Source organism: Dokdonella fugitiva, from assembly GCF_014138265.1.
GTDB lineage: Bacteria > Pseudomonadota > Gammaproteobacteria > Xanthomonadales > Rhodanobacteraceae > Dokdonella_A > Dokdonella_A fugitiva_A.
Genome location: NZ_JACGXL010000008.1, coordinates 57672 through 114433 on the forward strand (window position 1 = coordinate 57672; position 56762 = coordinate 114433).

General features: G+C 69.8%; 51 protein-coding genes and 1 riboswitch (2 of these 52 cut by a window edge). Of the genes, 34 read left to right on the top strand and 17 right to left on the bottom strand.

What is annotated here, in order from left to right; genetic code table 11:
• A protein-coding gene (locus FHW12_RS19730; RefSeq protein ID WP_182532785.1) for an ATP-binding cassette domain-containing protein crosses the window boundary here: on the top strand, positions 1–351 show its final stretch. Its footprint begins 1575 nt before the window's first position; 351 of the gene's 1926 nt are visible here — the last part of the coding sequence; the start codon falls outside the window, past its left edge; the stop codon is at positions 349–351.
• Positions 352–467: 116 nt separating this feature from the next.
• Positions 468–2189, top strand: coding sequence for a right-handed parallel beta-helix repeat-containing protein (locus tag FHW12_RS19735; protein ID WP_220484572.1), 1722 nt, complete (start codon positions 468–470; stop codon positions 2187–2189).
• Between the two features lie 292 nt (positions 2190–2481).
• Here the strand turns inward: FHW12_RS19735 and FHW12_RS19740 are convergent, their stop codons facing one another.
• The 5 genes from FHW12_RS19740 to FHW12_RS19760 all read right to left on the bottom strand — a co-directional run bounded on the left by FHW12_RS19740 (position 2482) and on the right by FHW12_RS19760 (position 9106).
• Positions 2482–4533: a M13 family metallopeptidase gene (locus FHW12_RS19740; protein ID WP_182532787.1), complete on the bottom strand. Its 2052-nt coding sequence runs from the start codon at positions 4531–4533 to the stop codon at positions 2482–2484.
• Between the two features lie 114 nt (positions 4534–4647).
• Complete coding sequence (locus FHW12_RS19745) at positions 4648–6519, bottom strand: serine hydrolase domain-containing protein (RefSeq protein WP_182532788.1); 1872 nt, start codon at positions 6517–6519, stop codon at positions 4648–4650.
• Between the two features lie 61 nt (positions 6520–6580).
• Positions 6581–7954, bottom strand: a complete 1374-nt coding sequence (locus tag FHW12_RS19750) for a PDZ domain-containing protein (protein ID WP_182532789.1) — start codon at positions 7952–7954, stop codon at positions 6581–6583.
• A 7-nt stretch (positions 7955–7961) separates the two neighbouring features.
• Complete coding sequence (locus FHW12_RS19755) at positions 7962–8549, bottom strand: hypothetical protein (RefSeq protein WP_182532790.1); 588 nt, start codon at positions 8547–8549, stop codon at positions 7962–7964.
• Positions 8525–9106: an RNA polymerase sigma factor gene (locus FHW12_RS19760; RefSeq protein ID WP_182532791.1), complete on the bottom strand. Its 582-nt coding sequence runs from the start codon at positions 9104–9106 to the stop codon at positions 8525–8527. The genes FHW12_RS19755 and FHW12_RS19760 overlap by 25 nt, the downstream gene beginning before the upstream one ends.
• Positions 9107–9353: 247 nt before the next feature.
• Between FHW12_RS19760 and FHW12_RS19765 the strand changes: the two genes are divergently transcribed.
• The 11 genes from FHW12_RS19765 (at position 9354) to FHW12_RS19815 (ending at position 20954) form a co-directional block, all read left to right on the top strand.
• On the top strand, positions 9354–10622 hold the full coding sequence (locus FHW12_RS19765) for an efflux RND transporter periplasmic adaptor subunit (protein ID WP_182532792.1): 1269 nt from the start codon (positions 9354–9356) through the stop codon (positions 10620–10622).
• A 55-nt stretch (positions 10623–10677) separates the two neighbouring features.
• Positions 10678–11403 (top strand): ABC transporter ATP-binding protein, encoded by a 726-nt coding sequence (locus FHW12_RS19770; RefSeq protein ID WP_182532793.1) that lies wholly within the window; start codon positions 10678–10680, stop codon positions 11401–11403.
• Positions 11404–11414: 11 nt separating this feature from the next.
• On the top strand, positions 11415–12719 hold the full coding sequence (locus FHW12_RS19775; RefSeq protein WP_182532794.1) for an ABC transporter permease: 1305 nt from the start codon (positions 11415–11417) through the stop codon (positions 12717–12719).
• Positions 12720–12729: 10 nt separating this feature from the next.
• Positions 12730–13941 carry an ABC transporter permease gene (locus FHW12_RS19780; RefSeq protein WP_182532795.1) on the top strand — a complete coding sequence of 404 codons (1212 nt, stop codon included), beginning with the start codon at positions 12730–12732 and terminating at the stop codon, positions 13939–13941.
• A gap of 197 nt (positions 13942–14138) precedes the next feature.
• The gene (locus FHW12_RS19785) at positions 14139–15938 is read left to right on the top strand and encodes a DUF885 domain-containing protein (RefSeq protein WP_182532796.1); all 1800 of its coding nucleotides are present in this window, start codon (positions 14139–14141) and stop codon (positions 15936–15938) included.
• A gap of 164 nt (positions 15939–16102) precedes the next feature.
• Positions 16103–17449 (top strand): sigma-54-dependent transcriptional regulator, encoded by a 1347-nt coding sequence (locus tag FHW12_RS19790; RefSeq protein WP_182532797.1) that lies wholly within the window; start codon positions 16103–16105, stop codon positions 17447–17449.
• A 73-nt stretch (positions 17450–17522) separates the two neighbouring features.
• Positions 17523–18878 carry a sensor histidine kinase gene (locus FHW12_RS19795; RefSeq protein ID WP_182532798.1) on the top strand — a complete coding sequence of 452 codons (1356 nt, stop codon included), beginning with the start codon at positions 17523–17525 and terminating at the stop codon, positions 18876–18878.
• A gap of 161 nt (positions 18879–19039) precedes the next feature.
• Positions 19040–19993, top strand: coding sequence for an SPFH domain-containing protein (locus FHW12_RS19800; RefSeq protein ID WP_182532799.1), 954 nt, complete (start codon positions 19040–19042; stop codon positions 19991–19993).
• Positions 19994–20010: 17 nt separating this feature from the next.
• Positions 20011–20460 carry an NfeD family protein gene (locus tag FHW12_RS19805; RefSeq protein ID WP_182532800.1) on the top strand — a complete coding sequence of 150 codons (450 nt, stop codon included), beginning with the start codon at positions 20011–20013 and terminating at the stop codon, positions 20458–20460.
• Positions 20457–20804, top strand: coding sequence for a hypothetical protein (locus FHW12_RS19810; RefSeq protein WP_182532801.1), 348 nt, complete (start codon positions 20457–20459; stop codon positions 20802–20804). The genes FHW12_RS19805 and FHW12_RS19810 overlap by 4 nt, the downstream gene beginning before the upstream one ends.
• A 9-nt stretch (positions 20805–20813) precedes the next feature.
• On the top strand, positions 20814–20954 hold the full coding sequence (locus FHW12_RS19815) for a YcxB family protein (protein WP_182532802.1): 141 nt from the start codon (positions 20814–20816) through the stop codon (positions 20952–20954).
• A gap of 28 nt (positions 20955–20982) precedes the next feature.
• Here FHW12_RS19815 and FHW12_RS19820 read toward each other — a convergent pair whose 3' ends face one another.
• The 4 genes from FHW12_RS19820 to FHW12_RS19835 are packed head-to-tail and all read right to left on the bottom strand — an operon-like array spanning position 20983 to position 23628.
• Positions 20983–21711 carry an anti-sigma factor family protein gene (locus FHW12_RS19820; protein WP_182532803.1) on the bottom strand — a complete coding sequence of 243 codons (729 nt, stop codon included), beginning with the start codon at positions 21709–21711 and terminating at the stop codon, positions 20983–20985.
• Positions 21701–22315, bottom strand: a complete 615-nt coding sequence (locus tag FHW12_RS19825) for a sigma-70 family RNA polymerase sigma factor (RefSeq protein ID WP_182532804.1) — start codon at positions 22313–22315, stop codon at positions 21701–21703. The genes FHW12_RS19820 and FHW12_RS19825 overlap by 11 nt, the downstream gene beginning before the upstream one ends.
• An 11-nt stretch (positions 22316–22326) precedes the next feature.
• Positions 22327–22644: a cupredoxin domain-containing protein gene (locus FHW12_RS19830; protein ID WP_182532805.1), complete on the bottom strand. Its 318-nt coding sequence runs from the start codon at positions 22642–22644 to the stop codon at positions 22327–22329.
• A 9-nt stretch (positions 22645–22653) separates the two neighbouring features.
• Positions 22654–23628, bottom strand: a complete 975-nt coding sequence (locus FHW12_RS19835; RefSeq protein WP_259393169.1) for a metallophosphoesterase family protein — start codon at positions 23626–23628, stop codon at positions 22654–22656.
• Between the two features lie 125 nt (positions 23629–23753).
• Between FHW12_RS19835 and gcvT the strand changes: the two genes are divergently transcribed.
• The 3 genes from gcvT to metJ all read left to right on the top strand — a co-directional run bounded on the left by gcvT (position 23754) and on the right by metJ (position 26393).
• Positions 23754–24854, top strand: a complete 1101-nt coding sequence (gene gcvT, locus FHW12_RS19840) for a glycine cleavage system aminomethyltransferase GcvT (protein WP_182532806.1) — start codon at positions 23754–23756, stop codon at positions 24852–24854.
• Positions 24855–24923: 69 nt separating this feature from the next.
• Entirely contained in the window at positions 24924–25322 is a 399-nt protein-coding gene (gene gcvH / locus FHW12_RS19845; protein WP_182532807.1) for a glycine cleavage system protein GcvH, read from the top strand.
• A 654-nt stretch (positions 25323–25976) separates the two neighbouring features.
• On the top strand, positions 25977–26393 hold the full coding sequence (gene metJ, locus FHW12_RS21730) for a met regulon transcriptional regulator MetJ (RefSeq protein ID WP_220484574.1): 417 nt from the start codon (positions 25977–25979) through the stop codon (positions 26391–26393).
• 293 nt (positions 26394–26686) lie between these two features.
• Here metJ and FHW12_RS19855 read toward each other — a convergent pair whose 3' ends face one another.
• The 4 genes from FHW12_RS19855 to FHW12_RS19870 are packed head-to-tail and all read right to left on the bottom strand — an operon-like array spanning position 26687 to position 28804.
• On the bottom strand, positions 26687–27805 hold the full coding sequence (locus FHW12_RS19855) for an AI-2E family transporter (RefSeq protein WP_182532808.1): 1119 nt from the start codon (positions 27803–27805) through the stop codon (positions 26687–26689).
• Positions 27802–28107, bottom strand: coding sequence for a hypothetical protein (locus tag FHW12_RS19860; RefSeq protein WP_182532809.1), 306 nt, complete (start codon positions 28105–28107; stop codon positions 27802–27804). Before FHW12_RS19860 ends, FHW12_RS19855 begins: the two co-directional genes overlap by 4 nt.
• Complete coding sequence (locus FHW12_RS19865; RefSeq protein ID WP_182532810.1) at positions 28104–28505, bottom strand: hypothetical protein; 402 nt, start codon at positions 28503–28505, stop codon at positions 28104–28106. Before FHW12_RS19865 ends, FHW12_RS19860 begins: the two co-directional genes overlap by 4 nt.
• Positions 28506–28507: 2 nt before the next feature.
• A complete protein-coding gene (locus FHW12_RS19870) occupies positions 28508–28804 on the bottom strand; it encodes a DUF883 family protein (protein ID WP_182532811.1) in 297 nt (98 codons plus the stop codon).
• 285 nt (positions 28805–29089) lie between these two features.
• Between FHW12_RS19870 and FHW12_RS19875 the strand changes: the two genes are divergently transcribed.
• Positions 29090–30175, top strand: a complete 1086-nt coding sequence (locus FHW12_RS19875; RefSeq protein ID WP_182532812.1) for an energy transducer TonB — start codon at positions 29090–29092, stop codon at positions 30173–30175.
• Positions 30176–30349: 174 nt separating this feature from the next.
• Here FHW12_RS19875 and FHW12_RS19880 read toward each other — a convergent pair whose 3' ends face one another.
• A complete protein-coding gene (locus FHW12_RS19880; protein WP_182532813.1) occupies positions 30350–31585 on the bottom strand; it encodes a serine hydrolase domain-containing protein in 1236 nt (411 codons plus the stop codon).
• Between the two features lie 347 nt (positions 31586–31932).
• On the opposite strand from FHW12_RS19880, the gene FHW12_RS19885 reads away from it, so the two are divergent.
• The 3 genes from FHW12_RS19885 to FHW12_RS19895 all read left to right on the top strand — a co-directional run bounded on the left by FHW12_RS19885 (position 31933) and on the right by FHW12_RS19895 (position 36929).
• Entirely contained in the window at positions 31933–32520 is a 588-nt protein-coding gene (locus FHW12_RS19885; RefSeq protein WP_182532814.1) for a LemA family protein, read from the top strand.
• Positions 32521–32640: 120 nt separating this feature from the next.
• Positions 32641–34566, top strand: coding sequence for a M48 family metallopeptidase (locus FHW12_RS19890; protein WP_182532815.1), 1926 nt, complete (start codon positions 32641–32643; stop codon positions 34564–34566).
• 131 nt (positions 34567–34697) lie between these two features.
• Positions 34698–36929, top strand: a complete 2232-nt coding sequence (locus FHW12_RS19895; RefSeq protein WP_182532816.1) for a winged helix-turn-helix domain-containing protein — start codon at positions 34698–34700, stop codon at positions 36927–36929.
• A gap of 250 nt (positions 36930–37179) precedes the next feature.
• Here the strand turns inward: FHW12_RS19895 and FHW12_RS19900 are convergent, their stop codons facing one another.
• Complete coding sequence (locus FHW12_RS19900) at positions 37180–37914, bottom strand: DUF1223 domain-containing protein (protein WP_182532817.1); 735 nt, start codon at positions 37912–37914, stop codon at positions 37180–37182.
• A 337-nt stretch (positions 37915–38251) separates the two neighbouring features.
• On the opposite strand from FHW12_RS19900, the gene FHW12_RS21690 reads away from it, so the two are divergent.
• From FHW12_RS21690 to FHW12_RS19925, 5 genes are all read left to right on the top strand, one after another.
• Entirely contained in the window at positions 38252–39127 is an 876-nt protein-coding gene (locus FHW12_RS21690; protein WP_182532818.1) for a helix-turn-helix transcriptional regulator, read from the top strand.
• 253 nt (positions 39128–39380) lie between these two features.
• Positions 39381–42368, top strand: coding sequence for a TonB-dependent receptor plug domain-containing protein (locus tag FHW12_RS19910; RefSeq protein WP_182532819.1), 2988 nt, complete (start codon positions 39381–39383; stop codon positions 42366–42368).
• Positions 42369–42500: 132 nt separating this feature from the next.
• The gene (locus FHW12_RS19915) at positions 42501–43055 is read left to right on the top strand and encodes an RNA polymerase sigma factor (RefSeq protein ID WP_182532820.1); all 555 of its coding nucleotides are present in this window, start codon (positions 42501–42503) and stop codon (positions 43053–43055) included.
• A gap of 4 nt (positions 43056–43059) precedes the next feature.
• Positions 43060–43491 (top strand): hypothetical protein, encoded by a 432-nt coding sequence (locus tag FHW12_RS19920; protein WP_182532821.1) that lies wholly within the window; start codon positions 43060–43062, stop codon positions 43489–43491.
• Positions 43492–43711: 220 nt separating this feature from the next.
• Complete coding sequence (locus tag FHW12_RS19925) at positions 43712–43891, top strand: hypothetical protein (RefSeq protein ID WP_182532822.1); 180 nt, start codon at positions 43712–43714, stop codon at positions 43889–43891.
• Positions 43892–43954: 63 nt separating this feature from the next.
• On the opposite strand, the gene FHW12_RS19930 is transcribed toward FHW12_RS19925, so the two are convergent.
• Positions 43955–45559 carry a peptide chain release factor 3 gene (locus FHW12_RS19930; protein ID WP_182532823.1) on the bottom strand — a complete coding sequence of 535 codons (1605 nt, stop codon included), beginning with the start codon at positions 45557–45559 and terminating at the stop codon, positions 43955–43957.
• Between the two features lie 725 nt (positions 45560–46284).
• Positions 46285–46423, top strand: a riboswitch (SAM riboswitch).
• A gap of 87 nt (positions 46424–46510) precedes the next feature.
• Between FHW12_RS19930 and metX the strand changes: the two genes are divergently transcribed.
• From metX to FHW12_RS19970, 9 genes are all read left to right on the top strand, one after another.
• The gene (gene metX / locus FHW12_RS19935; RefSeq protein WP_182532824.1) at positions 46511–47557 is read left to right on the top strand and encodes a homoserine O-succinyltransferase MetX; all 1047 of its coding nucleotides are present in this window, start codon (positions 46511–46513) and stop codon (positions 47555–47557) included.
• A 145-nt stretch (positions 47558–47702) separates the two neighbouring features.
• Complete coding sequence (gene metB, locus FHW12_RS19940) at positions 47703–48881, top strand: cystathionine gamma-synthase (RefSeq protein ID WP_182532825.1); 1179 nt, start codon at positions 47703–47705, stop codon at positions 48879–48881.
• 140 nt (positions 48882–49021) lie between these two features.
• On the top strand, positions 49022–50107 hold the full coding sequence (locus tag FHW12_RS19945; protein ID WP_310735303.1) for a homoserine dehydrogenase: 1086 nt from the start codon (positions 49022–49024) through the stop codon (positions 50105–50107).
• A gap of 371 nt (positions 50108–50478) precedes the next feature.
• A complete protein-coding gene (locus FHW12_RS19950) occupies positions 50479–51033 on the top strand; it encodes a sigma-70 family RNA polymerase sigma factor (protein ID WP_182532958.1) in 555 nt (184 codons plus the stop codon).
• Entirely contained in the window at positions 51030–51776 is a 747-nt protein-coding gene (locus FHW12_RS19955; RefSeq protein ID WP_182532827.1) for an anti-sigma factor, read from the top strand. The genes FHW12_RS19950 and FHW12_RS19955 overlap by 4 nt, the downstream gene beginning before the upstream one ends.
• Before the next feature lie 187 nt (positions 51777–51963).
• Positions 51964–53511, top strand: coding sequence for a DUF4331 domain-containing protein (locus tag FHW12_RS19960; RefSeq protein WP_182532828.1), 1548 nt, complete (start codon positions 51964–51966; stop codon positions 53509–53511).
• A gap of 51 nt (positions 53512–53562) precedes the next feature.
• Positions 53563–54738, top strand: coding sequence for a tetratricopeptide repeat protein (locus FHW12_RS21115; protein ID WP_220484575.1), 1176 nt, complete (start codon positions 53563–53565; stop codon positions 54736–54738).
• Entirely contained in the window at positions 54735–55874 is a 1140-nt protein-coding gene (locus tag FHW12_RS21695; protein ID WP_220484576.1) for a HupE/UreJ family protein, read from the top strand. The genes FHW12_RS21115 and FHW12_RS21695 overlap by 4 nt, the downstream gene beginning before the upstream one ends.
• A gap of 49 nt (positions 55875–55923) precedes the next feature.
• Positions 55924–56562: an outer membrane beta-barrel protein gene (locus FHW12_RS19970; RefSeq protein ID WP_182532830.1), complete on the top strand. Its 639-nt coding sequence runs from the start codon at positions 55924–55926 to the stop codon at positions 56560–56562.
• A gap of 62 nt (positions 56563–56624) precedes the next feature.
• Here FHW12_RS19970 and FHW12_RS19975 read toward each other — a convergent pair whose 3' ends face one another.
• A protein-coding gene (locus tag FHW12_RS19975; protein ID WP_182532831.1) for a DUF4097 family beta strand repeat-containing protein crosses the window boundary here: on the bottom strand, positions 56625–56762 show its 3' portion. Its footprint extends 768 nt past the window's final position; the window shows 138 of its 906 coding nt (coding positions 769–906); its start codon lies off the right edge, out of view — the gene reads right to left on this strand; its stop codon occupies positions 56625–56627.

Consider the following 56762-nt stretch of genomic DNA (forward strand, 5'->3'; position numbering starts at 1 on the left):
CAGGCACCGCGCGCCGCGGTGGCGCGCATCGGCGTCGGCAAGGAGCCGCTGCGCGACAAGGCGCCGCGAGGGCGCGCGGCGACCGATGCGCCGCTCGCAGGCGCGGCGGCGGAGGCGAAAGCCGCACCGGCGAAGCGCAAGCTCAGTTACAAGGAATCGCGCGAGCTCGAAGAGTTGCCGGCGCGCATCGACGCGCTCGAAACGCGCATCGCCGCCCTCGGCGCGGCGATGCAGGAACCCGGTTTCTACCAGCAGGACGGTGCGCGCATCGTCGCAGCGAACGGCGAGCTCGCGACGCTGCAGGGCGAGCTCGACGCCGCCTACGCGCGCTGGGCCGAACTCGACGCATGACGTGGTGGCACGCGCGCGCAGGGATTGGGTGATTGCAGTCACGATCCGCGCCGTGCCGAACGGCGAGAATTGCCGCGCCCGCTGCCGCCGACGGCGTCTTCCCCGAAGGGATATCGATGATGAGGCCTGCTCCGCTGCTGCTGTCGTTGCTCGTCGTTCCCGTCGGTGCCAGCGCGGTGGACGACGCGATCTTCGCCGACGGATTCGACCGCGCGGCGCCGGTCGTGCTCTACACCGACATCGTTTCCGGCCCGACGACGGGCGGTGAAGGCGGCAAGGGTGCGTACCTGTCGCTGTTCGGCCGGAACTTCGGCACGGGCGGACTCGGTACGCGCATCAAGGTCTACGTCGGCACGGCGGAAGTCGACAACTACCGGTATCTCGGCCCTTCGCGCGGGCGCGACGACGTGCAGCAGGTCACCGTGCAACTCGGCGCGCTCGGCGGCCAGGCCGCGGGCGTTGCGTTGCCGGTCACGCTCGTCGTCGACGGCCTGTCGTCGACGATCGCGTCGGGCTTCACGATCAATCCGGGACGCATGATCTTCGTCGACCCGCTCGACGGCGACGACGCGAGCGGCGTGGTCGGCGACATCGCGCATCCGTTCCGGCGCGTGCAGGCCGGCGGCGATTTCTCCGCCGGCGCCTGGGGCCGCGTGCGCCCGGGCGACTTCATCGTCCTGCGCGGCGGCAACTACGTCGATCGTGGTTTCGAGGACTATTTCCTGCGCTTCATGATCCGCACGAACGGCTTGCCCGATCGCAGTTCGGGCACGGCGCCGACCGGCGCGGTCGACACCGGACCGATCACCCTGACTGCGTATCCGAACGAGGTCGCGAGCATCGCCGGCACCGCGACCAACAATCCGAGCGGTGCGCTGGCCGGCCTCAACGGCGAGAACTACCCGCTGGCCGGGAAGTGGATCGTCATCGCCAACCTGCGCATCGAAGGCGGCGGCTACGACGGCCCGGTCAACCAGGAAATCCACGGCGACCACTGGCGCGTCGTCAACAACGAGCTGACCGCGACGACCGGCGTGACCTCCGGCGCGAGCCCGTCGCGCATGGGCGGCATCACCGGCAACGGCGTCGACGCGCACTGGCTCGGCAACCACATCCACGACATCCAGGGCAGCGAGAACGAAGCGCACGGCATCTACATCGACGGCGAGGGCAGCTACGACATCGCCTGGAACGACATCCACGACATCCACAGCGGCAAGGGCATCCAGCTGTTCGCCAATGGCGGCAACGGCTCGGACGTGATCGACGACGTGGCGATCCACCACAACCGCGTGAGCCGCGTGACCCAGTTCGGCATCAACATCGCCGACGGCTCGCGCGACCGCATCGCGATCTACGACAACATCGTCACCGAAGCGGCCGCGGCCGGCCTGCGCTTCAACACCGTCGACCTGCACGGCTGCCGCGTGTACAACAACACGTTCCACGGCAACAACACCGCGAGCGGCGACGTCTACGGCGTGCTCATGAACGACTGGGGCCTGCCGGCGGACGCGCTGGACGTGCGCGACAACATCTTCGTCGCGCGCTCCGGCACGCACTACTTCGGCGGTTCCGTCGGCTTCGACGGCACCGAAGGCGTGTTCGCGCGCAACCTCTGGTTCGGCGGCGACGACGGCACCGCCATCGATTCGGCGGCGCTCGTCGCCGATCCGCACTTCGTCGCGCCCGGCAGCGACTTCCATCTCGCGGCGGGCAGCCCAGCGATCGACGCCGGTTCGGCGGCGACCGCGGCCCTCGTCACGACCGACTACGACGCGCGCGCGCGGCCTTCGGGTGCCGCGATGGATCTCGGCGCGCTCGAATATTCGCCCTGAAGCGCTCTTCCTGTGGGAGCGGCGGAAGCCGCGATGCTTTTCATGGCGATGAAGCGGGTAGGGCGGATCAAGGCGCGTCGCGCCGATTGCGCCGCAGGAGCGGCGCGAACGGTGAAACCACCGGTTCGAAGGAACGCAGGGCAGGAAGCCCGGAGTCATCCGCTGCTGGTGCGGCTTGATCCAGCCTGCGAGTTTTGAAAGGCATCGCGGCTTCCGCCGCTCCTACAGAAAACCGTCGAGAGTCCGTCGTCGATGCACGCGCCGCCACCGGGCGGCGCGTGCGATCCCGCACTCACCAGACTTCGCAGCGCTCCGCGCCCTGGCGCACCATCGGTGCGTCGGCCTTGCACTGGAACGCCTCGCGGAACGCAGGCAGGTTCGACAACGGGCCGTTGACACGGTACTTCGCGATCGGGTGCGGGTCGCCTTGCACCATCGTGCGTTGCGTTTCCGGGCGGATCTCGTCGCCGCGCCACTGGCCCCACGAGAGGAAGAACTGCTGCTCGGGCGTGAAGCCGTCGAGGGTCGGTTCGGCCGCCTTGCCTTCGCGCGACTTCTTGTAGGCGAGGAACGCGAGCTTCGCGCCGCCGAGGTCGCCGATCGATTCGCCGAGCACGAGCTTGCCGTTGTGGTGGATGCCCGGCTCGATCGAGTAGCCCTCGAACTGCTTCACGACGCACGCGCCGCGCTCGGTGAAGCGCTTCTGGTCTTCGGCCGTCCACCAGTTGGACAGGCGGCCCTGTGCGTCGAACTGCGCGCCCTGGTCGTCGAAGCCGTGGCTGATCTCGTGGCCGATGACGACGCCGATCGCGCCGTAGTTGACCGCGTCGGTCGCGTTCACGTCGAACGCGGGCGGCTGCAGGATGCCGGCGGGGAACACGATCTCGTTGAGCAGCGGGTTGTAGTACGCGTTCGAGGTCGGCGGCGTCATGCCCCAGCGGCCGCGATCGACCGGCTTGCCGACCTGCGCGCGACCGTCCGCGACGTTCCAGCGCGATGCGGAGACGACGTCGTCCCAGTACGAACCGCGCGACACCTTGACGCCGGCGTAGTCCTTCCACTTGTCCGGATAACCGATCTTCGGGTTGAACGTCGCGAGCTTCTCGAGCGCCTTCTTCTTGGTCGCGTCGCCCATCCAGTCGAGGCCCTGGATCGTGTCCTTCATCGCGAGCAGGATGTTCTTCACCATCTCCTGCATGCGTGCCTTCGCCTCGGGCGGGAAGTATTTCTCCACGTACTTCTTGCCGAGCGCTTCGCCGAGCTGGTTGTCGGTCGCCTCGGCACAGCGCTTCCAGCGCGGCTTCATCTCGGTCGCACCGGTGAGGTACTTGCCGTTGAACGCGAAGTGCTCCTCGACGAACGGCGCGGAAAGCGCGTCGGCGGCCGCATTCAGCACGTGCCATTCGAGGTAGGTGCGCCACTGCGCGGTCGGCGTCGACGCGAGTTCCTTCTGCAGCTGGTGCAGGTACTTCGGTTCGGTCACGTTGAGGTCGTCGTGGGGCATGTGCGCGGCGTCGAAGTACGCGCTCCAGTCGAACGCGGGCACGAGCTGGCCGAGCTGCGCGAACGTCGTCTTGTTGTCCTGCAGCTTCGGATCGCGCAGTTGCACGTTGTCGAGCGAGGCTTCGGCGAAGCGCTTCTCGAACGCGAACACCACCTGCGCATCGGCCTTCGCCGCGGCCGCCTTCTCGCCGGCGAGCTCGAACATCTTCGCGACGTGCGCCTGGTACTTCTCGCGCGCCTCGACGAAGCGCTTGTCGGGCTTGATGTAGTAGTCGCGGTCGGGCATGCCGAGCGTGCCGGGCCCGACGTGCGCGATCACGCGCGTCGGTTCGTGCAGGTCGGACTGAGCCGCGAGCGTGAACGGCACGTTGACGCCGACGTCGTGCAGGTGGCCGATCGTGCGCTGCACGCCGGCCGCGTCCTTGATCGCCCGGATCTCGTCGAGCATCGGTTGCACGGGCTTGGCGCCGAGCGCGTTCACGCTGGCCTCGTCCATGCACGCGGCGTAGAAGTCGCCGGACAACTGCTCGGCGCTGCCCGCCGGCCAGTCCTTGCGTGCCGACACCTCGCTCAGGATGTCGCGCACGTGTTCCTTGTTGATCTCGCCCGATTCCCAGCGCCGGCTCCAGCGATCCATGTAGTCGGGGATCGCATGGCTGGCGCGCCAGGCGCCGTTGGCGTAGTCGAAGAAGTCGTTGCACGCCGCGCCGTCGCGGCGGATGTCGCCGGCTTCGATGCCGTGCGCGGCGAACACGGGTGTCGCGATCGCGGCGAGCGCGGCGGCGAGGAGCTGGCGGGCGATCCGGCGCGTGGGTGCGCCGTGGGCACGGAGGTGGGGCATGGCGTCGTCCTGTCGGGCAAGTCGACGCATCGTGGCCGATGCCCGCGGCGCGGACATGGCCCGAATGGCATAGGTGTACGATGCCGCACCGCCGCATGCGGCGTCCGGATGGTCTCAACGGATGCGGCTGCCGTCCTTCGACGGACCGTACGGCGTCGCGTACGCGCGCTCGGTCACCGGCGCGCCACGCGGCTCGCCGCGCTCGCGCACCGCGGGCAGGATGAAGCGCGGTACGAAATGGTGTCCTGCGTCGATCTGGCGCCGGCTCGCGTAGTTGCCCGAATAGATCGCGACGACGAGGTCGAGCGCGGGCACGACCGTGATGCTCTGGCCGCCCGCACCGAGCGCGAGGAACGCATGCACGCTGCGATCGCGGTACGGGAAATCCTCGCCCCACCAGAGGTAGCCGTACTGCACGTTGCGCAGGTGGTAGAGCGGCGCCGACGCGCGCGCGACGTAGTCGTGGCCGAGGATGCGCCGGCCGTGCCAGCGGCCGTCGTCGAGCATGAGCTGGCCGAGCTTGGCGAAGTCGCGCAGGCGCAGCTGCACGCTGCCGCCGCCGTACGGGTGGCCGGCGGGGTCGAGCAGCCACGCGTAGTGGTCGATGCGCAGCGGATCGCCGACGAGGCGGTCGAACGCGTACAGCGGCGACTCGCCGCGCGCGGCGGCGACCATGCCGAGCGCGAGGTGCGGGTTGATGCTGCCGTAGATGGACGTCACGCCCGGATCGTGCGCCATCGGCAACGCGAGGATGTAGCGGTAGTAGTCGCGTTCGGTCTCCTGGTCGAGCATCGTCTGCTCGTTGCCCGGTGCGCCCGGCTCGGTGTCGTCGCACCAGTAGCCGGACGACATCGTGAGCAGGTGTTCGAGCGTCATCGCGCGCTTGCGCGGGTCGAGGCCGTCGGCGAACGCGCCGCCGTTCATGACGCGGTAGACCGGGCTGTCGAGCGCGAGCGGCGCGCCGGCTTCGATCGCCGCGCCGACGACGATCGAAGTCAGGCTTTTCGCGGCCGAGCGCGTGTCGTGCACCGCGTCGCGCTCGAAGCCGTGGAAATACTCCTCGAGCACGAGCTTGCCGTGGCGCGCGAGCACGACGCCGTCGACGAGCGGCGCGTCGACCGCGTCCATCGGCGCATCGAGCAGGCGCTGCACGAAGCGTTCGATGCCGGCGCGATCGATGTCGACGTCGTCGAGGCTCGCGCTCGGCCAGCCGTCGTCGCGCGCGAGGGGCGCGCGGTAGGTGTAGCGCGCCGGCGTGCGCCCGCGCGGCCAGAACGTGCTCGCGTCGCCGTCGCGGCTGAAGTCGTAGCTGCCGCCGCGGCCGGGGAAGACGAAGCGCATGACGTCGCGCTCGCGGTCCCAGCTGCCGCGCGCGAGTTCGCGTTCGGTCGTTTCGTCGCGGCGCTTGCCGAGCAGCACGAGCGCGTCGCCGTCGCGGCGCAGGCGCTCGACGCCGATCTGCAGACCGAAGTCGCGTTCCGCATTGCGCAGCAGCACGTCGAAGCTGCCGTCGGCGCGCGGCGTCGCCAGCAAGTGGAATGAGAACGTGTCCTCGGCCGGCACGATCGAGCCGCTCCAGCGATCGGTGGCGTCCGCGCGCAGGCGCACCGGCGAGACGAACACGCCGCCGCCGAACGTCGCCGAGTTCGGCGGCGGATACCAGTGGCCGAGGATGCGCGTGCGTTCGAGCCGGCCTTCGAAGCGGCCTTCGCCGCCGGGCATCTCGAACGCGAGCGCGTCACCGTCGACGCGAACGGGCAGGTCGCGGCCGGCGAGGTCGGCGCGCCAGCCGTCGCGTTCCTTGCGGATCGTCAATGCACCGCGTACGAGCGGGCCGAACCAGCGGCGCGCCTTCCACAGGCCGGCGAGTTCGGTCGTTGTCGCCGCGCTTCCGCCCGCCGCTGCACCGGCGCGCGCGCCGGGCGCGGCGCCGAACGACGCGAACAGCGCGACGAGGGCGAAGCGCAACGTCGCGGCGGTCGACATCGGTTTCCCCTGTGCAGCGGAGTGGAGCCGGCGGCGTCGCGACGCCGCCGGTGTGCGTGCGTCAGCGCGACGGTGGCGCGGGCGGCGGAGGCGGTGACGGCGGAGCCGGTGCGGTGGGCGCCGGCACGGCCGGCACCGCGGCGACCGCGGGTACGGCCCTCGGCGCCGGCACCGCGGGAGTGGGCGGCGCTACCGGAGCAGGAGGCGCCGGCGGAGCCGGCGGTGCGGGCACGCTGAAGATCGATTTGAACTCGGGCGTCTTCATCGTCAACGCAAGCACCTTGTGGTCGCGCATGAGCTTGATCGCGACGTCCTTGCCCTCGGGCTGGTCGCGCAGCACGCGCATGACGTCCTCGGGTCGCGTGATCGATTCCTTGCCGACTTCGGTGATCACGTCGCCGCCGCGGACACCGGGCAGCGAAGCTTCGTCGCTCGCGATCACGAGCGCGCCGCGATCCGTGCCGAAGTAGCGGCCGAGCTCGGTATTCATCGGTGCGAGGTTGAGGCCCCACCACGGCATCGAGTAGTGCATCGCGTAGCGCGCGTTCGCGAGCGCCTCGCGCACTTCCTTCGAGTTCATGTGCTTGCGCGCTTCCTCCATCGCCTCGCGCGCGGTGCGCGCCGCGTTGCGTGCGACTTCGCGCTGCGCTTCGCGCTCGGCCGTGCGCGAAGCGCGCTCGACGTCGGCGCGGATGCGCTCGTTGAAGTCCTTCGGCAGGAACGGGTGCTCGGGATCCTCGTTCATGAGCGCGGGCCAGTTGAGCGCCTCGCGACGCTCGGCCTGGAACGCGACGACACCCTTCTGCGCGCCGCGCCGGTACTCGACGTTGACCGACTGGTGGTCCTTGAGGTCGGCGAGCAGCGTGCGCGCCTGGCGCAGCGCGGCATCCTCGGCGTCGGGGTTGGCGCGCTTGTCGACGACGAGCGCGTGGCCGTCGATCGCGGTGACGACGTCGCCGCCGCGCAGTCCGGCGCGTGCGGCGGGACCGTCCGGCGTGACCGCGCTGATGCGCACGCCGCCGTCGTCGCTCGCGAACACGACGCCGATCATCGCGCGGTCGGTGTCGCCGAGGTAGCGGAACGCGTACGCGCGCGGGCCGACGTCGCCGAGCTGCGTCGACAAGTCGGCCATGCGGCGCGACAGGTCGCGCATCTGCGTGCGCAGTTCGCCGAGTTCGCGCCGTGCGGCGTCGGCTTTCGCGGCCGCCGCGGCGTCGGCGGCCGCATCGGCTTTCGCCGCGACCCGGGCGTCGGCAGCGGCTTCGGCCTTCGCCGCGGCGTCGGATTTCGCAGCGGCTTTCGCGTCCGCGCGTGCTTCGGCCGCGGCGGAGGCGGCGGCCACCGCGCGTGGCGCGGCGTTCGCCGCGGGTGCGTCGGTCGCGCCGGCGCCATGGGCGGCGAGCGCGAGCGCGAGGAAGAGCGAGGTGTGTTTCATGGTTGCCTCAGTTGATCCGGTTGTACGTGGCGTCGAAGGCGCCGCGGGCGCCGTCGTCGTTGGCAGCGATCGCGAAGGCGCTGCCGCGGATGGTGGCGAGGTCTTCGAGCAGGGCGACGCGCTGGCGCCACAGCGGCAGCGCGTCGGTCGGCGCGTGCGCGCCGCCGAGCTGCAGGTCGACGAGGCCGATGAGATCCTCGACTTCGACCGCGGCCATGAGGTCGCGGCTGCTCTGCGGTGCGCGCGCCGCGACCGCGGCGATCCAGCGTTCGAGCGTCTGCGAGCGCGTGCGCAGCGCATCGAGTTCGTCGGTGGGAGCCGCCGTGGCGGGCACGCCCGGCGGCGGATTGGCGGCGACCTCGGGTGGAGCGGATTCGTGCACGAGCGCACGCGGCAGCAGCAGCGCGAGCAACAGGCCGGCGGCGAGCGCGAGTGGCACGAGCGTGCGCCATGCGCGCGGCTTGCGCCGTTCGGCGAGCGCGAGCGCGAGCGTCGGCCAGAGGTCCGGCTGTGGTGCGGCGTCGGGCAACGCGCGCAGGGCCGCGGCGAGCGAGCGGTCGTGTTCGATGTTCAATGTGCGGTCGCGGTCAGGCATGGCGCCGCCTCCTGTTCGGGTTCGAGCAACGCGCGCAGGCGGCTGCTGCCGCGCGCGACCTGTGATTTCGAGAAGCTGACCGACTTGCCGGTCATCTGTGCGATTTCCTGGTGCGTGTATTCCTCGACGTGGTACAGCCACAATACGCTGCGCGTGAGCGCGGGCAGGTGGCCGAGCGCCTGTTCGAGCCGGCGTGCGTCGGCGAACGCCCACGGCGGCGGCGCGTGGCCTTCGCTCGTGTCGTCGTCGGGCAGTTCCTCGAGCACCATGCCGCGCTCCTTGCGCAGGCGCATGAGCGCCTGGTTGACGACGATCTGGCGCAGCCAGCCCCAGAACGGTGCGTCGCCGCGGAACTGTCCGATGCGCTCGAGCAGGTGCAGCATCGCGTCGTGCACGGTTTCGCGCGCATGGTCGGCATCGCCGAGCATGCGCAGCGCGAGCGTGTAGGACGGCCGCTCGAACGCGCGATAGATCTGCTCGAGCGCGCCGATCTCGCCGCGTCGGGCGCGCGCGAGGACGGTGTCGGGTACGTCGATCTGGAAGCTGGCTGCGCTCACGGTCAGGTCAGATGCGCGTCGAGGCGATTCGGTCGCAGGCCGACGATGCGCCGGCGGCCGGATGGACGCCAGTCCGGCCGCGGACGGTCGCGGACGACGCATTGTCCGGCGCGTGTCCGGCCCGTGTCTGGACACTGTCCGCGCTGCGGTGTCCGTCGCCTTTATCAATGATATTCAATGGGTTGATTGTTGGCACGCTCGTTGCTGAAAGAGGGGCAGCCCCCCCATTTGATGGAGCCCGTCCCCGATGATCCGCGACACCTCGGCACAGGACCGCCCGATCGCTGCCCCGCGCAACCGCAAGAAGCAGATCGTCTGGATCGGCCTCGGCCTCGCGACGCTCGTCGCGATCGGCCTGGTGCTGCCGGCGGTCACGCGCCTGATGTCGGCCGATTCGTCGGCGAGCGCGGCGCGCCTGCGCATCGCCGAGGTCAAGCGCGGCACGCTCGTGCGCGACGTCTCGGTGCAGGGCCGCGTCGTCGCCGCGGTGAGCCCGACCCTGTATGCGCGCACCGCGGGCACCGTCACGCTCGACGTGCACGCGGGCGACAAGGTGAACAAGGGCGCCGTCGTCGCCGAGATCGATTCGCCCGAACTCACCAACCGCCTCAAGCAGGAACAGACCACGCTCGACAGCCTCGGCCTCGACGTCGAGCGCACGACGATCGACAACCGCAAGGCGCAGGCCGCCTCGCAGATGGCGTACGAGCAGGCGGTGATCGATCGGCAGACCGCCGAGCGCGAGGTCGAGCGCAACGAAAAGGCGTTCCAGCGCGGTGCCCAGCCCGAGATGACCGTGCTGCGCGCGAAGGACGCGCTGGCCAAGGCGAAGCTGTCCGAGGCGAACGCGCAGCACAACGTGCAGCTCGATCGCGACAGCCTCGCGTTCAACCTGAAGACCAAGCGCGTGGCGCTCGATCGGCAGAAGCTGCTGGTCGAGGACCTCAACCGCCAGGTCGACGAGCTCAAGATGCGCTCACCGGTCGACGGCGTCGTCGGCCAGCTCATCGCGCAGCAGCGCGCGAACGTCGCCGCGAGCGCGCCGATCCTCACCGTGGTCGACCTCACCGCGCTCGAAGTCGAAGTGCAGGTGCCGGAAGTGTTCGCGCACGACCTCGGTGTCGGCATGGCGGCGGAGATCCAGGACGGCGGCGAGCGCTATGCCGGCGAAGTCAGCGCGATCTCGCCCGAGGTGCTCAACGGCCAGGTCACCGGGCGCGTGCGCTTCGGCGAGAAGAAGCCGGCCGGCCTGCGCCAGAACCAGCAGCTCACCACGCGCATCCTCATGGACGAGCACCCGAACGTGCTGATGGTCGAGCGCGGCCCGTTCGTCGACACCGGCGCCGGGCGCGTCGCCTACATCGTGCGCAACGGCACCGCCGAGCGCACCGCGATCCAGGTCGGCGCGACCAGCCTCAACGCGGTCGAGATCGTCAGCGGCGTCAAGGAAGGCGACCGCATCGTCATCTCGGGCACCGACGAATTCAAGGGCGCGCAGAAGATCGCGCTCAACTGATCCACCCTTTCCCGCATCAGAACGACGTACCAACGAACCACGACGAGGAACCGCCATGCTGAAGATGACCCACCTGCAGAAGGTCTACCGCACCCACCTGATCGAGACCTATGCGCTGCGCGACTTCTCGATCAACGTGCGCGAAGGCGAGTTCGTCGCGGTGACCGGCCCGTCCGGTTCCGGCAAGACGACCTTCCTCAACATCGCGGGCCTGCTGGAGGAATTCACTGGCGGCGAATACCTGCTCGACGGCGTCGACGTCGCAGGCCTCGGCGACGACGCGCGCTCGCGCCTGCGCAACGAGAAGATCGGCTTCATCTTCCAGAGCTTCAACCTGATCCCCGACCTCAACCTGTTCGACAACGTCGACGTGCCGCTGCGATACCGCGGCTTCGGCGCGGCCGACCGCAAGAAGCGCATCGAGGAATCGCTGTCGCGCGTCGGCCTCGCCTCGCGCATGAAGCACTATCCGGCCGAGCTCTCCGGCGGCCAGCAGCAGCGCGTCGCGATCGCGCGCGCGCTCGCCGGCTCGCCGCGCCTGCTGCTCGCCGACGAGCCGACCGGCAACCTCGACTCGCTGATGGCGCGAGGGGTGATGGAGCTGCTCGAGGAGATCAACCGCCAGGGCACGACCATCGTCATGGTCACGCACGATCCGGAACTCGCCGCGCGCGCGCACCGCAACGTGCACGTCATCGACGGCCAGGTCACCGACTTCGACGACGAGCCGAAGCTGCGCCGCCCGGTGCGCGACGGCGACACCGCTGCGGCGATCGCCTGAGGAGGACGCGCATGTTCGCCTACTACCTTCAACTGGGACTGCGCAGCCTCCGGCGCAACCCGATCCTGACCGCGCTCATGGTGGTCGGCATCGCGCTCGGCATCGCCGCGAGCATGACCACGCTGACCGTGCTGCACCTCATGGGCAGCAACCCGATCCCGTGGAAGAGCGACAAGCTCCACTACGTGCAGCTCGACAACTGGAGCGGCGACCAGCCGTACTACGACGACGGCCGTCCGCCCGACCAGGTCACCTACCAGGACGCGGTCGCGCTGATGAAGGCGGCCAAGGCCGACAAGCAGGCGGCGATGTTCAAGTTGTCCATGCCGGTGCAGCCCGAGAACAAGGACCTCAAACCGTTCCAGGCGCTCGCCCGCGTGACGTACGCGGACTTCTTCGCGATGTTCGAGCCGCGCTTCAAGTACGGCGCGGCGTGGAACCACGACCAGGACGAAGGCCACGCACGCGTGATCGTGCTCGGCGACGAGATGAACGAAAAGCTGTTCGGCGGCCAGGACAGCACCGGCAAGAGCGTGCGCCTCAACGGCATCGACTACACCGTGGTCGGCGTGCTCGACAAATGGAAGCTGCGCTCGCGCTACTACGACCTCACCAACGGCTCGTTCGCCGACCCGGACGAGTTCTTCATGCCGTTCACGACCGCGATCGATCTCAAGCAGCGCTCGACCGGCAACAATAGCTGCTGGAAGTCGTCCGGCGACGGCTGGGACGCCTACCTCGCGTCTGACTGCGTCTGGATGCAGATGTGGGTGCAGCTCGATTCGCCCGCGCGCCTGGCCGAGTACAAATCGTTCCTCGACAACTACGTGAACGAGCAGAAGAAGCTCGGCCGCTTCCCGCGCCCGCTCAACAATCGCCTGTTGAACGTGACCGAGTGGATGAAGGACCAGAAGGTCGTGTCGCGCGACATGGAAGTGCAGACCGGCCTCGCGTTCGCTTTCCTCGCCGTGTGCCTGGTCAACACGATCGGCCTGCTGCTCGCCAAGTTCACGCGCAAGTCCGGCGAGATCGGCCTGCGCCGCGCGCTCGGTGCGAGCCGGCGCGACGTGTTCACGCAGTTCCTGGTCGAGTCGGGCGTGGTCGGCCTGACCGGCGGCGTGCTCGGCCTCATGCTGACCGGGCTCGGCCTGCTCGCGGTGCGCGCGCTCTACACCGAGTACAAGACCGTCGCGAGCCTCGACTGGTCGATGGTCGCGACGACGATCCTGCTCGCGATCGCCTCGGCGCTGCTCGCCGGCCTGTATCCGACCTGGCGCGCGTGCCGCGTGCAGCCCGCCGCGCAACTGAAGGTGTGAGGAGAACATCATGGAAATCCGACCGATCCTCTCCGCGCTGATGCGCAGCAAGGTGTCGATGATCCTCATCGGCCTGCAGGTCGCGCTCACCCTCGCGATCGTCTGCAACGCGCTGTTCATCATCGGCCAGCGCCTCGAACTCATGAACCGCCCGAGCGGCATGAACGAGGCCGACACGTTCATGTTCGGCAGCTCCGGCTTCGGCCAGGGTTACGACGGCCGCGCGGTGATGAAGTCCGACCTCGCCGTGCTGCGGCAGATCCCCGGCGTCGCCGACGCGACTCCGTCCAACTCGGTGCCGATGAGCGGCGGCGGCTGGGGCTCGGGCATCTCGCTGCAGCCCAAGCAGAAGACCTCGAGTGCCGACACCACGTTCTACATGGTCGACGACCACGGCCTCAATTCCTTCGGCGTGAAGCTGATCGCCGGACGCAACTTCACGCCCGCGGAGATCGAGGACCACGACCAGGGCGCGCGCGTGCAGCCGCCCGTGATCATCGTGACCAAGGCACTCGCCGACAAGCTGTTCCCGAACGGCGACGCGCTCGGCAAGCAGGTCTACCTCGACGAGGACGAGCCGCGCAGCACGATCGTCGGCATCGTCGAGAAGACGCAGGAACCGTGGATCGACAGCAAGGACATCGAGCACGCGACGTTCATCCCGTACTTCCTGCCGTACGGCAACTACACGCGCTACCTCGTGCGCGCGGAGCCGGGCCGTCGCGACGAAGTGATGAAGGCGGTCGAGCAGAAGATGGCCGAGGCGAACCCGAGCCGCATCATCGGCAAGCTGCGCAGCCTGCAGCAGGTGCGCCACGAGGCGTACGCGAACGATCGCGCGATGGCGATCATCCTCGGCGCGGTGATCGCCGCGCTGCTCGCGGTGACCGCGCTCGGCATCGTCGGCATGGCGAGCTTCTGGGTCGCGCAGCGCACGCGCCAGATCGGCACGCGGCGCGCGCTCGGCGCGACCAAGTTCGACATCCTGCGCTACTTCCAGACCGAGAACTTCATCATCACGACGATGGGTCTGATCGCGGGCGGCATCCTCGCCTACGGCCTGAGCCTGTGGCTGATGCAGCAGTACCAGTCGCCGCGACTGCCCTGGTACTACGTGCCGGTCGGCTTCCTATGCCTGTGGGCGCTCGGCCAGCTCGCGGTGCTCGGTCCCGCGTTGCGCGCGTCGCGCGTGCCGCCCGCGGTGGCGACGCGCAACGTCTGACGACGACGCGTGCCGGATGCGCCGGACCGACGATTGCCGTCGTCGGTCCGGTCGATGCCCGCGACTTCCGGCCCATTCCACCAGCGCGACGATCGCGCACCATCGCGTCCGACTCCGGTGCGACCGCCGCCCGGAGACCGTTGCGGCCGCCGGCCAGCGCCGGCGCACCATCCCGAATGGAATCCTGGAGTTCTCCCATGTCGCGCAAACCGCACACCCTGCTCGCCGTCGCCACCGCGATCGGCATCGGCTTCATGCAGTCCGCCTTCGCCGCCGACGACGTCGCGGCGCGCGTGAAGGCGCTCAACGACCTGCTCGCGGAGCAGTGGCAGTACACGATGAAGGAGTCGCCCGAGTTCGCCTCGATCCTCGGCGACTACCGCTACAACGACCGGTGGAGCGATTTCTCGATCGCGCACGTCGGTCAGCAGAAGAAGGACGCGGAAGCCTTCCTCAAGCGCTTCGAGGCGATCGACACGAGCGGCTTCCCCGAGCAGGACCGCCTCAACCAGCAGCTCATGGTGCGCCAGCTCAAGGACGGCCTCGAGGGCATCGCGCTGAAGAACTACGAGATGCCGATCGACCAGTTCGGCGGCGCCCACCTGCAGCTCGCGCAGTTCGTCTCCGCGCTGCCGTTCGACAGCACGAGGCACTACGAGGACTACATCACGCGCCTGAACAAGGTGCCGGCGATCATGGACGAGCTCATCGCGATCCTGAAGCAGGGCGAAAAGGACAAGCTGATGCCGCCGCGCTTCCTGCTCGAGAAGGTCGTCGGCCAGTGCCGCTCGATCGCCGAGCCGGCGGGCGAGGAGAGCGTGTTCGGCATGTCGGTGAAGAAATTCGCCGACACCGTTCCCGAAGCCGACCGCAAGCGCCTGCACGATGCGGTGATCGCGGCGGTCGACGGCAAGGTGCGCCCGGCCTACCGCAAGCTCGCCGACTTCGTCGAGAAGGGGTACGCGCCGAAGGGGCGCGCGCAGGAAGGCCTTTGGGCGCTGCCGGACGGTGACAAGCGTTACCGCTTCGCGGTCGAGCAGATGACCACGACCACGATGGATCCGGCCGCGATCCACGAGCTCGGCCTGTCCGAGGTGAAGCGCATCGAGGCCGAACAGACCAAGATCGCGCTCAAGCTCGGCTACAAGGACCTCAAGGCGATGCGCGTCGCGCTCGACAACGACCCGAAGGTGCACGCGACCTCGCGCCAGCAGATCGTCGACCTCTACAAGAAGTACATCGCGCAGATGCAGCCGAAGCTGCCGGAGCTGTTCGGCCTGTTGCCGAAGACCCAGGTCGAGGTGCTGCCGACGCAGGAGTACCGCGAGAAGGAGGCGTCCGGTGCCGAGTACCAGCAGGGCACGCCGGACGGCACGCGCCCGGGCCGCATCTACGTCAACACCTACGACTTCGCCAAGCGCCTGACCACCAACATCGAGACGACCGCGTACCACGAGGGCGTGCCCGGCCACCACATGCAGATCTCGATCGCGCAGACGCTGCCGGGCCTGCCGCCGTTCCGCCAGCAGGCCGGCTACACGGCTTACATCGAGGGTTGGGCGCTGTACGCCGAGCGCCTCGGCGAGGAACTCGGCTTCTTCCAGGACCCGCTCAGCTACTACGGTCATCTGTCCGACGAACTGCTGCGCGCCGACCGCCTCGTGCTCGACACCGGCGTGCACTACAAGCACTGGACGCGCGAGCAGATGATCAACTATTTCCGCGAGCACTCCTCGCAGGACGAGCCGAGCATCCAGTCCGAGACCGACCGCTACATCTCGACGCCGGCGCAGGCGCTCGCCTACAAGGTCGGCCAGCTGAAGATCCTCGACCTGCGCGAGCGCGCGAAGAAGGAACTCGGCGACACGTTCGACATCCGCGCATTCCACGACGAGATCCTCGACGGCGGCGCGTTGCCGCTCGACGTGCTCGATGCGCGCGTGAGCGCGTGGATCGCGTCGGTCAAGGCCGGCAAGGCGGGCGCGCACGCGAGCTGAGCCCTGCCGGGGGCGGCGCCGGCGCGGCGCCGTCCCGCAGCGGCGCGAGCCGGACGATTGAACGGGATGGCGGGTCGGCCGATACTGCATCCTCCCACGCAACCTTTTCGCCTTCCGCCGCATCCAAGCGGCGGATGTGCGACCCGACCTCCCAGCGCGAATCCATGCGAACGGTCCTCGTGATCGACGACAACCCTGCGGTCGGAACCTCGCTCGACCTGCTGTTCGGCCTGCGCGAGATCCGCACGCTGACCGCGCAGTCGCCCGGCGACGGCCTCGCCGTGCTCGCGCGCGAGCCGATCGACCTCGTCGTGCAGGACATGAACTTCACCGCCGACACGACCTCGGGCGAGGAAGGCATCGCGCTGTTCCGCGCGATCCGCGAGCGCCATCCGGACCTGCCGATCGTCCTGCTCACCGCGTGGACGCACCTCGAGACCGCGGTCGAGCTGGTCAAGGCCGGCGCCGCCGACTACCAGGCCAAGCCGTGGGACGACCACAAGCTCGTCGCGACGGTCGAGAACCTGCTCGAACTGTCCGAGGCGACGCGCGAGGTCGCGCGCTTCCGCGACGAGCGCAGGCGCCGGCGCAAGGCGCTCGACGCGCAGTACGACCTGCGCGGCCTCGTGTTCGCGTCCGCCGCGACCGAGCGTGTGGTCGAGCTCGCCTGCCAGGTCGCGCGCGCCGACATTCCGGTGCTCATCACCGGGCCGAACGGCGCGGGCAAGGAACGCATCGCCGAGATCATCCAGGCGAACTCGTCGGTCAAGGACGGTCCGTTCGTGACGGTCAACTGCGGCGCGCTGCCGTCCGAACTCATCGAAGCCGAGCTGTTCGGCGCCGACGCGGGCGCGTACACCGGCGCGCCGAACCGCGCGCGCGAAGGGCGCTTCGAGATCGCCGACGGCGGTACCCTGTTCCTCGACGAGATCGGCAACCTGCCGCTCGCCGGGCAGGCCAAGCTGCTGCGCGTGCTCGAGAGCGGCCAGTTCGAACGGCTCGGCTCGAGCAAGACGCGCAAGGTCAAGGTGCGCGTGGTCAGCGCGACCAACGCCGACGTCGCCGCGATGATCCGCGAAGGACGCTTCCGCGAAGACCTCTACTACCGCCTCAACGTGATCGAGCTGCGCCTGCCGCCGCTGGCCGAGCGCAGCGACGACATCGTGCCGCTCGCCGAGCATTTCCTCGCCGGCGCCGCGGTGCTCGACGACAGCGCGCGTGGCGCGCTCACCGCGCACGCGTGGCCGGGCAACGTGCGTGAGCTGAAGAACGCGATCCAGCGCGCCGCGCTGCTGTGCCAGAACGGCACCATCACCGCGCGCGACCTCGGCCTCGCTCCCGCGCGCGCCGGCAACGGCCGCATCGCCGCCGACGCCGAACCCGACCGCGAGGCGATCGAGACCGCCCTGCGCAACGCGCGCGGCGTGATCAGCCAGGCCGCCGCCGAGCTCGGCCTGTCGCGCCAGGCGCTGTACCGGCGCATGGAGAAGATGGGCATCGGCGACGCCTGAGCGGCCGCGCGTCGCCGTGGCGCGACGCACGCGCCCGCTGCGTGGGTGCGCCTGCTGCCGGTATCCTCCACGCATGCGCCTCGTCTCGCTGGAAGGAAAACTCGTCGCGGCCCTGTTCGCCGCGGTCGTCGCCGCGGCCGCGATCGCCGGCTGGGCGACCGTCTGGTTCGCGTCGCCGTGGTACGGCGCGGCCGCGACCGTGCTCGTGCTCGGCTTGCCTGCGCTCGTGTTCGCGCGCCAGCTCGCGCAACCGGTCGCGTCGCTGATCCGCGCGCTGTCGGGCAGTGTCGTCGCGTTCCGCGACGGCGACTTCAGCTTCTCGATCGGCACGCGCCGCGCCGACGAGGTCGGCGAACTCGTCGCCGCGCACAACGAACTCGGCCGCGTGCTGCGCGAGCAGCGCCAGCACCTGTTCCAGCGCGAACTGCTGCTCGACACCGTCGTGCAGAACACGCCGACCGCGCTCGTGCTGGTCGAGCCGGGTGGCCACGTCGTCTACGCGAACGTGTCGGCGCGGCAGCTGCTCAACGACGGCCGCACGCTCTCCGGCGAGAATTTCGACGAGCTCGTCGCGAGCGCGCCGGCGCCGCTCGCACGCGCGATCGCGAGCGGCGGCGACAGCCTGTTCAGCGTGCCGTTCGAGCACGAGGACGAAACCTTCCACCTGTCGCAGCGCGAGTTCAAGCTGCAGGGCCGGCCGCACCGACTGTTCCAGATCAAGCGCCTCACGCGTGAACTCGCGCGCCAGGAAGTGATGACCTGGAAGAAGGTGATCCGCGTGATCAGCCACGAGATCAACAACTCGCTCGGGCCGATCCGTTCGCTGTCGCATTCGGGGCGCGAGCTCGCGCGGCTCGGCGACGCCGTCCGCCTCGGCATCGTGTTCGACACGATCGAGGAGCGCACGCGCCACCTCGAAGGCTTCATCTCCGGCTACGCGCGCTTCGCCAAGCTGCCGTTGCCGCGGCCGGAGCGCATCGAGTGGGCGCCGTTCCTCGCCGCGCTCGCGCGCCACTATCCGTTCCACGCGAGCGGCGCGCCGCCGGCGCAGCCGGGCTGGTTCGACCGCGCGCAGATCGAGCAGGTGCTCATCAACCTGCTGAAGAACGCGCACGAGGCGGGCGGCTCCGGCGATGCGGTCGAACTCGGCGTGTCGCAGGGGGCGCGCGAGACGCGCATCGAAGTCGTCGATCGCGGCAGCGGCATGAGCGAAACCGTGCTCGCCAACGCACTGCTGCCGTTCTACTCGACCAAGCGCGCCGGTTCCGGCCTCGGCCTCGCGCTCGCGCGCGAGATCGCCGAAGCGCACGGCGGCCGCGTGCAACTCGCCAACCGCGCGGGCGGAGGACTCGCGGTCACGCTGATCCTGCCGCTGGTCGAGCGTGCCGAAGCCCAGGGTGAAGGTCAAAAGCCGAAAGACAAGAGCTGAAGATCGGAACACGAAGGACACGAAGTAGCGGAAGTGGACCGCCGCCGATCAAGGAATCTTTTCTTCGTGCCGTTCGTGTTTCCGTTTTTGCTCTCCGGGAGCGACACATGCGGATCGCCGGGGCGGGGCTATACTGGCCGTCCATCCTGGGAGGGAAGACCATGGGTTTCTATCTGCCGTTGATCGTCGTCGTCGTCGCGGTGATCCTGCTGTCCAAGCTCGTGCGCATCGTGCCGCAGGGTTACGAGTGGACGGTCGAGCGCTGGGGCAAGTACACCCACACGTTGACGCCGGGCTTCCACCTGCTGATTCCGGTCATGCAGAACGTCGGCCGCAGGATGAACATGATGGAGCAGGTGCTCGACGTGCCGTCGCAGGACGTGATCACCAAGGACAACGCGGTCGTGAAGGTCGACGGCGTCGTGTTCTACCAGGTGCTCGACGCGGCGAAGGCCGCCTACGAGGTCGCCAACCTCGAGCTCGCGATCATCAACCTCGTGATGACGAACATCCGCACCGTGCTCGGTTCGCTCGACCTCGACGAGTCCCTGTCCAAGCGCGACCAGATCAATGCGGCGCTGCTCAAGGTGGTCGACGAGGCGACCCATCCGTGGGGCCTCAAGGTCACGCGCATCGAGCTCAAGGACATCCAGCCGCCGCGCGACCTCGTCGATTCGATGGCGCGCCAGATGAAGGCCGAGCGCGAGAAGCGCGCGAACATCCTCGAGGCAGAGGGTTTCCGCCAGGCCGCGATCCTCAAGGCCGAGGGCGAGAAGCAGTCGGCGATCCTCGCCGCGGAAGGCCAGAAGGAAGCCGCGTTCCGCGAAGCCGAGGCGCGCGAGCGCCTCGCCGCCGCGGAAGCGAAGGCGACCGAGGTGGTGTCCGCGGCGATCGTCAACGGCGACGTCAACGCGCTCAACTACTTCGTCGCGAACAAGTACGTCGAGGCGCTCAAGGCGATGGCCGATTCGCCGAACCAGAAGATGCTGCTGTTGCCGATCGAGGCGACTGGCGTGCTCGGTTCGCTGGCCGGCATCGCCGAACTGGCGAAGAACGCGCTCGACAAGCAGGTCGCCGAGAAGGCGACGCCGCGCGTCGCGCCGCCGACGCGCTGAGGTTCCGGAGGATCCGCATGGACATCGTCGACAACTACGGCTGGTGGCTGCTCGCGCTCGTGCTGATCGGCGCGGAGATGATCGCGCCGGGCTACTTCCTGCTCTGGATCGGCATCGCCGCGGGTTGCATGGGCGTGATCACCTCGATCTTCCCGGCGCTGCCGGCGCTCGCGCAGGCGGTCGCGTTCGGCCTGCTCTCGATCGCCGCGTGTGCGGCGTACTGGAAGTTCGTGCGTCCGTTCGCCGAGCAGCGCGACGACCAGCCGTTGCTCAACAAGCGCGGCGCGCAGCTCGTCGGCCAGCGCTTCGTCCTCAGCGAGGCGATCGTCAACGGCCGCGGCAAGGTCCGCGTCGGCGACGGCGCGTGGCTCGCGAGCGGACCCGATCTGCCGGCCGGCAGCGAAGTCGAGGTCGTCGCGGTCGACGGCACGACGCTGTCGGTACGCGTCGTGTCGGCAGGCGCGTGAATCGGATCCACGCGCAGCTGGAAGTAGGCGACTACCTCGCTGCCCAGCAGCTGCACACGCGCTGGACGCGGCGGCAGCTCGGCATGGTCGCCGCCATGCTCGGCGCCGGATCGCTGTTCGCATGGGCGTCGATGCACGAGCGCCGGGCATTCGTCGTTGCCTGCCTGCTCGGTGGTGCCGTCGGCGGCATCGCCGCCTGCGAGGTTGCGCGGCGCTTCATGCTGCCGTGGCGTTCGCGGCGCGTATTCGCGCAGCAGAAGAGCCTGCAACGCCCCGTCGAATTCTGGTGGGACGACGACGCGCTGCACGGATCGAATGATCGCGGCAGCAATTCCACGCCATGAACCGACTATGTGAAATGGCGGCAGAGCGAACGCATCATCCTGCTCTATCTGTCGGATGCGATGTTCCAGATGGTGCCCAAGCGCTGCTTCGACGGGCCGGCCCAGCTCGCCGCATTCCTCGAACACGTCGAGACGATCGGTCGGGCCTGAGCGGTTCGGCGATCGGCCGCCGTCGACGTCACGGCTCGGCTGCCGCGAGCTGCGCGGCGAAGCGTGCGAGTTCCTCCGCGTCGAGGTCGGACACCACGGCCGCCGGCTGGTGGCCGAGCACGAGCGGGTCGAGCGTGTAGCCGCGGCGGCTCGTCGGCGCGACCGCCGCCGCGTCCGCGTCGCCGAGCACGAACACGTCGATGAGGTGCTGTCCATGGCGGTAGACGAGCACGGGCACGCGCGCGTCGCCGACGTAGTCGACGCGTCCGCCGACGAGCGCGTAGCCGTCGGCGGCGAAATCGCGCACGAGCGGCGCCTGCGCGACCTTGCCGGCGAACCACGGCTTGACCGTGTGGCGGTCGCTCGAGACGACGTCGACCGGCGACGTCGCCGCGAGCGACCGCCAGTGGCTCGCGAACAGGTCGCGCGCGAGCGCGTCGCGCGTCGCCTCTCGCGTGCGCCAAACGCTCGTCGCGACCGCGCCGACCGCGAACGCGACCGCCGCGGCCGCGGCGATGGCGGGCCAGTGCCGGCGTCGCGCCGGCGCCGCGAGTGCCAGCAGGCGTTCGCGCAGCGCGGCCGGTGCACCGACGCGCGGCATCGCAGCGCGCACGTCGCGGCGCAACGCGTCGAGGCCGACCAGCGTCGCGCGGCATTCGTCGCAGTCGTCGAGGTGGCGCTCGAACTCGCGCGTCGCCGCCGGGTCGAGTTCGCCGTCGAAGTAGAGCGGCACGTCGCCGCTGCGCCTACAGTCCATCGTCCACCTCGTTCGCGGCGGGGTTGATCGCCTTCTGCAGTGCCGCGCGGCCGCGGGCGAGGCGCGACATCACGGTGCCGATCGGCAGGTCGAGCACGTCGGCGATCTCGCGGTACGACAGCGCCTCGAGTTCGCGCAGCAGCAGGACCTCGCGGAACTCCGGCGGCAACCGTGCGAGGTGGTGGCGCACCAGCGCGCGCCGCTGCTCGTGCTCGAGGCGTTCCTCGATCGGCTCGTCGAGCGGCGGCACGACCGCGTCGGCGGCGTCGCGGCCGTGTTCCGCGGCGACCTGGTCGAGGGCGACGTTGCGTCGCTCCCGGCCGTGCACGGCGAGCCGCGCGAGGCAGCAGTTGCGCACGATCGCGAGCCACCACGCGCGCGGGTTGCCGTCGACGCGGCTGCCGCCGGACGCGGTCGCGCGCAGGAACGCGTCGTGCACCGCGTCGGCCGCGTCCTGCTCGTTACCGAGCAACCAGCGGCCGAGGTTGTAGGCCGCGTCGAGATGGCGCAGCGCGAGTTCGCCGATGCCCGCGGCGCGGTCGTCGCCCGGTGGCCCTGCGCCGTGCCCCGGCGTCGCTGCATCCTTCCACGAAAGCACCGGCATCGCGCGCTCCGCTACGGTCGGCGCACGTGCACGACGCCCGTCATGAACGGATGCACGGCGCAGGTGTAAGGATAGTCGCCTTCGTTCGCGAACGCGTGCTCGTACAGGTCGCCCGTGTCGAGGCCGGGCGAGGCGAGTTCGCCGACCTTGTCGGTGACCGTGTGCGGCGTCTCGTCGTGATTGGTCCAGCGGACGGTCGTGCCGGGCGCGACCGTGATCTCCCGCGGCGCGTAGGCGAACTTCGTGATCTCGACGACCGCCGGTGCCTGCGCCGCGGCCGGCGCGGACGCGATCGCGATCGCGGTGAAGAAGAGCGCGGATGGGTGCATGCGCGTGCCTCAGCGTTCGAGCGGCATGTCGACGAGCGCGAGCGCGTGTCGCCCGCGCACGAGGTGGACTTCGCGCGTGCCGAGTCGTTTGCCGAGTTCACCCGCGGGCACGGTGACCGGGCCCGGTTCGCCGACGCCGGCCTGGCCCGGTGTCGGCAGCGGATACGCGAGCGACATCGCGGTGTGCAGCGCTACGTGGCCTTCGACCTTCTGCAGCACCTGGTGAACGTGGCCGTTGAGCACGGTGACCGAACCGTACGGACGCAACAGCGCGAGTGCCGCCGCCGAGTCCGCCGTGCCCCAGCCCCACGGTTCCCACACGGTCCACAGCGGGATGTGCGCGAGCACGACGATCGGCATCGAATGCGCGACGCCGGCGAGATCCTGCCGGAGCCACGCGAGCTGCTCGTCGCCGATCGCGGCGAGCCGGCCCTTGGAGAAGGTGCGCACGTTGTCGAGGCCGATGAAGTGCACGCCGCCCTGGTCGAAGCTGTACCAGCTGCGCCCGGCGCCGTCGAGGTCGAACGCCTTCAGGTATCCGCCGACGCCGTCGGCGAGCGCATCGTGTTCGCCGGGCACGGTGTGCACGCGGTCGACGCGCAATTCGGCGAGCAGTTCGCGCGCCTGGCCGAACTCCTCCGCCTTCGACAGATGGCTCACGTCGCCGGTGTGGACGACGAACGCGGGCGCCTGCGGCAGCGCGTTGATTTCCGCGGTCGCGCGGCGCAGGCTGCCGACGACGTCGGGATTGGCGTCCTTGTGGAAGCCGATGTGCGTGTCGCTGATCTGCACGAAGCGCAGCGCGCGATCGGCCGGTGCGGCGCGGTCGCCGGCGAGCGCCGCGCGCGGCACGCCGCCGGCGACGGTCCAGACGATCGCGGCGCCGCTCCAGGCGGCGAGGCAGCCGACCACGCTGCGGCGTGCGTGGTCGACCTCGTCGCCGCGTGGCGGCATGGTCGGGTCGGTGGGGGCGATCGGCGTCATCGGTGCGTCCTCGTGGCGGGTCCAGGCACACGATCCGCGGGAGCGGCGGTTTATTCCCGATCGAACTTGGACTTGCACGCGGCCGGCCGCGATAATGCGCGCCCCGCATGCGTACCGGACCCACGATGACCCAGAAGACGATCCTCAACGACAGCCACCGCGCGCTCGGCGCGAAGATGGTCGACTTCGGCGGCTGGGACATGCCGATCAGCTACGGTTCGCAGATCGAGGAGCATCACGCGGTACGCCGCGACGCCGGCATGTTCGATGTCTCGCACATGACCGTGGTCGATCTCGCCGGCGCGCGCACGCGCGAGTTCCTGCGCCACCTGCTCGCCAACAGCGTCGACAAGCTCAAGGTGTCGGGCAAGGCGCTCTATTCGTGCATGCTCGACGAGCAGGGTGGCGTCGTCGACGACCTCATCGTCTACTACCTCGCCGAGGACTTCTTCCGCCTCGTCGTCAACGCGGCGACGCGCGAGAAGGATCTCGCATGGATCACCCGCCAGGCCGCCGCGTTCGGCGTGAAGGTCACCGAGCGGCCCGACTACGCGATGATCGCGGTGCAGGGACCGAACGCGCGCGACAAGGTGCTCGGCCTGCTCAGCGCGGACACGCGCGCGAAGGCGGCGAAGATCGGCAAGTTCGTCGCGACCGATGCGCAAGGACCGGACGGCATGCCGCTGTTCGTCGCACGCACCGGCTACACCGGCGAGGACGGTTTCGAGATCGTCGTGCCGCAGCAGCACGCGGTCGCGCTGTGGGATCGCCTCAAGGATGCCGGCGTCGCGCCGGCCGGACTCGGCGCACGCGACACGCTGCGCCTCGAGGCCGGCATGAACCTCTACGGCCAGGACATGGACGAGTCGGCGACGCCGTGGGAAGCGAACCTCGGCTGGACCGTCGCGCTCGACGAAGGCCGCGACTTCATCGGTCGCGCCGCGCTCGAGCGGCAGAAGGCCGGCGGCGACCATCGGGTGATGGTCGGCCTGGTCATGGACGAAAAGGGCGTGCTGCGCCACGGCCAGCGCGTGGTGACCGCGCGCGGCGACGGCGAGATCCTCTCCGGCAGTTTCTCGCCGACGCTCGGCAAGTCGATCGCGTTCGCGCGCGTGCCGGCCGGCGCAGGCGACGCGCTGCAGGTCGACATCCGCGGCAAGCTCGTTCCGGTGCGCGTCGTGAAGTACCCGTTCGTGCGCGACGGCAAGGCCTGCGACGGCGTCTGACCCCGACGTTCGCGCACCCGTTGCCGCATTGCTAGAATCCATTCCGCCGACTACCCAAGGACCCGTGTCATGCAAGAGATTCCCGGTGATCTGAAGTTCATGAAGTCGCACGAGTGGGCGCGCGTCGAGGACAAGGGCACCGTCACCTGCGGCATTTCCGACCATGCGCAGGGGTTGCTCGGCGACCTCGTCTACGTCGAGCTGCCGAGCGTCGGCGACACCGTGAAGGCGGGCAATGCCTGCGCGGTGGTCGAGTCGGTCAAGGCCGCCTCGGACGTCTATGCGCCGGTGTCGGGCGAGATCGTCGCGGTCAACGACGCGTTGCCGGACAAGCCGGAGACGATCAACGAGGACGCCTACGGCGACGGTTGGCTGTTCGTGATCAAGCCGGACAACCTCGCCGAAGAGCTCGAGGAACTGCTCGATCCGGACGCCTACGGCGAACTCATCGAGAGTGAGGATCACTGAGCGGCGCACGACGTCCGCATCGTGATCGAACGAAGGGCGTGCGTCGGCACGCCCTTTTTTTTTCGTGCCGCGAACACGCGTGCGCGTCGCGCGCGAGCGACGACGTCGACGACGCGTCGCGGCGTCCGCGCGTGCGATCGAAGGTCGTTCGTGATCGTCGCGAGCGGTCGCGACGCATCACCGGCGGACGTCGCCGGCATCCTCGCAACGACCGCCGCCGACCGCCGAATCGTCCCGCTCGGGGGACGATTCGAGCCTCTTCGAAAAATTTTTTTTCGGGGCGTTCACCCGCCGTTGGGGCGTCGATCGGCGTCGTCGCGACGCGTCGCGTGCGTCGTCGCGACGCGCGGCGTCCAACGGATTCGCGATGTCTTCGCGATTCGAGCGCGCGCGGCGTCTAAGTCCGCCAACCCGCGCCACAGCTACGTTTCCGGGCTTTTCGATCGCGCCAACGTCCGTCTTTGTTCGGACGGCTATACGTATAAAAGTCCCGCTATGCGAGGTCGTCGAGCGGTGTATTTTTTCGCCTCGTGGGGGTCGCGGCGACCCTTCGGCGGGGGTTCGGGAACTGCTTGTTTCCCCTCAGAAATTTGTTGACACGCGCTTGGGACAGTAATAGTTTCCGCGTCGGCGTGACAAACAAATAAAGGAAACATGACTGCGACACGCTTCATTGCCCCCTACGTTGAACACGGCGCGAAGGCCGGGTCGGTGAAGAAGATCACTGTGTCGGTTCCCTTTCACATCCTCAAGCTTCTGTCCGACGAACGGACCCGCCGCCAGGTCGGAAACCTGCGCCACGCCACGAACAGCGATCTGCTGTGTGAAGCCTTCCTTCACGCTTTTACTGGGCAACCACTGCCAACTGACGAGGAGCTAAGACGCGATATGGCTATGAAGAAAGCAGCTGCGAAGAAGAAACCCGCCAAGAAGGCCGCCAAGAAGGCGGTGCGCAAGACGACGGCGAAGGCCAAGACGGCAACCGCGCGCAAGACCGGCGCGGCGAAGAAGCCGGCAGCGAAGAAGGCGGCCAAGAAGGCCGTCAAGAAGGCTGCGAAGAAGGCCAAGTAAGACCACCCGGGCCGCCCGTCGCTGACGGGCGGTCCAGGGACGAAGCGGCACTGTCGGAATCAGGCAGCGCCGCGGTCCCGAAAACGAAAGCAAGACGCAACACTGCGACACCCGCAACACCGCAACACCGCAACAACAAGCTACATCGGAAAGCCACTGATCTCTCCCTGCGGATACGCCCAGCGCAGGGAGAGAATTTCCCCCTCCGGCTTCGTCCGACTCCGAATCTTCCCCTTGCTTCACGCGCTGCGTCGTCGATCGGACGACCGCGCCTTCGCGCGCGTGGTGCGCCGTCAGCGCGACAGCAGGGTCGCGACGACGCGTCCGCCCGGCGTGCGTTCGGCGATGATCTTGGTGCAGGCCATCAGCGGCACCGCGAGCAGCAGCCCGGCGACGCCCCAGATCCAGCCGAGCACGACGAGCGCGAGGAACACCATCACCGGATCGAGTTCGAGGCGTCGGCCGACCAGGTGCGGCGTGATCAACTGCCCTTCGATGAGATGCAGGCCGAGGAACGCGGCGGGCGCGGCGAGCGCGGTCAGCGGCGAGGCGGACTCGGCGAAGCCGGCGACGGTCAACGCGCACGCGGTCAGCAGCGGGCCGACGAACGGTGCGAAGTTCATCAGCGCGGCGAGGCCGCCCCACAGCAGCGGATCGGGAACGCCGAGCAGGTACAGCGCGCCGGCGGTCGCGAGGCCGAGCGCCGCGTTGATCAGCGTGATCGTGATCATGTACAGCGAGAGCTCGTGCTGTGCCTGGCGCGTCGCCTCGACGACGTCGCGCTTCGCGCGCAGGTGCGGCGCGAGCGTGACGAACTTGCGCAGCAGCGCGTCGCCGTGCAGCAGGAACAGGAACATCAGGAACACGATCACCGTGATGCCGGCGAGCAGCGTCGGCGCGGCGCTCGCGAGCTGCGACAGCAGGCCGGGCGTGCTGTCGACGACGCGCACGTTCTGGCCGCCGTCCATGCTCGCGAGCTTGCCGAGTTCGCGCGTCGCATCGCTCGCCGCCTGCAGCGGGCGGCGCAGGTCGCGCACGACCGATTCGACGTGGGCGAGCGCGCGCGGCATGCGCGCGATCCATTCGCGCGCCGGCGCGGCCAGCAGCGCGAACGCGCCGACGCCGATCGCGAGCGCGATCGCGACCGCGGCGAGCGCGCCGATCGGCCGCGGCACGTGCCAGCGTTCGAGCGCGCGCACGAACGGCGCGAACATGAGCCCGAGCAGGATCGCGACGAGGATCGGCACGATCATCGTTTCGGCCACCGCGCACGTGTAGACGACGAGCCCGGCGACGAGCACGCCGAGCAGGCGCGTGCGCGTCGAGCCGGGCGCGACCGCCGGGGTCGCGGGCGCCGCGACGCGCGGTTCCCCCGCGCCCTCTCCGGCGGGAGGCGTCGACTCGCCGCTCATGCGCCGCGCTCCGTCGACGGCGTCGCGTGCTGGTCGTCGGGCAGGCCGATCGGCAGTCGCCGCACGAACAGCGCGGCGTCGGCGACGAAGCGCGCGGCACGCAGCAACGCGAGCAACGGCAGCCGCGCCGCGATCGCGCCGGTCGCGAGGCCGCTGCCTAGCAGCCAGCCCGCGGCATGTCGTTCGCCGCGCGCGTGCAGGCGGTCGAGCGCACGCCGCAGCGTGTCGCGTTCGCGCCGGCAATCGCGCTCGGCGGCTTCGACCGCATGCCTCAGTTCGACGTGGCGCAGGCGCGGCCTCATGCGCGCGCCTCGCCGAAGCGGCTGATCGCACGACGCGTGCGCGGCAGGGCGAGGTCGCGCCAGCACGCCCTCATCGCGCGCAGCACGGCCACCACGCCGACGACGTTCGCGAGCGCGACGCTGCCGATGCCGTAGAACAGGTTGCCGCTGAGCAGGTAGACGCCGACCGCGATCGCCGCGCTGGTCGCGAGCCAGGCGCCGACGCCGAGGAACACGAGCAGGAACGACAGCCAGACCAGCAGCAACGCGCTGCTGCGTGCGAGCCGCAGTTCCGCACGCAGCAGCGCGAGCGCCGACTCGGCGACGCGTACCGCCTGCGCGATCGCCTCGCGCGCGGCGGCGAAGTCACCCGTGACGGGACCTTCACGCGGTTCGTCGGGCGAAGGCTGGGCGTCCATGCTCAGCGCCTGCGGAAGGCGCGCGACAGGATGAAGCCCGCAGCGAAGGCGACGCCGAACGCAGCCATCGGATGCGCCTTGACCTGCTCGGCGGCGGCGGCGCCGAACGTCTTCGCGCCTTCGGCGAATCGTTCGCCCGCCTCGCGCAGTTCCTCCTCGAGGTGCGCGCCGTTCGCGCGCAGCTTCGCGCGCAGGCGCCGCAGTTCGCTGCGCGTCGCCTCGACGCTCTCGCTCGCGGCCTCGGCGACGTCCTCGCCCGCTTCGCCCAGTTGCTGCTTCATCTCGCGTACGCTCGCCATCGTCGTGCTCCTTCGCAACGGTTCGCCGGAAACGACCTGCGCGGCGGGCGAACCCGGAGGCACCGCGGGGCGGGGCCGGCACGTCGAACGGGCCGGATCGCGGCCGCCCGCGACATTTCCGCTTGCGGTGTGACGGCACGCGGGACAAGCTTAGATGTCCGAAACTGAACGCGAACACCGCCAGTCCGGACAAGCACATGGCGTGCAATATGCATACAGGGGACGACATCGGCTTTGCGCGCGGGCTCGCCGCGCGCCCATATCAGTAAGCGGGGAGGGTTGGACATGCGGAAATCAATCGGCGAAGGCGCTTCGGCGCCACGGTCCGTCGCGGTGGCCGGCAAGGCATGGCCGCGCATGCGCGGACTGGCATTGCCGCAAATCATCGTGATCGTGCTCGGGCTCGCCCTGCTCGCGGTCGCCGCATGGTGGTTCTTCGGGGGCGGCGGTACCGCCACCACGACGACGACGACCGCGCCGACCCAGGCCGCGGCCACGGGCGACAACGCCGCGCCGAACGCGGAGCCGGCGAGTGCGGACCTCAGCGTCGACCAGCTCTACAAGGAAGCGCGCGCGGCGATGAGCGAGAACCGCATGGTCACGCCGGCCGGCAAGAACGCGCTCGAGTACTACCTGCGCATCATCGCCAAGCAGCCGGACGACACCGGCGCCAAGGATGCGTTGCGTGAGCTGTTCCCGTTCGCGACCGCAGGCGTGGAGGACCAGATCAACCAGAACAACTTCGACGAAGCGAACCGCATCATGGCGCTGCTCGCGAAGGCGGATCCGAGCAACTACACGCTGACGATCCTGCGCAGCAAGCTCGACCTCAAGAAGAAGCAGAACGATCGCGACGTCGCGCAGAAGGCGGCGCAGGACGCCGCGGCCGCGGCGGCCGCGACGCGCACCGCGCAGGGTGGCACCGCGCCCGCCGCGACCGAAGCGGGTGCAGCGCCCGCGGCGACGGCTGCGACGCCGGCCGCTGCGCCGGCCGAAGGCGGAGCGGCACCGACGACGCGCCCGACCGAGGTCGCCAAGGCGACACCGCCGCCGAGTGCCGCGCCGGCGACGCCGACGCCGGCTGCTCCGGCCGGCGAGTCGCGCGAAGTGCGCGTGGTGACGCCGCCGCGTCCGGCCTATCCGCCGGCAGCGGTGCGCAATCGCCAGGACGGCTGGGTCGAGGTCGAGTTCACGGTCGGTGCGGACGGCTCGATACAGAACGCGCACGTGACTGCGTCGGAACCGGCGCGCGTGTTCGACCGCGAAGCGGTGCGCGCGGTGCAGCAGGCGAAGTTCGATCCGAAGCTCGAGAACGGCCAGGCGGTTTCGTCGACCCTGCGTCGACGTATCGAGTTCAAGCTCGGCAACTGAGCGATCGCGCGGCGCGGCGGCGACGTCGCCGCGCCCGCATGCTCCACGCGTCGCCGTCGCGGCGACGTGTCATCCCTGTGCGTGTTGCGTCAGATTCGGACACGCTGCGGCGAGCCGGTCGGCGGGCATGCATGCCGCGACGCAACCCGCGCGCGGCATCGTCGCGGCGTGATGTCAGTCGTTGCCGCTGCCGCCGCCACCGCTGAGGTCACCGACGTCCTCGTGGTCGATGCCCGCCCAGTTCACCTCGGGCAGGCCGAGGTAGCGATCGAACAGCATCGGCATGAGTCCCGCGGGCAGGCCCGATTCGCAGTTCCACAGCATGACTGCGCCGAAGCGATACTTCGGCAGGAACGCGATCATCGCGCGATAGCCTTGCACCGCGCCCGCGTGGAAGATCAGCGTCTCGCCGGCGTAGTCGTAGATGCGCCAGCCGAGCGCGTACTGCGCCTCCTTGAGGCGGCCGCGCTTCCACGGCGTCGCGCGCAGTTCGCGATCGGTTTCGACGAGCGGCGTATGCAGCGTGTCGAGCAGCGCGGGCGAGAGCACGTCCGGCCGGCCGCCCATCTGTGCGATGAGCCACTGCTCGATGTCGCGCACGCTCGCATTGACGCCGGCCGCGGGTGCGACGCGGTAATACGCTTCGCTCGGCACGAACGGCGCCCAGCCGGCGCCGGCATGATGGTGCGGGCGTGCCCAGCTCTTCGAGCCTTCGAGCGCGTCGCGTCCGTAGGTCGCCGTGCCCATGCCGAGTGGATGGAAGATGCGCTTCTCGACCTGGTGGTAGTAGAAGTCGCCGGTCGACGCGAATACGACGTCGCCGATCATGCTGAAGGCGATGTTCTGGTAGCCGTAGCAGGCGCCGACGGGGCAGGCCATCGGCACTTCCTTGAGGCGATCGACGAGCACCTCGTACGGTTCGTCCTGCTCGAGCAGGCGGTCGTAGGTGTTGTGCGGCAGGCCGACGCGATGGCTGAGGATGTCCTGCACGGTGAGGCGCTGCGCGCCGTCGACGTCGGCGAGCGTGAACGACGGCAGCGCGTCGGCGACCTTGGTGTCCCAGTGCAGGCGGCCGTCCTCGACGAGGATGCCGGTGAGCGCGGCGGCGAACGCCTTCGACAGCGAAGCGAGGCGGAACACGGTGTCGACGGTCACCGGCTCGCCGCTGCTCCAGTCGGCGGCGCCGATGCCGCGCTCGAGCAGCACCTTGTCGTCCTTGACCACCGCGGCGGCGAGTCCGGCGATGCCGCCCGAGCGGTCGACCTCGTCGAGCCAGCCGTCGAATTCGCGCGCGATCGCCGGCGCGTCGTGCGACACCGCGCGCGGGTCGGCGACCGGTATCGCGATCACGGGGGGCGCATAGCGTGCGCGCGTGCCGGGCAACGGTTTGCGCGCGGCCACCTTCGACACGCTGCGCTTGGCGGGAGTGGCGCTCGTCGCACGAGGGGAGGCATGCGCCTTCCTCGTCTTGCCGGCGGCGTGGACCGAAGCGGAAAGGGCGACTGCAACGGCCGCTACGAGGATGACCAGAACGCGCGGGGTACTGCTCAAATCGGACTCCGGGGCCTCGAACGGCCCTCGTGTTATGCTCGAAACGCCTTGATTCTAGCAGGATATGTGCCGGCCGAATCGAGTACCCGGTTGCATCCTTTGCGGCCTGCGGGGCTGCCCGTGTCGATTGCCGTGACCGCGGTCGCGGCGCGTCCGGCGCGACCGCCTGCCCGTCGTCGTTCAGTTTCCGGAGGGAGTAGCGCAGCATGAGCCTGATCATCCTGTTGGTCGTCCTCGTCGTCCTCGCCCTGTACCTGGTCGGGATCTACAACGGCCTCGTCGGCGGCCGCAACGGCTACAAGAACGCGTTCGCGCAGATCGACGTCCAGCTGACGCGCCGCTACGACCTCATCCCGAACCTCGTCGAAACCGCGAAGGCTTACATGAAGCACGAGCGCGAGACGCTCGAAGCGGTGATCCAGGCGCGCAACTCGGCGGTGAGCGGACTGTCCGCGGCGAAGGCGAACCCGGGCGACGCGGCGGCGATGCAGCAGCTCGCCGGCGCCGACAACGCGCTCACGCAGTCGCTCGGCCGACTGTTCGCGCTGTCCGAGGCGTACCCGGACCTCAAGGCGAACCAGAACATGATGCAGCTCAGCGAAGAGCTGACCTCGACCGAGAACAAGGTCGCGTTCGCGCGCCAGGCGTACAACGACGCGGTGATGAGCTACAACAACCGCGTCGAGATGTTCCCGGGCTCGATCGTCGCGAACATGTTCGCGTTCCAGCAGGCCGAGCTGCTCAAGATCGAATCGGAGCAGAAGCGCGAAGTGCCCAAGGTGTCCTTCACCTGAGCGAAGCGCGGGCGTGATCCGCACCGCCGCATCGAACGAACGGATACGCGCGCGCGGGGGCCGCCCCTCGATGCGTCCGTCCGCCGCGGCGAACACGTTTGGCGCGCGGGACCTTCACCGATGAACTTCTTCGCCCACCAGGACCAGGCGCGCCGGCAGACGCGACGCATGCTCGCGATGTTCGTGCTCGCCGTCGTCGCGATCGTCGTCGCGATCGATCTCGTCGTCGTGATCGGCATCGGCCACGGCCGCGCATCGGCCGGCGGCATCGCCGTCGTCAGCGCGCTCGTGCTCGGCGTGATCGCGATGGGTTCGACGTATCGCATCGCGACCCTGCGCGGCGGCGGTGCCGCGGTCGCTGCGCAGCTCGGCGCTCGCGAGGTGCCGAACGACACCGGTGAGTTCGCCTACCGGCGCCTGCGCAACGTCGTCGAGGAGATCGCGATCGCGGCGGGCGTGCCGGTGCCGCAGGTGTTCGTGCTCGAAGGCGAAGCGGGCATCAACGCGTTCGCTGCCGGCTACGCGCCCGCGGACGCGGCGATCACGGTCACGCGTGGCGCGCTCGACAAGCTCACGCGCGAGGAACTGCAGGGCGTGATCGGGCACGAGTTCAGCCACGTGCTCAATGGCGACATGCGCCTCAACATCCGTCTCGTCGGCGTCGTGTTCGGCATCCTCGTCGTGTCGGTGATCGGCCGCAAGATCGCCGAAGGGGTCGGCCGCGGCGGGCGCGATTCGAGCGGCGCGGTGGTGTTCGGCCTCGCGCTCGCCGCGGCGGGTTACATCGGCGTGGTGTTCGGCCGCATCATCAAGGCGTCGATCTCGCGCCAGCGCGAGTTCCTCGCCGACGCTTCGGCGGTGCAGTTCACGCGCCAGACCGAAGGCATCGCCGGTGCGCTGAAGAAGATCGGCGCGCTCGCCGAAGGCTCCCGGCTCGACAGCGGCGACAAGGAGGAAGTCGCGCACATGCTGTTCGGCGACGGCGTCGGCTACTCGGCGTTGTTCGCGACGCATCCGCCGCTCGAGCAGCGCATCCGCCGCCTCGAGCCGTCGTTCCGCAGCGACGAGCTGCGCGCGATCGCGGCCGCATGGTCGCACCCGACGCTCGTCGACGACGTCGACGCTCCGGGCGTGTCGATCGCGGGGTTCGCGCCGGTCGAAGGCGGCGCGGCGAAGGCGGCGACCGCGCGCGGCGCCACGCTGCCGTCGGCGCAGGCACGCCTGCACATCGCGCCCGGCAAGGTCGTGCGCCAGGTCGGCAACCCGGGCAGCGACGATCGCGCCGCCGCACGCACGCTGAGCATGGAGATCCCCGCGCGCTTGCGCGAAGCGGCGGTGCAGGGGGAACAAGCGATGCCGCTGCTGTTCGCGCTCGTCCTCAACGACGACGCCGACCTGCGAGCGCGACAGCTCGGCCTCGTCGCGCGACGCTTCGACAGCGGCACCGGCGCGCTCGCGCGGGAACTCGGCGACGCACTCGCCGGCCTGCATCCGATGCAGCGCCTGCCGCTCGCCGCGCTCGCGTTCCCGGCGCTGCGCCGGCGCCCGCGCGCGCAACTCGAAGCGTTCATCGCGCTGCTCGACGAGCTGGTCGAGGCGGACGGCCAAGTCACGCTCGACGAATACTGCCTCGCTCGCCTGGTCGGCCTGCAGGTCGGCGACGCGCTCGATCCTGCGACGACGCGCATCCTCGGACGGCTCAAGCTCGGCGACGTCGCCGCCGAACTCAAGGATGTGCTCGCGATCGTCGCGCGGCACGGCCACGACGACGCGGTCGCGGCGCAGCGTGCCTACGCGCTCGGCCTCGCCGACGTGCTGCCGGCCGCGACGATCGCCTACGCGCCGCCGTCGGCATGGATGGCCGCGCTCGATCGCGCGCTGCCGCGGCTGGACCGGCTCGGCGCGGCGGGCAAGGAACTCGTCGTCGGCGGGCTCACGCGCGCGATCAGCGCGGACGGCACGGTCAGCGTCGCCGAAGCGGAACTGCTGCGCACGATCTGTGCCGCGCTGCATTGCCCGCTGCCGCCGCTGCTGCAGGCGACCTGACTTCCGCCACCTGACATTTCGTACGAAGCGGCGTAACGTGGGCCCTGCATACGTCCCAAATGTTGCAGCAATTGCTGCGCTGGCGACTTCCCCTCCGGTTTCGACACGAATGTTCTGGTAGAACTCGCGCCATGAACCTGCACGTATCGCCGCAACGAGCCACGGATCAGCTGCTGACGCAGTCGAACCTGCGCCTGCGCGTCGGCGAACACGTCGTCGACGTCGGTGCGCTGCGCGTGGTGACGCGCCCGGAGCTGCCGCGACTCACCGGCAAGGCGGTCGCCGTGCTCATCGAACTCGTGCGGCACGCGGGCTCGACGGTCACGCGCGACGAGCTGCTCGATCGCGTCTGGACCGGTCGCCTGCCGACCCCCGACGTGCTGAACCAGGCGATCAAGGAACTGCGGCGTGCGTTCGCCGACGATCGCAAGCCGCCGCAGTACATCGAGACGATCCCCAAGGTCGGCTACCGGCTCGTCGCGACCGTGCTCGTGCTCGACGGACCCGCCGGCGGCGTGTTCGTCGAGGCGCCGGACGATCTCCAAGCCGGCGACGCCGTCGACGGCGAAGCGGGCGCGGCGGCGGTCGCCGCGCCGCTCGCGGAACCGGCGCCGCGGCGCACGTCGCGCACGCTGCTGTCGGTTGTGGCGGCCGCGCTCGTGGCGCTCGCCGCACTCGCGGCAGCGCTCGCCGGGTGGTTCACGCCGTCGTCGCGTCCGACCTGGCGCGTCGAGGACGTGCACGCGTTGACCTCCGATCCCGGTTCCGAATACCGGCCGCACCTGTCGCCCGACGGCTCGCGCGTGGCGTTCTCCGTGTTCGATCCGGAGAGCAAGTTCGAGCGCCTCGTCGTGCGTTCGGTCGAGCCGTCGCGCACGATCCGCCTGACCAGCACGGGCACCGCGATCGAAGGCCTGCCGATGTGGTCGCCGGACGGCACGCGCATCGCGTTCGAGCGGCTCGGCGTCGGGTATTGCGAGATGTTCGTCGTGCCCGGCCTCGGCGGCAACGAACGCAAGATCGGTCCGTGCCAGGACTACAACTTCAACATCTTCGACTGGACGCCCGATGGTCGCAGCCTGATCTTCGCCGAGCGGCCCGATCCGGCGCAGCAGGCGCTCGCGTTGTCGCTGTGGAACCTCGACAGCGGCGAGAAGCAGCGCCTGCCCTACGCACGCGCGGCCGACGACGAGGACATCGACGCGCACTATTCGCCCGACGGCCGCCTGATCGCGTTCCGGCGCGGACTGTCGCCGTACAGCGACATCTGGGTCATGCGCGCGGACGGCAGCGACGTGCGACGCGTCACGCAGGTGTCGGCGAGCATCCGCGGGCACGCGTGGATGTCCGACAACCGCAGCATCGTGTTCTCGTCGACCTGGTCGGGTTCGCCCGCGATGTACGTGGTCGACGTCGACACCGGCGAGATGCAGCCGCTGTCGGTCGGCAAGGCGCAGTACCCGCACGCGTCGCGCAGCGGGGACCTCGTCGTGTACGAGATCACGCGCACGCAGGATCGCCTCAAGCTGCTGCCGATCGGCGACATGGCGGGCCTGCGCGTGCTGTCACCGTCGACCGGCAGCGACTACGCGCCTGCGCTGTCGCCCGATGCGGGACGCGTGGTGTTCTCTTCCGATCGCAGCGGCCAGCTGCAGCTGTGGTTGCACGACTTCGCGGCGAAGACGACGGTGCAGCTCACCGACGACGTAGACAAACCGGTGCTGTTCGCGCGCTGGAGCGAGGACGGTACCCGCGTCGTCGCGGTGCAGCGCGAGGGCGCGCGCCGCCGCCTGGTCGAGGTCGATCTCGCGAGCCACCGCCAGCGCGTGCTGTCGCGACCCGACGACGTCGTCATGTTCGGCGACTACGACGTCGAGGCGGACAGCTACCTCGTCGCAGTGCACGGCGCGGGACGCAGTTCGAAGCTGTTGCGCATCGAACACGCGGGAACGCCGCAGGAGGCGCGCAGCGTGCTCGTCGACGGCATCGAGCAGGCACAGGTCGATCGCAAGGCACGCGTGCTCTACTACACCGCGGAGGGCGCGCCGGGCCTCATGCGGCGCGAGCTCGACGGCGGCGCCGAACGGCTCGTCACCCCGGCGATCACCCCCGATCTCGGCGGCGGCTGGCGCGTCGTCGACGGTCGCATCTGGTACTTCGCCGAGCTCGGCATCCGCAACGCCGCGTTGCGCGAACTCGATCCCGCGACGGGAGCGGATCGCCTCGTCACGCGCCTCGACCTGCTCATCGGCGACGTGAGTTTCAGCGTGATGCCGGGCGGTGGCGCGATCCTGTTCGCGCCGGTGGACATCGAGGACACCGACATCGGCGCATTGCGCCTGGTGCGCGCGGGGACGCGCTGAGCGCGCGCGACGACGCGCACGCGAACACGCAATTTCCGTCACCCACCTCGTTTCTTCGCGCAACGCCCGCGTGCGCCGTGCGCGCGACAATGGCCTCGCCCCCTCCAACGGGCAGATGCGTCACAGCATCGATGTGCGAAACCCTCGGCGGGACACCGGGTTCGGGACCTTGGTGCCCGCCTTTTTTATGCGCGCGCGATCGCCGTGCGCATCGATTCCGCCGCGGGGCGGTCGAAGGCGCGACGCGTACTCAGCGCGCGCACTGCGCGAGCGGCACGCGCACGACCTGCACGATGTCGCCGCTGCGCTCGTCCTGCACGAAGGCGATCGCATGCGCGTGGTCGCGCTGCACGCTGGCGGGTACCTCGAGTTCGGCATCGGCATGGCCGAGCGGGAACGGGCCGGCGAACGCGCGCACGACGTGGTCGTGCGCGAGCGTCGCGCCGCGGTTCTCGCCGCCGGTGATCGCATTGGCGAGTCCGTTCTCGGTCAGTGCGAGATACATGCGGTAGTCGCCGCGCGCGTCGGTCGTGGCCGCGTCCAGCTTCGCGTGGAGGCGCTCGCCGGGCTCGAGGTCGAGCGCGAGCGTGACGCCGCGCACGTCCGGCACCTCCGGTGGCGGCGCCTTCGGCCAGTTCTTCCATGCGCGGCCATCGACGAATACCTGCGGCGTGTAGATCTTTCCCTGCAGCGCGTGCTTCGCCGCGGCCTTCTGGCGCGCGGTGTAGCGCGCATCGGAATACGGATCGCGCCAGTCGCTGGAGTCCCAGTAGTCGACGTGGAACTCGAGCCCCGCATAGCCGGGCTTGTCGCGCAGGCTGCTGAGCCAGCGCTCCGCCGGCGGACACGAGCTGCAGCCTTCGCTGGTGTAGAGCTCGACCAGGTGTGGTCGTTCGCCGTCGGCATGCGCGACGCACGCCGCGGACGCGGGCGCGCCCGCGGCGAGCGCGATGGCGGCGGCGGGAAGCAGGGCAGTGATGCGCATCGGTCGTCCTCCGGGCCTCCGTCCAGCATAGGACGGGCGCCGTATGCAGCGGCTGCGCATTGGGCGTGCGCGCGCGACGAAACCGGTCACGAGCCATGGCCGGCGTTTACAAAAGGCGCAGAAGTAGTAGTATCAACGTACGACGATATTCGTAATATGGGTTGCCGAAGGGGCTTCGGAAGGGCAGCGTGGCGATGGGAGGTTTTCCACAACTGCTTGAATACATGGGGTTTCGTCGATTCCTCCCAAAGATTTCGCAGCGATTTCATGCGGATCTCCTGACAAACGGGATGCCGCCTCCTAGACAGGAACCACACACACCATGAGTGGAGGTCGCGTGCACATCGTCAATCAACTGCTCGGTCATGGCGCCAGCCTGGACCTGAACGCGAAGGCGACGAATGCGAGTGGCGAACTCGCGCTCAGCGTCGTCGTCGGCGGCGGCCGCGGCTGCGTGCTGAAAGCGGACGCGCCGGTCGCCGGCATCTGGATCCCGTTGCGCGGGCGGCTGCAGCTCGGCAATGGCAGCGAAGCGCTGCTGATGCCTGGCGAGGCGCGCGTCACCGAGGCGGACACGCGCCTGCATGCGGTCGGCCGCGGCAACGCCGTATGGGTCGCGCTGCTCGGCACGTTGCCGGCGTGGCGGCAGGTGCTGCACGGGCAACTCGGCGTGCCGTCGCTCGACGCGATCCTCATGCCCGCACGCCATGCCGCCGATCGCGAGCTGCGCCGCTGTGCGCTCGCGCTCGCACGTGCGGCGCAGAAGGACGACGCGGCGGCCGCGTGCGAAGCGCTGATCGATCGCATCGTCGCGCTGCAGGCCGGCTTCGCGCAGTCGATCGCCCGCTGCCCCGGCCGCACCTACGCGCAGCGCCGCCAGGTGTTCATGCGCCTGCAGCGCGTGCGCAACTACCTCGCGGCCAACTGCCACCTCGACATCGACAACGACAGCCTCGCGCGCATGGCGAACTATTCGCCGTGGCACTTCATCCGCGCGTTCCGTGCCGCGTACGAGGAGACGCCGCACGCGTACCTCGTGCGCCAGCGCCTCGAGCGCGCGCGCCGCCTGCTGCGCGCGAGCCCGCTCGCGATCGCCGAGATCGCGCTCGAAAGCGGTTTCGAGAATCGCAGCGCGTTCTCGCGCTTGTTCCGCCAGCGCTTCGGCACCACGGCCGGCGCACTGCGTCGCCAGGCCGCCGGCGGCCACTGCTGATCGCCGCTCGCGCGGCGAACTCGAAACGAAGAACGAACCGATCGCGAGGGTGCCCCGCGCACCTTCGCGATCGCGCGTGCGCGCTCTCCATGGGCATCGATTGCGGCGTCGTGACGCGTCAACCCAACACGCAATTCCAGCAACGCGGCGCGGCCGCCCACGGCAACGACGCACCTTCACGGGTTTTTAAGGTTGGACCGGAAGGCGCCGCGCGGTTGCGGCGCCTCTTCTGCTTCACGACGGGAGAATAATCATGAGAAACACACTGCTCCGTGACGCCGTCCGACGCGGTTTGCGCATGTACGGCATCGCGAGCGCGACGGCCGTGCTCGGCACCGGCGCGATCCAGGCGAACGCACAGGACAGCGGCAACAGCGGCGAAGGCCAGAAGCTCGAGACGATCACCGTGACGGGTTCGAACATCCGTCGCGTCGACATAGAGACCTCCAACCCGGTCGTCACCATCGATCGCGCCGCGATCGAGAAGACCGGCAAGCTCACGCTCGGCGACCTCGTGCAATCGCTGCCGGCAGTGACCGGCCCGAACATGAACCCGCAGGTCAACAACTCCGGCGGCACCGGCTTCTCGAGCATCGGCCTGCGCGGCCTCGGCTCGCCGCGCACGCTCGTGTTGATCAACGGCCATCGCTTCCTCAGTGGCGACCCGAATGCGATCCCGGCGAACATGGTCGAACGCATCGAAGTCCTGACCGACGGTGCCTCGTCGGTGTACGGCTCGGACGCGATCGCGGGCGTCGTCAACTTCATCCTGCGCAGCGACTACCAGGGTGCGGAGTTCACCGCCGACTACGGCATCTCCGACCACGACGACGGCACCTCGAAGGGCTACTCGTTCACCTTCGGCCAGAGCTCGGAGAAGGGCTCGATCATGGCCGGCATCAACTACAAGAAGATCGACGGCGTGGAGTCCTCGCATCGCGAGTTCTCCAAGAACGCCGTGTCGCGACTCGGCTCCGCGCACAGCCCGATCAGCACCTTCGTCGGCGGTTCGCCGTCGGCACCGTACGGCTGGATCAAGATTCCATCCGCGTTCGCCGACCTGTTCCCCGGTTGCGCGTCGGGACGCCTTGCGCGCAACCCGGGCGCGAGCGGCATGAACGTCGCGACCGATTACCACTGCTTCCTCAACTCGCCCGATGAGGCCGGCCACCCGAGCGACCTCTACAACTACGCGTCGGTCAACCTCGTCATGACGCCGCAGGAACGCACCGGCCTGTTCCTCAACGGCAACTACAAGATCACCGATTCCATCGAAGCGTATCTGTCGGTGATGCACAACAAGACCTCGGCATCGTTCCAGCTCGCGCCGGCGGTGTACGGCGCGGTCTACGGCGCGGTGGTCTCGGCGGACAGCTACTACAACCCGTTCGGCGTCGAATTCTCGCCGACGGCGGGCGACCTGTTCCGCGCGCGCCTCGAATCGCTCGGCAATCGCGCCGCGCAGAACGGCACCGCGAACGACCAGCTGTCGACCGGCTTCAAGGGTTCGTTCTCGATCTGGAACGACCAACAGTGGAACTGGGAACTCGGCCTCGACTATGGCCACGTCCACCTCAGCACGCTGACCCTCGGCCTGCCCGGACTCGACGCGCTCAACCTCGCCACCGGCCCGTCGTTCCTCGGCGACGACGGCATCGTCCACTGCGGCACTCCCGACAACGTGATTCCGGGTTGCACGCCGATGAATCCGTTCAACCTGCAGGATCCGAACAGTGTCGCCGTGCTGCGCGCGACCTCGAAGGCCGGCGTGAGCCAACTGTTCTCGAAGGAAACGGTCAAGCGCCTCGACCTCAACGGCGGCGTGTGGGAACTGCCCGCCGGCACGATGCAGCTCGCGCTCGGCTACAACTACCGCACCGAGTACACGCACTCGAACGCGGACACCGGCCTGCTCATCGACTTCAACGGCAACTGCACGCTCGGCAGCCAGTGCGCGTCCGCGCTGCAGGGCGGCTACAACGTGAAGGAAGCGTACGCCGAGCTGTTCGTGCCGATCGTCAAGGATCTGCCGTTCCTGCACGCGTTGAACTTCACCGTGGGCGACCGCTGGTCGAAGTACAACACGTTCGGCAGCACCAACAACACGAAGTTCGCGCTCGAGTGGCGCCCGATCGAAGACCTGCTGCTGCGCGGCACGGTGTCGAAGGTGTTCCGCGCGCCGACGATCACCAACATCTTCGGGGGTGCCGGGAGCAGTGCGCCGCGCATTTCGCGCGACCCGTGCGACTACTCGGGCAGTGGCGCCAACCCGAACGCGGGCAGTCCCGCTTGCGTCGGCGTGCCGGCGAACGGTCCGTTCCAGAACGAAGCCGTCGCCAACGGCTCGCAGCTCAACGCGATCGCGTCGGGCGCGGCGTTCGCGAACTTCCCGATCGGTCCGGAGAAGGGCAAGTCGTTCGACTTCGGCATCGTGTACGACCCGCACTGGCTCGAAGGCCTGTCGGTCAGCGCCGACGTCTGGCGCCTCTACCTCAACGAGAACATCACCGGCGTCGGCGCGCAGAGCGTGATCGATCTCTGCTACGCGGGCCAGCTGCAGTACTGCCCGCTGATCCGGCGCTATCAGAGCGGTGCGAGCCAGGGGCAGATCCAGACGCTGATCCAGCCGACCGGCAACCTCGGCCGCGTGGACGTGGGCGGCGTGGACTTCGCGCTGAACTACCGTCTGCCGGAGTTCTCGTTCGGCCGCTTCAACGTCGGCCTCAACGCGACCTACCTGAAGAACTACGACCTGCAGACCGCGCCGGGACTCGAGAGCAACACGGTCTACCACTACGCGGGCCACTTCATGAACTTCGGTTCGCCGCAGGCCGCGGCGTGCCCGGGTGCGGGCGGCGGCGTGTGCCTGTTCCCGCGCTGGCGCGCACAGACGACGGTGGGCTGGCAGATGGGTCCGTTCGACGCGTCGTGGGCGATGCGCTACATCCATCGCTTCCGCATGGGTTCGGCGGCGGCGTCGCAGGACACGCATCCGTGGGGTACGGGCAATCCGTCGCTCGACGGCCAGTTCCGCGATTACGGCGCGACCGTCTATCACGACATCCAGTTCGGCTACAACCTCGAATCGCTCAACACGCGCTTCGACGTCGGCGTCAACAACGTCGGTGACAAGCAGCCGCCGCTGCTGTACGCGAACAACACGCTCAATGCGAACACCGATCCGAGCGACTTCGACCTCATGGGCCGCTACTACTTCGGCCGCGTCACCGTGAAGTTCTGACCCTGGAGAGTGTCAGGCCCTCGAGCCGCGCAGTTCGCTGCGCGGCTTTTTTTTGGCCGATCGGCCACGCGGCGGCTTGCGCGCCGGGGTGGCCTCGGGGAGCATAGCCGCCCCTCCTGCCCCGACCAGCCGATGCCCTCGTCGCGCGATCCCCTGCATGCCCGCCTCGAGGAGCTGTTCAGCGCCTATGGCGCCAAGGTGCGGCGCCTGCTGCAGGGCTACGGCCTCGACAAGCAGGGCATCGACCCGGCCGACGTCGAGCAGGAAGTCCGCATCCGCCTCTGGCATGCGATGGAGCGTGACCGGTCCGGCGCCTTTCATGCGTCTTATGTCCAGAGGGTGGTCGCCAGCACGGTGATCGATGCCCTCCGGAGGGCCCAGGTACGGGCCGCCGAGCCGCTGCCGGAGACCGACGACGAGGTGTTCGACCTCGGCGAAGGCCCGGTGGGCCCGGAGCGCAGCGCTGGCGATACCGAACGGATGCAAGGCCTGGAGCGGTGCCTGGGCGAGATTCCGGAGCGAAGGCGGCTGCCGATCGCGCTCCACCTGCAGGGGTTTTCCCTGCAGGAAATCGCCGACCTGGCCGGGATTGCCTCGGTCGAGGCGGCGCGAAAACTGGTGTCGCGCGGGCTGGACGAACTCAAAGCCCGGCTGCGCGACTTGGGTTACGGTGATTTCGAAGACTGACGCCATGAACGACAGGTCGCTTTCCAGCCTCTACCGCCGCCTCTCGGCCGAGCGCCCCGCGCTGCCGGAAGCCGAACTCGGCCGCCTCCTGCGCGAACTCGAGCCGGAATCGGAAGCGCTCGCGACCGCAGTCGCCGCGCTGCGGCGCCCGGCCCATCCGGCGCGCCTTCGCGAGCATCGGTTCGCCGCCGCGCGCCGCCCGGCCGCACTGCGTTGGGTCGGCAGCCTCGCGGCGTGCTGCGCGCTCGTCGTCGGCGCCTTCGCGCTGCACGGCCACCAGGCCGCGCGCTGGAACGTGGCATCGTCGTCGAGTTCGACGCCGGCCGCGGCCGACCGCATCTTCAGCACGAACGATCGCATCTTCGCGTCGAACCTGCCGCACGAGACGGTGCGCAGCGACGAGTTGTTCAGGACGGATTTCTCCAGCGGCGGCTGACCGCGGCGTCCACCCGATGGCTCGAACGCCCGGCCCTGGCCGGGCGTTCTGCTTTACGGGCTGGCCGCCGGCCCCTCCCGGGCGGGAATGTGAACTCCATCACCGGTCGACTGCGCACTCTGGGGCGGAGCGCGGCGTCGCGCCTGCGTAGGCTGTCGATCAACGGCACCGCGGAACCGCAAGGCTCCGCCCGCCGCATCCAGCCGAAGGGAGAGACACCATGCGTTCCGTAGCCCACCAGCGCCTGCGCGAGATCCACTGGCTCAGCCATGCGGACAACTACCTCGCGCTCGTGCGCGACGCCGTGCAAAAGAACCCCGACGACGAGGAACTGCGCGAGCTCATGGCCGCGATGGAACGCGCGATGGCTGCGCAGCGCAAGCGCCGGCCGTTGCACTGACGGGCACCCTGCGTCGGGGCGCCGCATGGACGCGGCGCTCCGGCTGCCGGAGCACGCCGTCGCTCAGCCCGCGTCGACCGCGTGCGCGTGTTCGCGCGTCGCGGCGAACGTGACGCCGGGCCAGCGCTCGATCGCGAGCTGCAGGTTGACCCGCGACGGCGCGAGGTAGACGAGTTCGCCCGCCGCGTCGATCGCGAGGTTCAGCGCGTTCTTCTCGCGGAACTCCTCGAGCTTCTTCGCGTCGGCGCAGCGCACCCAGCGCGCGGTCACGACGCCGACGTTCTCGAACGCGGCCTCGACGCCGTACTCGTCCTTGAGCCGGTAGGCGACCACGTCGAACTGCAGCACGCCGACCGCGCCGAGGATGAGGTCGTTGGACATCAGCGGCCGGAAGAACTGCGTCGCGCCTTCCTCGGACAGCTGCGCGAGGCCCTTCTGCAGCGCCTTCATCTTCAGCGGGTCCTTGAGGCGCGCGCGACGGAACAGTTCCGGCGCGAAGTTCGGGATGCCCGTGAACGACAGCGCTTCGCCCGCGGTGAACGTGTCGCCGATCGAGATCGTGCCGTGGTTGTGCAGGCCGATCACGTCGCCGGGGTAGGCGGTCGCGACGATCTCGCGGTCCGAGGCCATGAACGTGAGCGCGTTGGCGATGCGCACGTCCTTGCCGGTGCGCACGTGCAGCATCTTCATGCCGGCGTCGTAGCGGCCCGAGCACACGCGCAGGAACGCGACGCGGTCGCGGTGCATCGGGTCCATGTTCGCCTGGATCTTGAACACGAAGCCGCTCAGCGCCTCCTCGTCCGGCGCGACCTCGCGCGACGTGGTCGAGCGTCCGCGTGGCGACGGCGCGTGCTCGACGAAGAAGTCGAGCAGCAGCTGCACGCCGAAGTTGTTGACCGCCGAGCCGAAGAACACCGGCGTGAGGCGCCCTGCGCGGTAAGCGTCGAGGTCGAACGGATGCGAGGCGCCGCGCACGAGCTCGAGTTCGTCGCGCAGCTCGGCGAGCGCTTCGGCACCGATGCGCTCGGCCAGCGCGGGATCGTCGAGGCCTTGGAAGATCGTCGAGTCCTGCCGCGTGAAGTTGCGGCCCTGCTCGAACACGTGCACCTCGTCGAGCAGGAGGTGGTACACGCCCTTGAGGCGCGAACCCATGCCGATCGGCCAGGTGATCGGCGCGCACGGGATCTTCAGCACCGACTCGACTTCGTCGAGCAGCTCGATCGGCGCGCGGCCTTCGCGGTCGAGCTTGTTGATGAAGGTCATGATCGGCGTGTCGCGCAGGCGGCACACGTCCATGAGCTTGATCGTGCGTTCCTCGACGCCCTTCGCGCAGTCGATCACCATCAACGCGGAGTCGACCGCGGTGAGCACGCGGTAGGTGTCCTCGGAGAAGTCCGCGTGGCCGGGCGTGTCGAGCAGGTTGACGATCTTGCCCTCGTACGGGAACTGCATCACCGACGACGTGACCGAGATGCCGCGCTCCTTCTCGAGTGCCATCCAGTCCGAGGTCGCGTGGCGCGCGGCCTTGCGCGACTTCACCGAGCCGGCCATCTGGATCGCGCCGCCGAACAGCAGCAGCTTCTCCGTGAGCGTGGTCTTGCCGGCGTCGGGGTGCGAAATGATCGCGAACGTGCGGCGACGGTGGGTTTCGGCGAGGTGGTCGGGCATGGCCGTGGAGAGGTGGTGCGGGCAAGCCCGCTAGTTTATCAGGGTCGCCGGGGATGGTTTTTTGGTGTTCCCGGCTTTCGGTGTTCCCCCTGCGGGCTCGTGCTCTTCTGCTCTCCCGCTTGCGGGAGAGGGCAGGGTGAGGGCGCTTTTACGCGTCGTTCTTTGTTCTTTGAAGCAGGCACACCTTCATTCGCGACCACCGACCGCATCCCTGCGTGTTCGGCCCGCATCCCCGCGGGCCGGTCACCTTTCTTTGCTTGCCCAAAGAAAGGTGACCCAAAGAAAGGGCACCCCGACAGCGACGCCCTCCAGGCATCCTGCCTTCCGGGTGCGTGAACGCCGGTCGGGGTTCGCCGACGGCGCCTCCTGCGCCGACGGCGAACGCGCGTGCATCCCTGCACGCGCCCCTTCGGGCTGATCCGACCGCCGTTCACCGCCACTGACGGGACCCGGAAGAGCGGCGCGCTCCGCGCGCAGAAGCCGAGCGAAGCGAAGCCATTCGGAGTGCGCCTCGCAGTTCGCGTAGGGTGGGACGAAGCGGCGCGAGAGCGTCGACGAATGGCGAGACGCACGACCGCAAGTCCCACCGGGCGCGACCGAGCGCATCGCATGCCGCGGACCGATGATCGGTGAACCAAGGCCGTTATGCCTATTCAATATATGGCGGTTTAGACGTCTAAAAGTCTATTGACTGACAGCTCCGCCGTCGCTACAGTGCGCGCCACTGCTCATCAAGACCGGTCGAGGGACAGGCCCGACGACGCCGGGGCAACCAGCGGGGCGGGGGATCGCATGATCCCGCCGTTGCGCCAGGTGCCAACTCCCGCGGGGACGCGCGACGCGCGGTCCGCCGAGAGATGGGTGGCGGCGATGCGCGGCCTTGCGGCCGGCGTATGGTCGCCTCCGTCCCCGGTTCTCCCGCGGCCCGATGGGCGCGAACGGAGAACCGCGATGAGCCTGCAGGCCGAAGCCCGATCCACCGCCGAATCCGCCTCCGCGGCGATCGCACTGCACATCGACGCGGCGTTCGACGCCGTGTTCTCGCCGTCCGCACCGTCGGTGCGCCTGGGCGAGTCCGTGCTGCGCCTGCGGCCGAAACACGCGAATGGCGTGCGCGAGGTGCGCGTGCGCTGGTCGCTGCACGGCGCCGCCGATGCGCCGCTCGTGATCGTGCAGGGCGGCATCTCGGCCGATCGTCGCGTCGCCGCGAGCGGCGGCGAAGCCGGCTGGTGGGACGACATCGTCGGCGAAGGCCGCGCGATCGACTTGCGATGTCGGCGCGTGCTGTCGATCGACTGGCTCGCCCAGGCGGATCTCGGCGACGCGCTCGCGGTGGACAGCGACGACCAGGCCGACGCGATCGCCGGCGTGCTCGACGTGCTCGGCGTGCGCCGCGCCCACGCGTACGTCGGCGCGTCGTACGGTGCGATGGTCGGCCTCGCGTTCGCCGCGCGCCACGCGCACCGTCTCGATCGCCTCGTCGCGATCGCAGGCGCGCATCGCGCGCATCCGCTCAGCATCGCCGTGCGCAACATCCAGCGCGAGGTCGTGCGCCTCGCCGCGCGCCACGGCGACGTCGCGGCCGGACTCGATCTCGCGCGCCGGCTCGCGATGACGACGTACCGCGGCGAGCGCGAGTTCGCCGAGCGTTGCGCCGATGTGCCGCGCCACGTCGACGGCCGCTTCCGCTTCGCCGAGGAAGGCTGGCTCGGCGCCGCCGGCGCGCGCTTCGCGCAGCGTTTCGACGCCGACCGCTTCCTTTCCCTGTCCGAATCGATCGACCTGCACGCGGTCGCGCCCGAGGCCGTGCGCGCGTCGACCACGCTCGTCGGCATCGCTTCCGACCGCGTCGTGCCGCTCGCCGACCTGTGCGAACTTCAGCGCCGCTGCGGCAGCGCGGCGGCCCTGCACGTGATCGATTCCCGCTACGGCCACGACGCCTTCCTCAAGGAGCCCGCGCAGATCGGCGCGCTGCTGCACGAGGCACTCGAACCCTGACGACACGGCGCGATCGACGGATCGATCGCGCGCGAAGCGACGCCGCCCCTGTCGTCGCCAGCTGCAAGCGGGCCCTCCCGGCTCGTGATCGGGGAAGGACAGGGAAGCCCTTCCCCGATCGACCCGACCCACTCCGGAGCCCGTGATGAGCCCCACGCCTTGTACCCGCGCCGTGCGCGCGGGCATCGAAACCGACACCCAGCACGGCGCCGTCGTGCCGCCGCTGCACCTCAGCACGAACTACACGTTCGAAGGCTATGGCCGCAAGCGCGCCTACGACTACTCGCGCAGCGGCAATCCGACGCGCGACCAGCTCGCCGCCGCGCTCGCCGCGCTCGAGCACGGCGCCGGAGCGGTCGTCACCGCGAGCGGCATGGCGGCGGTCGCGCTCGTGCTCGAGCTCGTGCCGGCGGGTGGCCTCGTGCTCGCCGCGCACGATTGCTACGGCGGCACCTGGCGCCTGCTCGACGCGTGGGCGAAGAAGGGGCGCTTCCGCGTGCGTTTCGCCGACCTCACCGATCCGGCCGTGCTCGCGAACGAACTCGCCGGCACGCCCGACCTCGTCTGGGTCGAGACGCCGTCCAATCCGCTGTTGCGCATCACCGACGTGCGCCACGTCGCACAGGCCGCGCACGCGGCGGGTGCGCGCTGCGTCGTCGACAACACCTTCCTGTCGCCGGCGTTGCAGCAGCCACTCGTGCTCGGCGCGGACATCGTCGTGCATTCGACCACCAAGTACATCAACGGCCACAGCGACGTGGTCGGCGGCGCGGTCGTCGCGCGCGACGCCGAGACCGCGCAGCAGCTCGCCTGGTGGGCGAACTGCCTCGGCCTCACCGGTGCGCCGTTCGACAGTTTCCTCACCCTGCGCGGCCTGCGCACGCTCGTGCCGCGCCTGCGCGCGCACGAGGACAACGCGGCGCGCATCGCCGCGCTGCTCGATGCGCACCCGCAGGTCGGCCGCGTCTACTGGCCGGGCCTGCCCGACCATCCGGGCCATGCGCTCGCCGCGCGCCAGCAGTCCGGCTTCGGCGCGATGCTCAGCTTCGAACTGCTCGGCGGCGACGAGGCGATCGCGGCGTTCCTCGACGGCCTCGACTACTTCTCGCTGGCTGAATCGCTCGGCGGTGTCGAGAGCCTGATCGCGCACCCGGCGACGATGACGCACGCGTCGATGGCGCCCGAAGCGCGCCGCAAGGCCGGCATCGGCGACGCGCTGCTGCGCGTGTCCGCGGGCATCGAGGACGGTGCCGACCTCTGCGCCGATCTCGAGGCCGCACTCGCGCGCGCGGGCGGCGCCACGCGAAAACAGGTGCGCGCATGAGCGCGTTGCCCAGGCACGCGATCGTTCCACGGGACGGGACCCCGGACGCCATCGAGGTCCCCGCGGCACACGGACGTGCCGTGCACGGTCCCGCACCCACGCAAGGCGCGCGGGATCCCGCGCGCGCCGCATCCGCGGGCGTGCGTGCGCGGACAGCCGCTGCGCGCGATGCGCACGGCACCGCGCTCGTGCTGCTCGGCACCGGCGTCGTCGGCAGCGCGCTGCTGCGCCTGCTCGCGACCCCGGCCGCGGCGGGCTTGCACCTCGTCGGCGTCGCCCATTCGCGCGCGCAGCACGTGAACGCGCGCGGCCTCGTGCCGTTGCGGGCGGCACGCCTGCTCGACGCCACACCGTCCGCGCGCAGCGACGAAACCTTGCTCGCCACGCTCGAGGCGAGCGGTGCGGCGAACCGCATCGTCGTCGACGCGACCGCGTCGGACGCGGTCGCGGCGCGCCACGCCGACTGGCTCGCGCGCGGCCACCACGTCGTCAGCGCGAACAAGGCCGTGCTCGGCGGCAGCTACGCCGCGTTCCGCGACCTGCGCCGCGCGGGCGCGTCGGGCAACGCGGTCTACGGCGACGCGGCGACGGTCGGCGCCGGCCTGCCGGTGCTGTCGACGCTGCGCCGCCTGCGCGACTGCGGCGATCGCCTCGTCGCGCTCGAAGGCGTGTTCTCCGGCACGTTGTCGTGGCTGTTCAATCACTACGACGGCAGCCGGCCGTTCTCGCACCTCGTGCGCGAAGCGCGCACGCTCGGCTACACCGAGCCCGATCCGCGCATCGACCTCGGCGGCACCGACGTCGCGCGCAAGCTGCTCATCCTCGCGCGCAGCGCGGGCCATGCGATCGACACCGACGACGTCGTCATCGAGAGCCTCGTCCCCGATGCGCTGCGCGACGTCGACGTCGCGACGTTCCTGATCCGCCTCGGCGAGTTCGACGGCGCGCTCGAGGCGCGGCGCGCACGCGCCGCAGCGGCGGGCCGCGTGCTGCGCTATCTCGCGCGCGTCGACGACGGTGGCGTCGCGCGCGTCGGCCTCGCCGAAGTGGAGCGCGCGCATCCCGCGGCGCGCCTCGCCGGCACCGACAACCTGTTCGCGCTGACGACGTCGCGCTATCGCGCGCAGCCGCTCGTGATCAGCGGCCCGGGTGCGGGGCCCGAGGTGACTGCGCAGGCGCTGCTCGGCGACCTGATCGCGATTCGCGAACGCGCCGCGCATCCTTGACGCGGCGTTCAGGCGCACGCCGCCCGGCCCGGAACCTAGCGGCGGCCACTTCCGCCTGTTGACCGAGAACGAATCGGAGTGCGTCGCCCGCGCAGGCGCGCGGCGCTACACGACAGGACCCCGGACGCGTGCATCCACTTGGCGCCGGCGCCCGTATGGGTGAGCGATGACCGCCACCATCGTCCCGACCGCCGCGTACCGCTCACGGCCAGCGCCCGGTGCTCGTCGAGCGACATGGACGCCATGACGTCGTGGAAGGCGGCGCCAGCGTGGCGTGAGGGCACGTGGTGTTCACGCGGTTCGTGCACCTGCAGCTGCGGATGCGAAGCACATCCACCCGCCGCAGCAGCGGACGCATAGTGAGGCGCCCAATGGATTCGACACCGACTGACAATGGGACCGACGTGTTGCTGGCCCGCGTCGCCACGCGCGATCGGAGCGCGTTCGAACGGCTGTACCGGTCGACGTCCTCGACCCTGTTCGCGATCTGCCTGCGCGTGCTGCCCAACCGGAGCGAGGCCGAGGACGTGCTGCAGGAGGTGTACGTGCTCGTGTGGAACAAGGCGCCCCAGTTCGACGCAGGGCGCGCGAGCGCGCTCGCATGGCTCGCGTCGATCGCGCGCCATCGCGCGATCGACCGGCTGCGTTCGGGCGCCGCCGAGGGTCGCGCGAGCGTGGAGTTGCCGGAAGACCTGCGCGACCCGACGCCGTCGCCGGCGGATCGCGCCGAGGCCACGAACGTGGGGGCGCGGCTGGAGCATTGCATGGAGCGACTCGACGAACGGCGCAGGTCGCTCGTGCGCACCGCATTCTTCGAGGCCGCGACGTACGAGGAGCTCGCGCGCCGCATCGGCGCTCCCCTGGGTTCGGTGAAGAGCTGGATCCGTCGCAGCCTGCTGCAGCTACGCGCGTGCCTGGACCCATGAACAGCCCTGTCGGCGACTTCGACGACGGCGGCCATTCGCACGGCGACGACATGCGCGCGGGCGAGTACGTGCTCGGCGTGCTCGACGGCTTCGAGCGTCGTCGCGTGCAGCGGAGGATCGACGTCGAGCCCGCGTTCGCGCGCCTCGTGGCCGAATGGGAGCGCCGGTTGGCGGCGTGGACGCTGCACGCCGCGGCGGTGGAGCCGCCGGCGCACGTGTGGCCGGGCGTGCGCGCCCGGCTTGGCTGGAGTGCCGATGCCCTCGGCCGCGTCCGCGCGTGGAACAGCGTCGGATTCTGGCGCGGTGCGGCGGTCGTCGCGCTCGCGGCGGGCATCGCCGCGTTCATCGTCGGGCGGATCGGGACGCCCCCGGCCGGCGTCGCCCCGACGAGCGGACCGGCGGCGCTGGGCCCGGTCACCGTGCTCGCCGCCGACGACGGTTCGACCGGCTGGCTTGCTTCGATCGATGTCGCGAAGGGCACGATGCTCGTGGTTCCGGTGCCCAGGCCGGTCGCCACCGATGGCCGCGTCCCCGAGCTCTGGCTGATTCCGCCCGGCCAAGCGCCCCGATCGCTCGGCTTCGTTTCGAACGAGAAGCCGCTCGTGATCAGCGTGCCGCCCACGCTGCTGCGTCAGGTCGCGGTCGGCGCCACGCTCGCGATATCGCTCGAGCTGCCGTCGGCGATGCCGCACGCGGCACCGAGCGGCGCGATCGTCGCCAAGGGCGGCATCCGCACCATCTGACCCACGCGCGCCGCGATCGCGTCCGCCGGCCGCGCGATCCGGCTCCTGGCGCGCCTGGCCCTGCGCGTCGGCGCCGCACGGCGCCGTAGGCTTCCCGACACGATCGTTTCGACAGGCGTGCATCCGCCGCCGCTCTGGCCTCGTAGGGCTCGTTGCAGCATCGACGACTGCGCCAAGGACCGATCCCATGAATCCGATTCGCTTCCGCACCTCCCTCGCGGCGGGGCTCGCCGCGGCCCTCGCCGCACTCGCCGCGTCACCCGAGGGCGCGATCGCCTCGAGCCACCGCGAAGCCCCCGCGATCACCCAGTATCCGAAGGTGGACGGCACCGACCTCTACGTGTTCCGCAGTTACGAGCCCGGGCGCAGCGCTTTCGTCACGATCATCGCCAACTACGTTCCCCTGCAGGATGCGTACGGCGGACCCAACTACTTCACGATGGATCCCGACGCGCTCTACGAAATCCACATCGACAACAACGGCGACGCCAAGGAGGACCTGACCTACCAGTTCAAGTTCGCGTACGACCTCAAGGACATCCAGCTCAACATCGGCGGGAGGAGCGTGGGCATCCCGCTGCGCAACGCGGGCCAGGTGACCGCGGACAATTCCGATGCCCGCAACGACGCCGAGACGTACACCGTCAACCTCATCCGGGGTGCCCGCCGCCAACCGCCCGACGTGGCCGGCGCGGTGTCCAACGCCGACGGCGGCGGCACCGCGTTCGCCAAGCCGATCGACAACATCGGCACCAAGTCGCTGCCCGACTACGTCGCCTACGCGAAGCGCCACGTGTATGCGGTGAACGTGCCCGGCTGCAGCACGCCCGGGCGCATGTTCGTCGGCCAGCGCCGCGAGGGTTTCGGCGTGAACCTCGGCGAGATCTTCGACCTCGTCAACATCCCGACCGCGCGCGTGGTCGGCAGCCGTTCGGGGTCGACCAATGCGACCGCCGGCAAGAACATCACGTCGCTCGCGCTCGAGTTGCCGATCGCGTGCGTGACGGGTGCCGGCGAACCCGTCATCGGCGTCTGGACCACGGCCAGCCTGCCGCGCACGCGCCTGGTCGGCAACGAGCCGCTGCGTCGCATCGTGGTGGACCGCAACTTCGTCCAGGTTTCGCGTCTGGGCATGCCGCTCGTCAACGAAATCGTCATCGGCCTGAAGGACAAGGACGCGTTCAACGCGAGCGAGCCGAAGGACGACGCGCAGTTCCTCACCTACGTGACGAACCCGACGTTGCCGGCGCTGCTCGAAGTGCTTTTCGGCGCGGATGGCGTGATGGCACCCAGCGTGTTCCCGCGTGCGGACCTCGTCGCCGCCTTCCTCACGGGCGTGCCGAACGTGAACCAGCCGCACAATGGTGCGCCGTCGGAAATGATCCGTCTCAACACGGCGCTGCCGGTCACGCCCAAGGGCAGCCAGAACAGCCTCGGCGCGGCGGCATGCTTCGTCGACGGCGTGCTCACGCTCACCAACCCGGGTTGCGATCCGGCGGGCTTCCCGAACGGTCGCCGTCCCGGCGACGACGTGGTCGACATCGAGTTGCGCGTCGCGATGGGCGTGCTCCTGCCGCCGGGCGCGGGCAAGCCGCCGAGTGCGAACCTGCCGTACACCGATGGCGTGCTGGTCGAGGACAGCCAGTTCGACGCGACGTTCCCGTACCTGACGACGCCGCTGCCGGGATCGCCGAACGGGTCCAACGGCCTGCCGGCCAATCCTCCCGCACCCTGAGCGACGTGGCGCCGCGACGCGACGTCGCGGCGCCTCGGGGTACTAGCCGCCATGCCGACCTTGCGTGCCATCGCACCGACCCTCGTGTCCGCCGCGCTCTTCGCCGCGTCGGCGGTGCGCGCCGAGCCCTACGTACCCACGAACGACGCGCAGGTGATCGAACGATTGCCGGGCGGCACCGACGCGCGCGGCGATCGCGCGATGCGCGCGATGCGTGCGTTGCTCGCGCGCAGGCCTGCGGACCTCGACGTCGCCGTGCGCTTCGCGCAGGCGTGCGTCGATCGCGCCAAGGCCTTGTCCGACCCGAGGCCGCTCGGCCAGGCGCAGGCCGCACTGTCGCCCTGGTGGGACGCGCCGGATCCACCCGTGCCCGTGCTGCTGCTGCGCGCGACGATCCGCCAGCGTTCGCACGCGTTCGAGCCCGCGCTCGCGGATCTCGATCGCGTCGTCGCGCGCGAGCCGAGCAACGCGCAGGCATGGCTCATCCGGGCCGACGTGCAACTGGTCAGCGGCGACCATGACGGCGCGCGCGCGAGTTGCGCGCATCTCGAGGGAATCATCGCCACGCTCTGCGTCGCGCCGATCGATGGCGTCGATGGCGCGTCGGCGTCGGCGCACGCGTCGATCTCGGTGATCCTCGACGGCCCGGCGATCACGCGTGACGAGCGCCTGCGTGCATGGGCGAGCACGCTCGCGGCCGAACTCGACGAACGACTCGGCCGCACCGCCGACGCCGAAGCGCGCTATCGCGCCAGCCTCGCGATCGATCCGTTCGATGCCTACACGGTGGCCGCCTACGCGGACTTCCTTCTCGACGAGGGGCGTCCGCAGGACGTCGTCGCGCTGATCGCCGCCGATACGCCCGTCGACAACCTGCTGCTGCGGCGCGCGCAGGCCGAGCACCGCCTGCGCAGCGCGGACGCCGCGCGCAGCCGCGCCGCGCTCGCGGAACGCTTCGCTGCACTGCACGCGCGCGGCGATCGCGTGCATCTGCGCGAGGAAGCGCGCTACGTGCTCGAGCTGAAAGGCGATGCGGACGCTGCGCTCGAGCTCGCGCTCGAGAACTGGTCGGTGCAGAAGGAACCGCTCGACGCACGCATCGCACTCGAGAGCGCGCTGGCCGCGGGGCGGGCGCGCGACGTCGTGGTCATCGCCGACTGGGTCGTGCGCACGCGCCTGGAGGGCGCGCGCATCGCCGAGCTCGTACGCCGGGTCCGCGCATCGTGAAGGGCGTCGTCCTCGCGCTCGCCCTCCTCGGCATCGGCCACGCCGTGTGCGCCGATGCGCACAAGCCGAGCGACAGCTACCTGACGCTGGCCGTGCACGACGGCGTCGTGCGCGGCCATTGGGACATCGCGCTGCGCGACCTCGACCTCGTGCTCGACCTCGATCGCGACGGCGACCGGCGCCTCACGTGGGGGGAGATCCGCACGCGCGAGACCGACATCGACGCCTACCTCGCGTCGCGCCTCGCGCTCTCCATCGGCGATGCCGCCTGCCCGCTCGACGTCGCCGGACACGCCATCGACCACCACAGCGATGGTGCTTACGTCGTCGTGGGACTGTCGGCGTCGTGTCCGCGTGCGATCGACGCGCTCACACTGGACTACCGACTGCTGTTCGACGTCGACGCGCAGCACCGCGGCCTGCTCAAGCTGGCGGCGGGCGAGGGGGGCGATACCACCCGGGCGGCCGTGTTCGATCGCGACCATCGGCGCCAGGCCTTCACGCTCGCCGGCACCGACGCGGGGTCCGCGCTCCGCAGCTTCGTACGCGACGGCATCGTCCACATCGCGACCGGCTACGACCACATCCTGTTCCTCGTGGCGCTGCTGCTTCCGGCCGTGCTCGGCCGGCAAGGCCGCCGCTGGAGCGCGGTGCCGCGGTTGTCCGTCGCGTTGCGCAACGTCGCCGCGACGGTCACCGCGTTCACGGTCGCGCACTCGATCACGCTGAGCCTCGCGACGCTGCACGTCGTGATGCTCCCGGCGCGATTCACCGAATCGATGATCGCGCTGTCGGTCCTCGTCACCGCGATCGACAATCTCGTGCCGATCCTGCCTGCACGTCGGTGGCTCGTCGCCTTCGCGTTCGGCCTCATCCACGGCTTCGGCTTCGCCAGCGTGCTGCGCGATCTCGACCTTTCCGGCGCGATGCTCGCGCTGTCGCTGTTCGGGTTCAACGCCGGCGTCGAACTCGGCCAGCTCGCCCTCGTCGCGCTCATCGTCCCGGTCGCGTACCTCGCGCGTTCGCTTCGCAGCTACCAGCTCGGCGTGGTCGGCGGCGGTTCCGTCGCGATCGCGATGCTCGCGCTGGGCTGGCTCGTGGAGCGCAGCCTCGATCTCAAGCTCATGCCGTTCTAGTGCGTCACCACCCCCCGTCGACTCGCCGCCGCCCACCAAGGAGACTGCCATGACCATCCGCATCGCCCGTTTCGCATTTCCCACCCTCGCCCTCCTCGCGAGCGCGGGCGCGCACGCACAGGCGTACGTCGGCGCGAGCGTCGGCCGCTCGTCGATCGACATTGATCGCGCCGCGCGCTCGGACGCGTTCCTCGACCTCGGCTTCGACGGCGCACACACCACGGTGGACGATGCCGACACCGCATACCGCGTCTATGGCGGCTACTTCTTCCTGCCCTACGTGGGAATGGAACTCGCCTACGTCGACCTCGGCCGGTTTTCGTTCCGCACCGACGTGCAGCCGACCGGTTCGCTCGTCGGCCGCACGCGCATCCATGGCGGCGAGGCGAGCATCGTCGGCCGTTTGCCGATCGGCGACGCCTTCGCCGTCTACGCGCGTGCGGGCGCCTACGCGGCGCGCGTGCGCACGCGCTACAGCGGCAGCGGATCGGTCACGGTGATCGACGGCGCGGAGCAGCAGGCCAAGCGCACCACGAAAGCGGCCTATGCGATCGGCGCGATCTATGCGTTCAACCCGCATTGGATCGCCCGCGTGGAGTGGGCCCGCTACGATGGACTCGGCGATGAACTCACCGGCGGCAGCACGGACGCAAACATCGCGTCGGTCGGCGTCGCCTATGCGTTCTGAGCGGCGCGATCGCGCCGCGTGGACCGCGGTCATCCGGAAGAGCGCCTGGCGCGCGCGCCGGGCTATTGCTTGCGGATGTCGATATCCCCGCTGAACGTCTGCAGCTTCACCTGGCCACCGCCGCTGCCGGCGTTGACCTCGAGGCTGCTGCCGGGGCCGTGTTCGGGTTCGGTGACGGTGCCGAAGTCGCTGCGGATGCG

Coding starts and splice junctions, on each gene's coding strand:
- FHW12_RS19735 (WP_220484572.1), top strand. CDS start 468: ATGATGAGGCCTGCTCCGCTGCTGCTGTCGTTGCTCGTCGTTCCCGTC.
- FHW12_RS19740 (WP_182532787.1), bottom strand. CDS start 4,533: ATGCCCCACCTCCGTGCCCACGGCGCACCCACGCGCCGGATCGCCCGC.
- FHW12_RS19745 (WP_182532788.1), bottom strand. CDS start 6,519: ATGTCGACCGCCGCGACGTTGCGCTTCGCCCTCGTCGCGCTGTTCGCG.
- FHW12_RS19750 (WP_182532789.1), bottom strand. CDS start 7,954: ATGAAACACACCTCGCTCTTCCTCGCGCTCGCGCTCGCCGCCCATGGC.
- FHW12_RS19755 (WP_182532790.1), bottom strand. CDS start 8,549: ATGCCTGACCGCGACCGCACATTGAACATCGAACACGACCGCTCGCTC.
- FHW12_RS19765 (WP_182532792.1), top strand. CDS start 9,354: ATGATCCGCGACACCTCGGCACAGGACCGCCCGATCGCTGCCCCGCGC.
- FHW12_RS19770 (WP_182532793.1), top strand. CDS start 10,678: ATGCTGAAGATGACCCACCTGCAGAAGGTCTACCGCACCCACCTGATC.
- FHW12_RS19775 (WP_182532794.1), top strand. CDS start 11,415: ATGTTCGCCTACTACCTTCAACTGGGACTGCGCAGCCTCCGGCGCAAC.
- FHW12_RS19780 (WP_182532795.1), top strand. CDS start 12,730: ATGGAAATCCGACCGATCCTCTCCGCGCTGATGCGCAGCAAGGTGTCG.
- FHW12_RS19785 (WP_182532796.1), top strand. CDS start 14,139: ATGTCGCGCAAACCGCACACCCTGCTCGCCGTCGCCACCGCGATCGGC.
- FHW12_RS19790 (WP_182532797.1), top strand. CDS start 16,103: ATGCGAACGGTCCTCGTGATCGACGACAACCCTGCGGTCGGAACCTCG.
- FHW12_RS19795 (WP_182532798.1), top strand. CDS start 17,523: ATGCGCCTCGTCTCGCTGGAAGGAAAACTCGTCGCGGCCCTGTTCGCC.
- FHW12_RS19800 (WP_182532799.1), top strand. CDS start 19,040: ATGGGTTTCTATCTGCCGTTGATCGTCGTCGTCGTCGCGGTGATCCTG.
- FHW12_RS19805 (WP_182532800.1), top strand. CDS start 20,011: ATGGACATCGTCGACAACTACGGCTGGTGGCTGCTCGCGCTCGTGCTG.
- FHW12_RS19820 (WP_182532803.1), bottom strand. CDS start 21,711: ATGGACTGTAGGCGCAGCGGCGACGTGCCGCTCTACTTCGACGGCGAA.
- FHW12_RS19825 (WP_182532804.1), bottom strand. CDS start 22,315: ATGCCGGTGCTTTCGTGGAAGGATGCAGCGACGCCGGGGCACGGCGCA.
- FHW12_RS19830 (WP_182532805.1), bottom strand. CDS start 22,644: ATGCACCCATCCGCGCTCTTCTTCACCGCGATCGCGATCGCGTCCGCG.
- FHW12_RS19835 (WP_259393169.1), bottom strand. CDS start 23,628: ATGACGCCGATCGCCCCCACCGACCCGACCATGCCGCCACGCGGCGAC.
- gcvT (WP_182532806.1), top strand. CDS start 23,754: ATGACCCAGAAGACGATCCTCAACGACAGCCACCGCGCGCTCGGCGCG.
- gcvH (WP_182532807.1), top strand. CDS start 24,924: ATGCAAGAGATTCCCGGTGATCTGAAGTTCATGAAGTCGCACGAGTGG.
- metJ (WP_220484574.1), top strand. CDS start 25,977: ATGACTGCGACACGCTTCATTGCCCCCTACGTTGAACACGGCGCGAAG.
- FHW12_RS19855 (WP_182532808.1), bottom strand. CDS start 27,805: ATGAGCGGCGAGTCGACGCCTCCCGCCGGAGAGGGCGCGGGGGAACCG.
- FHW12_RS19860 (WP_182532809.1), bottom strand. CDS start 28,107: ATGAGGCCGCGCCTGCGCCACGTCGAACTGAGGCATGCGGTCGAAGCC.
- FHW12_RS19865 (WP_182532810.1), bottom strand. CDS start 28,505: ATGGACGCCCAGCCTTCGCCCGACGAACCGCGTGAAGGTCCCGTCACG.
- FHW12_RS19870 (WP_182532811.1), bottom strand. CDS start 28,804: ATGGCGAGCGTACGCGAGATGAAGCAGCAACTGGGCGAAGCGGGCGAG.
- FHW12_RS19875 (WP_182532812.1), top strand. CDS start 29,090: ATGCGGAAATCAATCGGCGAAGGCGCTTCGGCGCCACGGTCCGTCGCG.
- FHW12_RS19885 (WP_182532814.1), top strand. CDS start 31,933: ATGAGCCTGATCATCCTGTTGGTCGTCCTCGTCGTCCTCGCCCTGTAC.
- FHW12_RS19890 (WP_182532815.1), top strand. CDS start 32,641: ATGAACTTCTTCGCCCACCAGGACCAGGCGCGCCGGCAGACGCGACGC.
- FHW12_RS19895 (WP_182532816.1), top strand. CDS start 34,698: ATGAACCTGCACGTATCGCCGCAACGAGCCACGGATCAGCTGCTGACG.
- FHW12_RS19900 (WP_182532817.1), bottom strand. CDS start 37,914: ATGCGCATCACTGCCCTGCTTCCCGCCGCCGCCATCGCGCTCGCCGCG.
- FHW12_RS19910 (WP_182532819.1), top strand. CDS start 39,381: ATGAGAAACACACTGCTCCGTGACGCCGTCCGACGCGGTTTGCGCATG.
- FHW12_RS19915 (WP_182532820.1), top strand. CDS start 42,501: ATGCCCTCGTCGCGCGATCCCCTGCATGCCCGCCTCGAGGAGCTGTTC.
- FHW12_RS19920 (WP_182532821.1), top strand. CDS start 43,060: ATGAACGACAGGTCGCTTTCCAGCCTCTACCGCCGCCTCTCGGCCGAG.
- FHW12_RS19925 (WP_182532822.1), top strand. CDS start 43,712: ATGCGTTCCGTAGCCCACCAGCGCCTGCGCGAGATCCACTGGCTCAGC.
- FHW12_RS19930 (WP_182532823.1), bottom strand. CDS start 45,559: ATGCCCGACCACCTCGCCGAAACCCACCGTCGCCGCACGTTCGCGATC.
- metX (WP_182532824.1), top strand. CDS start 46,511: ATGAGCCTGCAGGCCGAAGCCCGATCCACCGCCGAATCCGCCTCCGCG.
- metB (WP_182532825.1), top strand. CDS start 47,703: ATGAGCCCCACGCCTTGTACCCGCGCCGTGCGCGCGGGCATCGAAACC.
- FHW12_RS19950 (WP_182532958.1), top strand. CDS start 50,479: ATGGATTCGACACCGACTGACAATGGGACCGACGTGTTGCTGGCCCGC.
- FHW12_RS19955 (WP_182532827.1), top strand. CDS start 51,030: ATGAACAGCCCTGTCGGCGACTTCGACGACGGCGGCCATTCGCACGGC.
- FHW12_RS19960 (WP_182532828.1), top strand. CDS start 51,964: ATGAATCCGATTCGCTTCCGCACCTCCCTCGCGGCGGGGCTCGCCGCG.
- FHW12_RS21115 (WP_220484575.1), top strand. CDS start 53,563: ATGCCGACCTTGCGTGCCATCGCACCGACCCTCGTGTCCGCCGCGCTC.
- FHW12_RS19970 (WP_182532830.1), top strand. CDS start 55,924: ATGACCATCCGCATCGCCCGTTTCGCATTTCCCACCCTCGCCCTCCTC.